Source organism: Streptomyces pseudoechinosporeus, from assembly GCF_054783935.1.
Map to the genome: position 1 here is coordinate 1 of NZ_BAAGPS010000007.1, position 57,497 is coordinate 57,497.

A 57,497-nucleotide genomic window follows, 5' to 3' on the forward strand; every position below is an offset into this window, starting at 1 on the left:
AACGACAACGAGTACGGCCTGGCGGGCAGCGTCTGGACCGGCGACATCGAGCGGGGCACGGCACTGGCCCGGCGCATCCGCACCGGCACCGTCGGCATCAACGGCTACTACATGGACAGCGCCGCACCGTTCGGCGGCTACAAGGCCAGCGGCCTCGGCCGCGAGAACGGTCTCGAAGGCCTGATGGCGTACTTCCAGGTGAAGTCCATCCTCCCGCCCGTGGCCGGATACCCGGCCGTGGCCGGATAGGTCCTGACGCGCGTACGTCGGGCACCCGGCGGCCTTCGGATCCCGCCGCCACGGACGGCGGGATCCGAAGGAAGGCCATCCCCCGCGCTCCTGCGGCACGTCAGCCGGTGTTGGGCCTCGCTGTTCACCGAGCGGGCCGTGACCTACCGCCAGCGCAACGGCATCGACCACCGTACGGTTCATGGGCCCTTCAATGATCTGACCCTCTTGCCCGCACAGCCCCTTCCGAGAGCAGAGCGAGGTTTCTGCCTGATCCGGGGGTGGCTCCCTCGTCCCGAAGGAGTGGCCATGGCCGCCAATCCGACTCCGCTGCTGTTCGTCCACGGTTACTGGCATGGCTCCTGGTGCTGGAGCGAGGTCATCGCCCACGTGGCGGCGGCCGGTCGCCCGGCTCTCGCGGTGGACCTGGCCGGCCACGGGCTGCGCGCCCGACGGCCGGAGTGCCTCACCAGACGCCCGTTCGACTCTGCCGCCCTGGCCACGGAAGTATCGCCGGTTGCCGAGGTTGACCTCGACCAGGCAGGTGACTTGCTTGTTTCACAGATCAAACAGCTCGGTCGCGGTGGACCGGTCACTGTGGTGGCCCACAGCATGGGCGGCACGGTCCTGACGCGGGCCGCACAGCAACACCCTGAACTGGTTGCTCACGCGGTGTACCTGACCGCGTTCATGCCGGCCTCGGACATCCCGGCCGTCGCCTACATCCAGAGTCCCGAGAATGCCGGTGAACTCCTCGGCCCCTCCCTTCGGGCCGACCCCGCCGCGATCGGAGCGCTGCGATTCGACCTCGCATCGGACGACGCCGCCTACCGTCAGCAGCTGCGGGACGCATTCTTCGGAGACGTCGACCAAGCCGTCGCCGATGCCGCCATCGGGCTGCTGACACCCGACGCCCCGGCCGGCATCGCCCTCGGCGCCACCAGCCTGACCCGCGAGGGCTGGGGCTCCGTTCCCCGCACTTACGTCACCTGTGCACGAGACATGGCAATCCGACCGGCCCTCCAGCAGAAGTTCATCGCAGACGCCGACGTCGCCTTCCCGGACAACCCGACCTCGGTCGTAGCGCTCGACGCCTCCCACTCACCGTTCTTGTCCATACCTGAGCAGGTGGCGGACACAGTCGCGAAGCTGACCTGACCGCAGGTCTTCCGGTGACGGCCGACCGGACTACCGGAAGAGCCGGCCGAGCCCGGTCGGCTCACTCCGGCTCGCGTTCGGCGGGGGTTTCGGAACATCCGCGGGCACCCTGTCCCACCCGTGCACCGAAACCCTCGACTCCGGGTCCATTAGCGTCCTCTCCCGAGACGCTGGGTTGCGACGACCCCGTCCGCCTCTCGCGTTCAAGAGCCCTGTGGAGAAAGTACGTTGAAGGAACTGGAACCCACCGCAGCGACCTTCCGGGAGATCGGCGCCGCCGCGGACCGGCTGCTCGCCGACCTCGGCGCGCTCGGTGACGACGACATCGCGGCTCCGTCCCGGCTCCCCGGCTGGACCCGCGGCCACGTCCTGAGCCACCTGGCGCGTCAGGTGCCGGCTCTGGAACGCCTCATGGAGTGGGCGCGCACGGGTGTGGAGACCCCGCAGTACGCGAACCGGCAGGCCCGCGACGCCGAGATCGAGGCAGGCGCCCACCGCCCGGCCGCCGACCTGGTGATGGACGTACGGGAGACCGCGACGCACTTCCAGCGGACCGTCGAGGAACTGCCCGCGCCTGCCTGGAACGCCACGATCAGGCCGTTCACAGGGGAGCTGTGCACTCCGCGCCGCATCCTGGTGATCCGGCTGCGCGAACTCGAACTGCACCACGTGGACCTGGATGTCGGCTACGACGTCGCCGACATCCCCGCGACCGCGCGGAGCATCGTGCTGGACGACGTCCTCGGTTACTACGCCGCCGCCGAGGGCGTGCCGGACTTCACGCTGCGAGACAGCGACGGCGAGGAACTCGCCCGCTTCGGCACCGGCGGCCCCGTGGTGTCCGGGGAGCCCGCCGACCTCCTCGCCTGGCTGGCCGGCCGGGCGTCCGGCGCACGCCTCGACACGACAAGCGACCTGCCGGTGCTGCCGTCGTGGCTCTGACGCCCCGCGCGCACCGGGACAGCCGCGACACCAGGGCGATCCTCTGTCTGCGGCTGCCGACCGCGCACCACGGACCTGCCCCCTGTGCGACGAGTCATCGCACAGGGGGCACATTGCAGGGCAGCCGGCGTTCACCCAACGCCGGTGTGCGCCGCGGGAGTTACGCCCAGCAGCCGTTGACCGTCGCGGCGAGGCCGTCCAGGGCGTCCTTGATGTCGTTCGTGTTGGCCGTGGAGCCGTTCTCGACGAAGGAGAAGACCTTCCAGCGCCCGTCCTGTGCCTGCGTCATGCCACTCAGGGCTACGGCGCCGCTGAGGGTGCCGGTCTTGGCCTTGACCTCCCCGACGGCACACTCGGAGTCCGGGGTGTCGAACCGGCCGAACTCGGGCCCCAGGGTGGCGCCTGCCTCGCCCGCGACGGGCAGACCGTCCGCGATGTACTTCAGGGTCTGGCTGTAGCGGGGGTCGGTGGTCAGGTCGAGGATGTCCGCCAGGGTCTGGGCCGGGATCCGGGTGGAGCGGGACAGCCCGCTGCCGTCGTGCATCTCGAAGTTGTCCATCGACACGCCGTACGTCTGGCTGAGCACATCCCGTACGACCGCCGTCCCGTCCTCGAACGTGGCCGGGCGGCCGGCGCCGAGCGCGGTCATCCGCAGCAGCGTCTCGGCGATGTTGTTGTCGCTCACCTTGAGCATGTGCTTCACGATCGTGGACAGCTTGTCGGACTGGTGCTGGGCCACAGGGACGTCTCCGGTCCCGGCCACGCCGCGGGCGACGTCACCGCTGACGGTGACGCCCCGGTCGGCGAGGAGCTTCGCGAAGACCTGCCCGGCATCCAGCGAGGTGTCCGTGACGGTGTTTCCGTCCACCACCAGGGGCCGGACCGGCGTGACCTCGGTCGGGTAGTAGCCGCTGTTCCAGCCGGTGGCGAGGGTGGGCTCAGCGAAGAGACTGTCGTCGACGCGGACCTTCACCGAGGTGAGACCCGCGTTGTTCAGGCCCGCGACCGCGGTCTTGGCCAGCGCGTCGAGGTCGTCGGTGGTCAGCGTGCGGTCGCCCCCGCCGACGAGGGTGAGCGTGCCGTCGCCGTACACGACCTTGGTCGTGAACCGGTGGTCGGGGCCGAGAACGGTCAACGCGGCCGTGGCGGTGGCGAGTTTGGTGTTGGACGCAGGCATCAACGCGGTGGTCGCGTTGTGGCCCCAGATCACGTTGTCCGACTTGGCGTCGAGGACCACACCGCTGAGGTCGCTGCCAAGGCGCGGGTCCTGGATCCGCGTGTTGAGGTTGTCCGCGATCTTCTGCTCGGCCGGGTCGAGTTCGGTGACGGTGTTCTTCGCGACGGCCTTGTCGGCGGCGAAGGCGGACGGTGCGGCCAGGACGGTTCCGGCGACGGGGGCGGTCGCGGCGACCACAAGTGCTCGGCGGACCGTGGGGCTCATCGCTTTGCGCTTGCGGTGACGGCCGCCGACGGTGGCGGCACGGGGGGAGTTGGGCATGTGGGGGCCTCGGTGGATAGGGGATGTGCGAACAGCTTCGAAAGCTTGAAAGTGCAAACTCAAGAGCGAAGGTAGTTGACGTAACTACTGTTACGGATGAGTACTTGTGAAAGAACTGCGAACGTTGGGTCACATGTGCCCAGACGGGACTTCCCGTTCGAGCTGCGTCGCCGGGCGGGTCCGCGCCACGTCGGCACGGTGGCGCGGTGGCACAGGGATGTACCGCCGAGTGGTGTAGTCACGGGGCGAGTTGGTTCGGCTTCGTCCGCGACGGGATCTGCCGTGCTCGCTCATGCGGCTTGTGTCGGTGGCGTGGTTGTCGGCGTGTACTGTCACGCGGCCGTGAACGCGGCACCGGAAGTGGATCGGTGACGCGTCATGTTCTACTCGGTGCCTGTAGCTATCTGTGCGTGCTTCCGTACGGGGCATTGCGTGGCATGCGGCGGATGCTCCAGTCGAAGCTGCCCCGGCACACCGGGGTACCCTCCGCGTCGGTGACCCCCACTCGGGTGGAGAGGCGTGCTCGATCGGTCTCGCCCGACAGGAGTCGGCGCAGGGTTTGGCGGGCCTCGTCGCTCAGGCGGCAGGTGGCCAGGAGGCGGCCTCGGGCCGGCGCCAGGAACTCCAGGGACGCCGCCGTGCCCAGGGGGACGACGTCCTCCATCTCTTCGCTGCGCTCGCTGGTGGCAATGATCGCGGCCAGCCCGACCGCGTCGATCAGGGCGATGAGGCCGCTGGAATGCAGTGAGCCGATGACGTTCGTCAGCTCCTTGGGTGTCTCCAGCGCCACCTCGGCCATGCCGTCGGCGGCCCGGAGCACTTCGATACCGGCGGTGCGATGGGCCGGGATGGGCTCGAGCAGCGTTCGGGCCAGTGCCGTCATGTCCATTGCCACAGGATCGCGGCGCGCGTTGACGGCCGGGTGACGTCCAGGACAAGGGCCGGCATCGGCGGGAACTCGAACTCAGTAGCCCCGCACACTCAGTAGGACCGCAGGCCCATGCTGCGGGCGATGCCGTTCCGCTGGATCTGGCTGGTCCCCCCGGAAATGGTGGCCACGATCGACTCCCGGTAGCGGAAGCTCATCACGCTCTCCGTCGAGAAGCCGTGCCCCGCACACACCTGCATCCCGAGCCGGGCGGCGGCCACGTACGTCTCCGAGCCCTTCAGCTTCGCCATCGAGCCCTCCCTGGTGCACGGCTTGCCCCGGGCCAGCAGCCAGGCCGCGCGGTAGGCGAGCAGCCGGGCGGAGTCGATCTCGGTCTGCAGGTCGGCCATGGCGTGGGCGAGCGCCTGGAAGTTCCCGATGGGCCGGCCGAAGGCATGCCGGGTGCGCGCGTACTCCAGCATCTCGTCCAACGTGGCCTGGGCGGCGCCCAGATAGCCGCCGGTGATGATCACCTTCTCCAGTTCGATGTTGGAGAGCATCACCTTCCAGCCCTCGTCCCGCGGGCCGACCAGGTTCTCCTTCGGCACCAGGGCGTCGCTGAAGAAGACCTCGTTGGTGCCCAGGATGTGCCGGGCCAGTGTGGGCGTTCGGCGCACCTCGACCCCCTCGGCCGTGGGGTCGACGAGCAGCAGGCTGATGCCGCCGTGCTTGGGCTCGCGGGGGCCCGTACGCACATAGGTCGCGATGGTGGTGTCCGGCAGTCCGCCGCCCGTGCACCAGGCCTTCTGGCCGCGCACGAGGAAGTGGTCGCCGTGGTCCTCGGCGGTGGTGCGCAGCGCCGCGGCGTCGGAGCCGCTGTCCGGTTCGCTGAGGCCGACGGCGAGCCGGTGGCGCCCGGTCATGACCTGCTCGCGGATGAAGTCGCGCTGCGCCTCGTTGCCCCAGCGGAACACCGTGATGCCGGGGATGAGCACCCCGATGTAGCACATGGCGACGTCGAAGCTGGCCCGGCCGAGCTCCTCGGCGATCAGGATGAGCTCGAGCGGTCCGCCGCCGTCACCCCCTTCGTCCTCACGGAACGGCAGCGAGAACCAGCCGAGTTCGGCCATCCCCGCGAACAGCTCGGGCGGTACGACGCCCTCCTCGTCCCATTGCTTGGCCTTCTCGGCGGGGCACACGTCGGCGACGAACTGCCGTGCCGTCGCGCGCAACAGGTCCTGCTCGTCGGTCAGCCCGAAGTCCACGGCCACTCCTCGCAGCTCGCCAAATCCGCCGATTCATCTATCTAATTATTCTATGTTAGCGGATGCGGGCCAGTTCCACCCCACACCTACTGGGTGTCGACGGCCGCGGCGCGGAGGGCGTCCGCGACGTGGGCGACCGGCTCGGTCGGCGGGTGCGGGAGCCGCGCCAGCAGCAGGCGCCGCTGTTCCTGGGGGCCGCCGCGGACCGGCAGGATGCGTACGCCCGGGGGTGCGGCCGGGCCCAGTACGGCGGGGACGGTGGTCAGTCCGCAGCCGGCGGCGACGAGTTGGAGTTTGGCCAGCCAGTCGCGGGCGGTGTGGGCGATCTCGGGCCGCTCGTCCAAGGAGCCGCCCATGAGGTCGTATGGTCGCCCGGCACGCGCAGCCGGGTCGAGGGCCGGGTCCTGGACGTCGCGGACGCCGACGCCATCTCCGCACTGGCGGAGGAACTTCGCGACCGGCCCGGTGGAGTGGACGTGGTGATCTCCAACGCCATCGCCCCGCTGCTGCCCGAGAGGTCGCAGGCCGAGCAGGCCGACGCGTTCCTCGATGTGTCCAACGGTGCCACGCACGCGGTCCTCCGCTCTTTCGGCCCGGTGCTGCGCCCCGGCGGCCGTCTGATCGTCGTCGCCAGCACCCTGGGAACTCTCGGCCACCTCGATCCCCGGCTGCGCTCCCTGTTCGACGGCGCGTCCCTCGATCAGGTCGAGTACGCCGTCGAGTCCTGGCGCAGCGCCATCCACAGCAGGACGGCGGAGGAGGCAAGCTGGCCTCGCTGGCTGAACGTGCCGTCGAAGGTGGCACAGGCCGCCGCCGTACGCGCGGTCGCGGCCGAACGCCGTGAGCGGGACCTCGCCGACGACACCCTGATCGCCTCCGTCTGCCCCGGCATGGTCGACACCCGGGCCTCCCGGCCCTGGTTCAGCGACTACAGCCACGCCCAGACCCCCGCAGAGGCCGCACGGGCCGTGCTGGATCTGGTGCTCGCCGAGCGCGTGGACCCCGCCCTGTACGGGGAGTTGGTCCGCTTCGGCAAGGCCCTGCCCTGGTACGGCGGAACGCCGCCCACCGAGCAGGACCAGCTGCTCACCGCGTAAGCCCTGCGGACGGGTCAGTCGGACAGGAACGCCGTGGTGGTTGCCACGAACCGGTCGGCGTCGTCGAGCCACGGGAAGTGTCCGGCTCCGGGCTGGACGACGAGCTTGGCGTTCGGGAACAGCCCGGTGAACTCGGCCATCACGGGAGGAGGGGCCGCCAGATCGACTTCCCCGGCGAGCAGCAGTACCGGCGGCCCGAACCGTGCGAGCGCCGTACGGGTGGCGTCCGGGTCGAACGCGCCGTCGGCGGCGAAGGCGCTCGCGGCCTCCATGTTCCGCTGCCCGGCCTCCGCGGCCTGGTGGGCCTGCGCCGCCTCGTCCCAACGGCCGTACGAGAACGGCGCGATGGCCTGCCAGCTGTCGCCGGTGGCCCGGCCCGCCACGATCGCCTCCAGGGCCGCGAACGCCGCCGCGAACCACGGCTCGTCCTGACGCAGCCGTGCGATCTCGAGCCGGGTGTCGCCGGTGATCGTAAGGCCGACGGCCATGACGCTCGGCGTGATCAACGCGAGCTTGCCGACCCGTTCCGGATGACGGGTCACATACTGCGCCGCCAGATTCGCGCCGCCGGAATGCGCGAGCAGGTCCATCCGTTCCAGGCCGAGGTGCTCGCGCAGGGCCTCCACGTCGTCGACCAGCCGGTCGCAGCGGTAGGAGGCAGTGTCCTGCGGTGTCGCCGAGTGGCCGGTGCCCCGGAGGTCCAGCCTGATCAACTGCTGGTGCGCGGACAGTCCACCGAGGTCGCCGAGATACACCGAGTTCTGCATGCCTCCGGGCAGGCAGATCACCGGCGGGCCGTCTCCGAGCACGTGGTAGGCGAGCTGGGTTCCGTCGTACGCGGAGAAGGCAGGCATGGCCGAGACCCTGTCAGCGGCGTTCGGAGAGGGCAACTGGGTTTTTCCGGGCATGCTCAGGACTGTCCACCCGGACCGCCACCCTGGGACCGCCCCACCCGTCTGATCGATTGATCGCTATCATGGCCGCATCGCGCGAATTCGATCGCGCAAGCCGCCGTGCGGTCGCGACCAGGCGGCGCGGCCGACGCGAACGGAAGCGGTGGGGACATGCGGGAGTCGGCGCAGAAGCGGCAGGACCGGATCGCGGAGGTGGTGCGGGACCGGGGTGTCGCGCGGATCACCGATCTCGCCGACGAGCTCGGCGTCTCCGTCGTCACCCTGCGCCGGGACGTCGAGGAGCTGGCCCAGCGCGGAGAAGTGCGCCGCGGGCACGGGGTGGCGCGTTCGCTGCGGCCGGTGCCCGAGGAGAGTGCCGCCGGGGGCGACGCGGTCGCCATGATCGTTTCCGAGCGCAACACCTACCTCACCGAGGCCGTGCAGGGCGCACGGGAGGCCGCGGAGAAGGCCGGCCTGCGGCTCGCCCTGCACCTCGCCGCCGACGAGGGCGGAGCGGAGCGGGAGGCGGTGCGCCAGGCGCTGGACGCGGGGGCGCGCGGGCTGCTGCTGTCGCCGCACTGGCGCACGCAGGCCGAGGCGGAGGCGGACCACTCGTGGCTGTCCGCCCTGGATGTCCCGACGGTGCTGGTGGAGCGGCGCCCGGCGCGGACCAGCGCGATCTACTCGCTGGACTGCGTGCGTTCGGACCATGCGTACGGCGTGCATCTGGCGCTCGGGCACCTGGCTCGCCTCGGGCACCGGCGGATCGTACTGGCGGCGCGCGACGACAGCCCGACCGCTCGCGTGATCCGCGCCGAGTTCGCCGAGCAGACCGCCGCACGAGGGCTGGCCAAGGGCTGCCGTACGATCCTCAGCTCGCGTACCGCGGGGCCGGACCCGAGCGTGGCCGACCCGCGGGCGGAGGATCTGGCCGAGGTCGTGGGGGACAGCGACGCGACGGCGGTGCTGATCCACAGCGACCGGGACGCTCTGGTGCTGGTGCAGCGGCTGCAGGCCGCGGGGATCGACGTGCCGGGACGCTGCTCGGTGGTCGCGTACAACGACGTGGTCGCCGACATGGGGCCCATCCCGCTGACGGCGGTCGCCCCGCCCAAGGCGGAGCTCGGCCGGACCGGGGTCGACCTGCTGCTGCGCCGGCTCGACACAGCGCGGGAGGGACTGCGTCCCGCCGCCACCCGTCATCTGGAGCTGCTGCCGGGCCTGGTCATCAGGGAGTCCACGGCCGTCGCGCCCGCGCCGCCGACCGGCCGCCGGTCGAGCGGATGAAGCCCATGAGCGTTTGACCGTTTCAGTTTCTTCTGTTCGGTGTATTGACGCTTTTTTCTGTCGGCAATCAGGATGCCCATAACCCCAGCAAGGACGCGGGAGGGCCCATGCCTGGTCGAGGACGCCCGGCGGTACTGCTCATGATCTTCACCATGCTGCTGGCGGGCTGCTCCGCCTCCGGCGGCAGCGAAACCGCCGAGAGCGGGCCGGTTCGCCTCAGCTTCTGGTCACCGCTGCGCGGCAGCCAGGAGATGGTGGACGAGTACAACCGCACCCACACCAAGATCCAAGTCGATTTCGAGCAGGTTCCTTCGGGCGACCAGGGCGGCTGGGCCAAGCTCAGCAACGCCGCACGGGCCGGCAACGCCCCCGATGTCGCCACCATCGAGTATCCCCAGCTGCCCGGTTTCGCCATCGACGGCGTGCCTCGCGACATCACCACCCTGCTGCCCGACCCGGTACGCCGAAGGATCATGCCGCAGGCGATGGACCTCACCACCTTCGACGGGCGCACCTACGCCGTGCCGGTCGACATCGAACCGATGGTCTTCCTGTACCGCAAGGACCTGTTCACCGAGCACGACATCCCCGTTCCCAAGACCTGGGCCGAGTTCGAGAGTTCGGCCCGCAAGCTCACGGAGGCCCAGCCCCGTTCCCGTATCGCCAGCCTCTTCACCACCGGCGGCACTCTCTACATGGCCAGCTACAGCTGGCAGGCCGGCGCCCGGTGGTACGACACCTCCGGCGAGACCTGGCGTATCTCCATGGACGACGCCCCCACCCGCAAGGTGACCGCGTACTGGCAGCGCCTGTTGGACGACGATCTGGTGCGTGTCGAGCCCGCGTCCAGCCAGCAGTGGCGGGCGCATCTGCAGAGCGGTGAGACGGCCGGCTGGCTGGCGGGCGCCTGGGCAGCGGGGTCGATGATGGCCTCCACACCGAGCGGTGAGGGCAAATGGGCCATCGCGCCGCTCCCGCAGTGGGACCTGAAGAAGCCGACTCTCGGCACCCAGGGCGGCTCGACCTTCCTGGTCACCAAGGACAGCAACCACCCCAAGGAGGCCATGGAGTTCATTTCCTGGATGGTCACCAGCCCGGACGCGTTGCGCGCCAAGCTCTCCAGCGGCATCAGCAGCGCGTATCCGTCCGTGCCCGACCTGGTACCGGTCGCCCGCAAGGAGATGGACACCAGCTACTTCTCGGGTCAGGACATCTTCGGTCTCTTCGAGAAGGAAGCCGAGCTGATCGACCCCCGCTGGAAGTGGGGGCCGCGCATGGTGTCGACGATCAGCTCCGGCGACGACGGGCTCGCGCGGGCCGGTGCGGGCAGCGGCAGCATCCTGGACGCCCTCCGCGAAGCGCAGAGCAAGACCCTGCCCGACCTGAAGAGCCTCGGCCTGTCGGTCACTACCCACTGAGGTGCAGCCGTGAGCACAGTGATAACCCCAGGGAAACCGGGAAAACAGACGGGCACCACGTCGCCGGCCGCGAGTCCTGTCCGCACCCGCCGAGCCGGACGCCGGCAGCAGACGCTCGCCTGCGTCGCGCTGCTGGCCCCGTTCACGGCACTGCTCGTCGCCGTGTTCCTCGTCCCCGTCGGCTACGCCATCGGCCTCAGCTTCTTCTCCGAGGACCACGACGGCCTCGGTTTCGGCGGCGGGGAGACCGTCTTCACCGGACTGCGCAGCTACCTCGCGGTGCTGAGCGACCCGAGCTTCCTCTCCGGGTTCGGCGCCGTCGCCCTCTACTGCGTGATCTTCGTCCCGGCCGTGGTCATCGGCGCCCTCGCGCTGGCCCTGCTGCTCGACTCGGGCCTGATCCGGCTGCGCCGTACCGCGCAGATGCTGCTCTACCTGCCGCACGCCGTGCCCGGCATCATCGCCGCCGTCATCTGGCTGTACCTCTACACCCCCGGCCTCAGCCCGGTCATCAAGCTCTTCGCGCAGGCCGACATCACCATCGACTTCCTCGGACTGCACACCGTGCTGCCGTCGATCGTCAACATCGCCCTGTGGAGCGGCCTCGGCTACAACATGGTGATCTTCTACGCGGCGCTCCAGGCCCTCCCGCGCGAGGTGCTGGAGGCGGCCCGCATCGACGGCGCGGGCGGTGTGCGCACGGCGCTGCTGGTCAAGGTGCCCATCATCAGGAGCTCCGTCCTCATGGTGTGCATGTTCTCCCTGATCGCCGCGCTCCAGCTGTTCACCGAGCCGATGCTGATGAACCAGGCCACGCCGATGGTCAACTCCCGCTTCACACTGAACATGTACATCTACGACGCGGCCTTCCGCCGCAACAACTACGGACTCGCCTCCGCGGCCTCCGTCATCCTCCTCATCGTCACCTGCGCCCTGTCGTACGCGGTGACGCGGTGGGCGGGCCGCCGGGAACGGAGCGCGCGATGACCATGACCACCTCTGGAGGGATGACCACGACGACCCCTGGCAGGATCACCACGAGCAGACTCACGAGCCGTACCGTCGCCAACGCCGTCGTCGTGATCGCCGCCCTCTACACCCTGCTGCCCGCCCTGTGGCTGCTCTTCGCCTCCACCAAGAACGCCGACGCCCTATTCGGCTCGGACATCTTCTCCCTCAGCGACTTCTCCTTCGCCCAGAACCTCTCCGACCTGTTCGCCATGGACGGCAGCCTCTACGGCGAGTGGTACCTCAACAGCCTGCTGTACGCGGTGGTCGGCGCCCTCGTCGGCTCGCTGATCAGCGTCAGCGCCGGGTACGCCTTCGACAAGTACGAGTTCCGGCACAAGGAGAAGCTGTTCGGGCTCGTCCTCACCGGCGTCATGGTCCCGCAGACCGTTCTGGCGCTCCCGCTCTACCTGGTGGCCTCCGGCATCGGCCTGGTCAACACCTTCTGGGCGGTCTTCATCCCCGTCCTGTTCAACCCGTTCGGCGTCTACCTCGCCCGCATCCTCAGCAGCGGCTACGTACCCAACGAGGTCCTGGAGGCGTCCCGGGTGGACGGCGCGGGCGAACTGCAGACCTATGTGCGCGTCAGCCTGCGCATGCTCGGCCCCGGATTCGTCACCGTCTTCCTCTTCCAGCTCACCGCGATCTGGAACAACTTCTTCCTGCCGATGGTGATGCTCTCCGACCAGCACCTGTATCCGCTCAGCCTCGGGCTCTACACCTGGAACAGCTCCGCCACCGTCTCACCCGAGTACTACCCGCTCGTCGTCATCGGCTCGCTGCTCGCGGTCGTCCCGCTGATCGTCGCGTTCGTCGCGCTGCAGCGTTACTGGAAGTCCGGCCTGACCGCGGGAAGCGTCAAGTGACCAGAAGGGAGCGCCAGTTGGCCCGTACGAAGCCCGAAGTGACCGACCTCGGCCACCGGCCCCGCCCGCGCGCCGTGCTGGCCATGGCGAAGAAGACCGCGGAGCAGGTCCTCGATGTCGGCGTACGGGCCCGGCTTGCCGCCCTGACCGACATCGACCCGCACCTCGTCCTGGACGACCTCACCACCCCCACCGCACTCCGCGCACTCGCCGACGCCGAACTGCTCATCACCGGCTGGGGCTGCCCGCCCCTCGACGAAGCGGCGTTGAAGGCGGCGCCGCGGCTGCGCGCGGTCGTGCACACCGCCGGGACCGTACGCCACCACATCACCGCCGCCTGCTGGGAGCGCGGCCTCGCGGTGTCCTCCGCCGCCGCGGCCAACGCCGTACCGGTCGCCGAGTACACCCTCGCCATGATCCTGCTCGCCAACAAGCGGGTCCTCGACACCGCCCGCGTCTACCGCACCGAGCGCCGCCGCATCGACTGGAACGAGCGCCATCCCGACGCGGGCAACTACCGTAAGACCGTGGGCATCCTGAGCGCCTCGATCATCGGACGCCGCGTCATCGACCTGCTCCGCCCGCACGACCTGACGGTGCTGCTCCACGACCCCTACATCACTCCCAGCGAGGCACGTGCGCTCGGCGCGCACCCGGTCGCGCTCCCGGAGCTGTTCGAGCAGAGTGACATCGTCAGCGTGCACACGCCGCTGCTGCCCGAGACCCGCGGCCTGATCGGCCGCGATCTGCTGGCGCGGCTGCGCACGGGCGGCACGCTGATCAACACCGCCCGGGGCGCCGTCCTCGACCAGGCGGCCCTCACCGACGAGGTGGTGTCCGGACGGCTGCACGCGATCCTGGACGTCACCGAGCCGGAGGTGCTGCCCGCCGACTCACCGCTGTTCGACTGCCCCAATGTGCTGGTCACCCCGCACATCGCCGGTTCGAAGGGCGGCGAACTCCGCCGCCTCGCCGATCTGGCGCTGGCCGAGGTCGAGTCGTACGCCCTCGGCCGCCCTTTCGCCCATCCCGTACGACCCGAACATCTGGCCCGACTCGCCTGAGCGCGTCCGCCAGAACGAACAGGAGACGTGGCTGGAGTGTCAGAGCATCCGCTGCCCGCCGAAGACCGCACCCTGGGCCCGTACACCGGTTACACCCGCGCCCACTGGGAAGCCACCGCCGACCGGCTGCTCACGGCCGTCCTCCGCTACGCCACCCCCGGCCAGGCCCTGATCGATCTGCCCGGCCCGCCCTCGAAGTCGGGGGTGCGCTCGGACGGCCTGGAAGGGTTCGCCCGTACGTTCCTGCTGGCGGCGTTCCGTACCGCCGGAGCGTCCGGCAAGGACCCGCACGGCTTCCTGGAGCGCTACACCGCCGGCCTCGCGCGCGGCACCCGCACCCCCGGCCGCGGTGACGCCGAGTCCTGGCCGGTGATCGGCCACCACGGCATCCAGGGCCAGCCCATGGTGGAGTCGGCCTCCGTGGCGCTGGCCCTGCGGCTGACCGCGCCGTGGACCTGGGACACGCTGCCCGCCGACGACCAGGACCGCGTCGAGGAGTGGCTGCGCGGCGCGCTGCGGCATACGCCCGCTCCCAACAACTGGTACCTCTTCCCGCTGACCGTCGCGGGCTTCCTGGAGTCCGCCGGGCGGGGCGACGCCGAGACGCGCGGAGCGATCGAGCGCGGGCTCGGCCTGCTGGACGGCTGGTACCAGGGCCAGGGCTGGTACTCCGACGGCGACGGCCGGTCCTTCGACCACTACAACGGCTGGGCCCTGCACATGTACCCGCTGCTCCACGCCCACCTCGCCGGGGACCCCGCGCTGCTCGACCAACTCGGCCCACGGTTGCGGGAGTTCCTCGACGGCTTCGCCCTGCTCTTCGACGCGAACGGCGCCCCCATCCACCACGGGCGCTCCCTGACGTACCGCTTCGCGGCGGTCGTCGCCGTGGCCCTCGGCGCTCTCACCGGCGTGACGCCACTCGCCCCGGGAGTCACCCGCCGCATCCTCAGCGGGGCGTTGCGCCACTTCCTCGACCGCGGCGCACTCACCGCCGACGGCATCCTCAGCCTCGGCTGGTACGGGCCGCACGAGGCGACACTCCAGCGCTACTCGGGGCCCGGCTCCCCGTACTGGGCGTCCAAAGGCTTCTTGGGACTGCTCCTCCCGCCCGAGGACCCGGTGTGGACGGCCACCGAGGAGAAGGCTCCCTCCGAGGGTCCCGACCGCGCACTCTCCCTGTCCGCCCCCGGGCTGCTCATCCAGACCACGGGCCGGGACGGTCTCGTACGCCTGCACAACCACGGCAGCTACAAGCTCGACTCGCGGGAGCCGGAGCGGGCGCCCGGCAACCCGCTGTACGCCCGCCTCGCGTACTCCACGCGTACTGGCCCGACCAGCGCCGCCAACGCCCCCGACAACCACATCGCGCTGAGGGCCCGCGGCACCAGTAGCGCCCGTATCCGCATCAACCCCCTTGCCGCAGGCCCGAATTGGCTCGCCTCCTGGCACCGGCCGGTCTTCCCCGAGGACGGTCCGGTCCTGCCTTCGGCCCGGATCGAGAGCCTGACCCTGACGCGCGGCAGGCTCGAACTGCGCGTCCACCGCACCGTCGGCGTACCGGCCGGGACGCCGATCCACCACAGCGGCTGGGCCGTCGCCCTGTCGCCGGAGGCCGCCGCCGCTGCCGAGGTCGAACAGCGTGCGGAGATCCGTCTCGACGGGCCGGAGGTGACCAGCCAACTGTTCGGCCTGCACGGCTGGCAGACGCAGCGCACCGTCCGCGCCCCGCAGGGCACGGCGTACGGGCCCTGGGCCCTCGTCCCCGAACTCACCGGAACCGTCGGCGAGGACCCGGCGGACACGGTGTTCGCCGCGCTCGCCTCCCTCACCGGCGAAGGCGACCCGGCCCCGCTCGCCGGGCAGGCCACCGCCGAGGTGAACGGCCTGACCGTCACCGTCCACTGGGCCGACGGCATCCGCACGGTCGTGGACTTCGGCAACGGCGTCCTCACGCTCCCCACGGTCACCGAGGTGCCGAGGTGACGCCGCGCCGGGGGCTTCGACACCAGACGCCTCCGGCTCCCGCGCACCATGAGCAGTCCACCGCCCCTCCGACGGCCCGCCCGGCAACCGTGCCGGTCATGGATGACGGCTTTCACGGGAGACTCCCTGTCACCGGCGGTTGGGGGCGAGCGCGGGTTCGGACGGGGGTGGGACAGCGGCGCCCTCCGTGCCGATGCGGGGCAGTCGGCGGTCGAGGGGACGGGGCAGCCACCAGGTCGCGCGCCCCATCAGCGCCATGGCCGCGGGTACGAGCACCATGCGGACGATCGTGGCGTCGAGCACGATGGCCGTCGCCAGACCCAGGCCCATCATCTTGACGAGCGGTGAGGGGTTGACGACGAAGCTGAGGAAGACCACCGTCATGATCAACGCGGCGGAGGTGATGACGCGGCCCGTGACCGCCATGCCGCGAGCCACCGACTCCTTGGTGTCACCCGTGGCGTCGTACTCCTCGCGGACGCGCGAGAGCAGGAACACCTCGTAGTCCATGGACAGGCCGAAGAGAACCGCGAAGAAGATCGTCGGCAGGGGTGAGGCGATCGGCAGGGTCTCGTCGAGGTTGAACAGCTCGCCCAGCCAGCCCCATTGGAAGACGGCCACCACGACGCCGTACGCGCCGCCGATGGACAGCAGGTTCATCACGGCGGCCTTCAGCGGTACCGCGATGGAGCGGAACACGAGCATCAGCAGCAGGAACGACACCACGATGATCGCGGCGATGAAGACCGGGAGTGTGTCGGCGAGTTGCCGGGTGAGGTCGTCGGTCATGGCGGTCAGGCCCGACACGGCGACGTTGTCGGGGACGACGTCGCGGATGCGTTCGAGGGTGTGGGAGGTCGCGGCGTCCGCGGGGGCGGTGGTGGGGAGCGTGGGCAGTACGACGGTGTCCCCGGCCGCGGAGATCAGGGGCTCGCCGACCGACGCGATGCCGGGGTCGTCGGCGAGGCGGCGGGACAGGTCGGGGATGCCCTCGGCGTCCACGCCGGGGCTGCGCAGGTCGGCGACGATCAGCAGCGGGGCGTTGAAGCCGGGGCCGAAGCCCTCCGCCAGCAGGTCGTAGGCACGGCGGTGGGTGGTACTGGTCGCGTCGTTGCCCGCGTCGGGAAAGCCCGTCTCCATGCGCAGCGCCGGGAGCGCCAGCACCAGCAACGCCGCCGACGCGGCGAGCAGGTACGGCCACGGCCGACCGGAGACACGGTGGGCGAATCGCCACCATGCCGTGTTCTCGGGGTTCTTGGGGTGCTTGGGCTTCTCGAGGTTCTCGGGCTTCTTCGCCCGGCGCGTACGGAAGCTCCGGCGCCGTCCCTTGTGGATGCGGTCGCCCAGCAGGGACAGCAGTGCGGGCAGCAGCGTCAGGGCGGTCGCCACGGCGAACAGCACGACCAGCGAGGTGCTCAGGCCGATCGAGGTCAGAAAGCCCAGGCCGGTCAGTGCGAGTGCGGTCATCGCCACGACGACGGTGCCGCCGGCGAACAGGACGGCCGCGCCCGACGATCCCATGGCGTTCGACAGCGCGGTGGAGTTGTCCTGGCCGGCGGCGCGGTTCTCGCGGTAGCGGGCCACGATGAACAGGGCGTAGTCGATGCCGACGCCCAGGCCGATCATCGCGCCGATCGTGGGGGCGGCGGTGGAGACGTCCATCGCGTGGGCCAGCAGCGTGATGCCGCCCAGTCCGGCGGCGACGGCGACGAGGGCGAGCGCGATCGGCACCAGCGCGGCCACGATCGTGCCGAATGCGACCACCAGGATGACCAGGGCGGCCAGCAGGCCCGCCGCCTCCGCGCCCGATGTCGGCGTCTCGGCATTGATGAAGACGGTGTCGCCGCCGAGTTCGGCGACGACACCGTCGCCGCGTACGGGTTCGATCGCGCCGCTCAGGGCATCGATCTGCTCGGGACTCACGTCCATCGTCGGTACGTCGAAGGCGACTTGGGCGAAGCCGATCCGTCCGTCGGGCGAGACCGTGCCGGCGGTGAAGGGATCGGTGACCGTGGCGACGTGCTCCATCTCGGCGATCCGGGCGACCGCCGCCTCGATGGCAGGCCGGTGGCGATCGATCCGGTTCCCTTCCGGCGCGGCGAACACCGCCATGGCGTTGCCGCCGGATGCTTCGGGGAAGCGCTCCTCGAGCAGTTCCATCGCCTCCTCGCTCTGGCTGCCGGGAGCGACGAGGTCGTCGACGAACGAGCCGCCGGCCAGGCCGGCCAGAGGCAGCACGAGGGCCAGGGCGGCCAGCCAGGAGGCGATGGTCACCCACGGTCGGCGGGCGCTCGCGTCGCCGATGCGGCGCGTGAGTCGGTTCATGGTGGGCTCCTGTGGGACGGGTGCCGCCTGACGGCACGTGTCGGCTGGGCTCCTGGGTTGGCTCCCGACCGGCCACAACTGTCGGCTGGGCTCTCGTGGTTGGGCTGCCGACCGGCCACAACTGATCGGCGTGCGGCAGCAGGAGTGAGCAGTCCCATCGTGGGAGACGGCACCGGTGCCGTCTCCCACCGCGCGGCGGGTTCGGTCCTCCCGCGCGCGGCGGGGAGAACAGGGCGGCGCCTCCTGCCGACGGCGGAGGACCGGATCCGTCCACAGGCGGGTGACGGTGCCTCAAAGCCGCACTTACGATGACGTGCCCGGTGCGTCCCGATGACCTGCGCCAGGGCACCGGACGCCTCTTGATGGAGCGACGATGGACCGCAGGGCGCCGCATGCCAAGATGCCGGGCCGCAGCGTGCCGGGCAGGTTCCGCGGCCCGTTCACGCGCTGGCCGCGGGGCGCGGACGCCGTCCTGGCGACGGCGATGTTCCTGGCGGCGGTGCTCCTGGAGGACGCTCCGGGGGACGCGATGGCCGTCCGCCCGGTCACCGGCGTCTTCCAGCCCGTCCTCCTGCTCTTCGTGGTGGCCGGCGTCGCGCTCTACCTGCGTCGGCGCAGGCCGGTCGCTGTCCTGTGCGTGGCGCTCGTCGCGTGGGCCCCGACGCTGGGAAGCAGCTACTCCACCATGGGCGGGATCGTGATCGTCGCGCTGTACAGCGTCGGGCGGCACACCGACGGCAACCGCCCGGGCCCTCTCGGCGTCGGAGCCGCCATCGCCGCGGTCACGATCGACGGCCTCCTCCACTCCTTCCCCTGGGGCGACATCGGCTTCGGCGCCCTCGTCATGTCCGGGGCCTGGTACCTCGGCAGGCGCCTACGTCTTCGGGCCGAGCGTGCCGCCCGGCTTCTGAAGGAGCAGGCCGCCGAGGCACGGCGGATCGTGACCGAGGAGCGCACCCACATCGCCCGTGAACTGCACGACGTGGTCGCCCACCGGGTGAGCATGATGACGGTGCAGGCCGGCGCGGCCCGGATGGTGGCCGCCGAGGACCCGCAGGGCGCGCTGGAGGCGATGGCGGCGGTGGAGGAGGCGGGACGCCAGGCGCTGGACGAACTACGGCACCTGCTGGGAGTGTTGCGGCCGGACTCCGAGCGCGACGGCCTGGGGCCCCAGCCGGGCCTGGCCGATCTGCCCCGGCTCGTGGCCCAGGTCCGCGAGGCGGGCCTGGACGTCTCGGTCACCAACGGCATCCGGGACTCTCTCCCGGCCCGCGTCGATCTCTCGGCGTACCGCATCATTCAGGAGGCCCTGACCAACGTGCTCAAGCACAGCGGACCGCGCACGCACACCCACGTGCACCTGCGCGACGAAAGCGACGGCCTCACCATCGAGGTGCTCGACGATGGCCACGGCGCCACCGTCCAGGCTGTGCCGGTCGTACACAAGGGCCCGCCCGGCCACGGCATCGTCGGCATGCGGGAAAGAGCCCATCTGCTCGGCGGAAGCCTCGACGCCCAGCCGCGTCCCGGCGGCGGATTCCGGCTCACCGCCCATCTGCCCGTCAAGGGGGAGCCCGCGTGAGCATCCGCGTCGTCGTGGCCGACGACCAGGCACTGGTACGGCGAGGCTTCACCATGATTCTCAGGGTCCACAACGACATCGAGGTCGTGGCCGAGGCGGGCACCGGCCTCCAGGCGATCGAGGCGGCACGCCGGCACCGTCCGGACGTGGTCCTCATGGACATCCGAATGCCCGAGATGGACGGCCTCGAAGCGACCTCCCGGATCCTGGAGGAGGCCGACTGGGGTCTCCGGGTACTGATCCTGACCACGTTCGACCCGGACGAGTACGTCTACGAGGCGCTGCGCTCCGGCGCCAGTGCCTTCGTACTCAAGGACATTCCCCCCGAACAACTGGCCACCGCCGTACGCACCGTGGCCGAGGGCGGGACGCTGCTGGCCCCCTCGATCACCCGGCGCTTCATCGACCGGTTCACGCAGCGCCGTATCGTCAACACCGCCGTCGCGGCCCGCCTGGAACGGCTCACCGGCCGCGAACGCGAGATCATGACCGCCGTCGCACGGGGCGCGAGCAACGCGGAAATCGCCGAGCAGCTCGTCATCGGTGCCGCCACCGTCAAATCGCATGTGTCGAGCATCCTCACCAAACTCGGGCTGCGCGACCGCATCCAGATCGTGATCTGCGCATACGAAAGCGGCCTCGTCGAAGCGGGCGACCACGACGTCGGCCACTGAGCTATGGCCCACTCTGGTGGCTGGTCGTAGGCGCTCAGCAGGTGCTCGTCATTCCTGAAGGGACGGTTCCCGTCAAGGGAGGCCTTTCTGCCGGTTGTTGGCGGATCAGGGCTGTGTTCGTGGTGAGTGGGTGGCGTCGTAGCCGGAGAGGACCTGGCCCTCCTGACGGACCGGACGAGACCCGGGGCTGTGTCAGGCCGCGGGCCGCATGTACTGCCGCGCCCATTCCTCGAAGCTGGTGAGTGGGATGCCGAGGTCCCTCGCGTACTGCGGGCGGGCCGGCTGGCCGGCCACGTTCAGCCACTCATAAGGGGCGGCGTACGCCGGCATTCCGGCGGCGAGGGCCTCTTTCTCGGTCATGTCCGGTGCGGACAGGTGCGTGCCCAGTGCGCGGGAGAGGACCTCGGCGATCTCGGTCATCGACAGGTAGTCGCTCGCCAGCTCCAGCTCGACCCCGTCGAATCGCTCCGGCGCGGCGAGGGCCGCGGCGGCTGCCCTGCCGATGTCGTCCACCGCGACCAGGGACACCCGGGTCTCCGGGTTCAGGACGCTCACCAGGCCGCCCTCGATGCCGCGCGGGAACAGGAACGCCATGGACGTGGACGCGGAGCTCGCCAGGGGACGAGAGGCCTGCCGACAGCAGGCCTGGGCGGAGGCGTACGACCTGCTCGGCGGGGTCGACACGGTGCGCCCCCTCGACATCGACGACGTCGAACGGCTCGCCGAGGCCGCGGACATGCTGGGGCGCGGCGACGACGCGATCGTCCTGCTGCGCCGGGCCTTCACCACCCACGCCGAGGCCGGAGCCGTCGGACCGGCGCTGCGGTGCGCGTACTGGCTCTGCAAGGCGCTGGCCGGGGGCGGCGAGTTCGCACAGTCGGGTGCCTGGCTGGCCCGGGCTCGGCGGCTCGCGGCCACGGATCCCGGCTGCGGGGAGTGCGCCTAAGGTCCTGAAGGAGCGCAGCACCCACGACCGTTCATGATCGCGGTTTCGGTGACCCTCCGTGGCCCGAGCACTGAAAGTGATCCAGAACCACGATTCACGCGTCGCTGACACCCGGGCCGGGCGGCGTCCTTCATGACCGTAGTGGCCGCGGCGGATACGTTCGGCGCCCACCTTCGCTGCCGGCGCGGTGATGCGGAAGGCGTGCGGCAAGCCCTTGGCCGGGCGGAGGCACCCATCATCGGGCCGGGACGGGATCAGGTGTTCTCCGAACCGATCCCCTTGTGCGGGCGTCCAGTTGGGCCGACCAGCGGGGACAGCACGGGGATCGGCCGGGAGTCCGAATTATTTTTCCGGGTCATTGACGAAAAAGGTGAAGGGTCAGCATGCTGTGCGGCATGCAGTCTCACGACGGTCCCCTGGCCCGGCTGCGGCGGGGACACGAAGAGTTGGTGCTCGATCTGTTGCGCAAGCACGGCCGGCTGAGCCGGGGTGAACTCAGCACGCACAGCAGGCTGTCCCGCACCACGCTCTACGACATCGTCGGCGGGCTGCTGGCCAGCGGTGCCGTGGTCGCCTCCGCCTCAGCCCCCGACGCGGCCCCGCGCAAACGGGGCCGGCCGGTGGAGACGCTGACCCTCAACCCCGAGGCCGGGCAGGCGATCGGCATCGACTTCGCACGACGCGCGGTGCACGTGGCCGCCGCCAACGTCGCCCACGAGATCGTCGGTTCCGCGAGCGAGCCACACGCCGCGGACCTGACCTGGACGGAACGAACCGATATCGCGCAGCGTCTGGTGCGCTCGCTGACAGGAGGAGCGCTGCAGTTCGATGCGCTCAGCGCCATCGGCGTGGGCGTCGTCGGGCCCCTCGCCGACCCGGGCGGCGAGGCCGCGTACTCCCGCGACATCGACGGCCTGCCGGAACTGCTGCACAAGCGTTTCGGGGTGCCGGTGCTGCTGGACAACAACACGAGGCTCGCCGCGCTGGCGGAGTCGGTGTGGGGTGCGGCGGCCGGTGACGAGGACGTGGTCTATCTCCGGCTGTCGCACGGTGTCGGCGGCGGCCTTGTGGTGGGCGGTTCGCTGCACCGCGGCGCGTACGGGCTGTCCGGCGAGTTCGGGCACATCACCGTCGATACGGCCGGGGCGCCCTGCGAGTGCGGCGGGGTCGGCTGCCTGGAGACCGTTGCCTCGGTGGGCGCCGTTCTCGACTCCTACCGCGCCGCGGGCGGGCATGCCGACGACATCGCCACGCTGCTGGCGGCGCTCGATTCCGGCGACCGGGCGGCGCGGGATGTGCTGCGCGCGGCGGGCTCCCAGGTCGGCACGGTGCTCGCAGCGGTGTGCAATGCGGTCGGGCCCGGCGTGATCGTGATCGGCGGTCAACTGGCCGCGGCCGGGGCCGCTCTCACCGGACCGGTCGAGGAGGCGCTGAACGCGCACATCCTGCCGCTCTCGCGGCACCGGCTCGACCTGCGCCAGGCGACGCTCGGCGAGGTCGGCGGCGCCCTCGGCGGCATCAGGCTGGTGCTGCGCGAATTCTCCGTGCTTTCCCGTTACCCGGCGCAACCGGATCCCGAGGAGGACCGATGAACCAGGTGAGGCGCCCATGGCCGTGATCACCACACCTGATGAGAAGCCCGCGCCGACGGCTGAGCGGCGCGTCGCCCGGCGAGCCGGCCGGCCGCTGGTCCTCAACCTGGTCGCACTCGCGATCGGCCTGACCGTGTGGGCGCTGGCGTCCCTCGGGGTGGAGAACCTTGCCGGACCGGTCAACGTGGCGGAACGGGCCGGCGCGTGAGTGCCTGCTCCGAGGACACCGCCAACGACTCGACGGTCGACTTCGGTTACATCGGCGACCACAACGGCGTGAGCCTGCTGGCCATCGCCAAGAAGCTCGGCCTGTGGAAGGAGGCGGGCCTCACCGCGAAGGTCAAGGCCTTCAACGACGGGCCGATCCAGGTCCAGGCACTCGGCGCCGGCAACCTCGACTTCGGCTACATCGGCCCAGGTGCCATGTGGCTGCCCGCCTCCGGCAGGGCCAAGGTCGTCGCGGTCAACACGCTCGCGTACGCCGACCGGGTCATCGCCCAGCCCGGCATCACCTTGATGAAGGACCTCAAGGGGAAGAAGGTCGGCGTCCCCGAGGGCACGTCCGGCGACATGGCGCTCAACCTCGCGCTGGAGAAGGCGGGGATGACCGCCGAGGACGTGCAGAAGGTGCCGATGGCTCCGGCCACGATCGTCTCCGCGTTCTCCTCCGGGAAGATCGACGGCGCCGGGATCTGGCTACCCGCTGATCGACACCATCAAGAAGAAGGTGCCCGACCTCGAAGAGGTGGCCAGCACCCGGGACATGGACAGCTCCTTTCCCACCGCCTTCGTCGCGGGCAACAAGGTGAAACCCGAACTGACCAGCAAGGTGATCAAGGTGCTCCAGCAGGCCAACGACTGGCGGGCCCAGCATCCCCAGGAGGCCATCACCGAGTCCGCCAAGATGCTCAAACTCGACGAGAGCCAGGTCAAGGCCGACGCCGCGAACGTGGAGGTACTGCCGACCGCCGAACTCGTCGCCAAGACCAAGAACGGCACCGTCGACAAGTGGCTGAACAGCGTCTCTGGAACTCTGTGGGTGCCTGTGGATTTCAGGCTTTTCGGGCGCGGCGTGGCCGTGTGCCGCCATGGTGGGGTCCGAACCTCGGGGTGAGGGGGTGGACCTCGGTGGCGTGCGCGTGGTGGAAGCCGGTCCGCCCGGCGGCGCTGCTGCGCCGCCGACAGGTTCCGCGAGAGAGCCGCACCCTGCCGGTCGGAGCAGGCTCCGGGCGGGGTGGGGCGGGTACTCCATGACCTGGCACCGGCCCGGGAGGGGCCGGTGTCTGGGTGTCATGCCCCGCCGGACGCTTTACCACCCCGAGGGGGGTGGTGGCGGGGACCGTACGCACCTCGGGCATACGGCGGGAAGTCTTCGCCCGGCGGGCCGACGAGGGCCGGGCCGGGGTGGGGCGGGATTTGCCGGGAGTGGCCTTCGGCCCGGGCGGCCGGGCGGGGAGGGCCTGCGCGCGGCGGGCGCGGCGCAGCCGGCGGGTGGCCTTCCTCGGACGGCGCACCGCCGTGACGGTGCCGTCCACCACGGTGCGGATGGTACGGGCGGCGGCGTGGTCCCGGTCCATCGACAGGTGGCAGCCGGGGCAGTGGGCCCAGGCCCAGCCGCGCTCACCGAGCCGGTCCGGGGCGGGGTGGTGGCCCAGTGGTCCCAGGCAGCTGGGGCAGCGGGCGGAGGTGCCCCGTGCGGGGACGGTGACCACCGCGATGCCCGCCTTGGCGGCCAGGTGCCGGATGGCCTCGGCGACGGTGCCGCGCACCTGCCCCGACAGCCGGGCATTGCCGCGCCGTTTGCCGCGTGCCTCGAGGGTGGCCAGGTCTTCGAGGTAGATGACGGTGGCGCCGAGCGCGAGGCTCTGGTCGACGGCCCAGCGGGCCGCCGACCAGGCCAGCGCCTGATTCAGGCGGCGGATGCGGGCGCATACCCGCTCGTGCTCGCGCTCCAGCACCGCGGCCTTGCTCAGGAGTTCGTCCCAGGCCAGGTGCGGGGCGCCGAGGCCGTCCGCGAGCGCCCGGTAGTGGTCGCGTTTGGCGGCGAGGTGTTCGCGGTGGCCGCGCAGCCGGTGCAGCTTCGCACTGATGACGGTGGCGTCGAAGAGCAAGGGGCGGCCGTCGGTGAGTACCCGCGCCGTCTCGCCCCGCCCGGTCAGGCGGCCCACCGTGCCGGTGAGCAGGGTATTGACGCCCCAGTCGAAACCGACCGCCACGGTGTGCCCGGCGGCCGGGACGGCGGCCACCGGCGTCGAGTGCGGCAGGTCCACCGCGATCCGCCCGCCCCGGGTGGGCCGCAGGGTGGGGGTGTGCAGCACCGCGTCCGCCCCGACGGTGGCGGGCAGCCGCAGGTCGAGCACGTGCCAGACCCAGTCCCGGCCCGAGCCGGGGGCGGCGCACAGCGGGAGCTTCACCCGCAGCCGGGCCGTCCCCGCGTCCACCCGCTCCAGGGTGACCTGCTGGCGGTCCATCGCGGCCAGCAGCACCTGCGCCGCGATCTGGGGCGGTTCCTCCAGCTCGCACAACCCGGCCGGAAGACGGCCGTGTTCGGTCAGGTGGGCGCGGACCTGCCGGGTGCGGTTGCGGATCTCCGCATTGCTGACGTCGGCGGGCAGCAGTGCCCGCAGCGCGGTCCACTCGGCTTCGGTGCGCCGGAAGGGATCGGCGGGCCAGGCCGCCAGGACCGCGGCCACCAGGGCGCGCCGGTGCAGGGCCAGGCGCAGGGTGCGCGCCGCGTACTCCTGTGCCGCCCGGCGCACCCGGTCCGAGACGTACACCCCCGCGGCCGGTGCGGCGGCCGCCCAGTCCAGGCGGCGCAGCGCCATCCACCCCTTGGACGGCAGCTCCTCGCCCTGCCCGTCGACCCCGGCGGCCAGCACATCCAGCGAGGCCTCGTCCCACCGGGAAGCCACCAGCGCCTCGGTCAGCTCCTGGCACAGGGAGGCCAGGAAGGACACCCGCTGGTACAGCAGCCGCTGGCCGACCCGCTCGCCGCTGCCCTCGACCACACCATCGAAGGCGGCACACGTCGCCGTCGCCACCAACCGGCCCACACCCGCCACCCCCTGGCATCCCGGACAGTCCCGAACCGGGCACACTCCCGCACCCGATCGGCCTAACGACCGACCACCGCACAAAGACACGCACCCGGCCGACACTGCCCGATTCATGCAGGAAAACGCCAACAGTTGAAGACCCTGGGGGACCACTTCGTCCGCACCAGTCAGCTCAAATCCAGGCCAGAACCCTCCAGTTACTACACCGGCGACCTCTACACAAAGGCGTACGCGAAGTGAATCTGCTGTTCCTGATGACCGACCAGCACCGCGTCGACACCCTCGGCTGTTACGGCAACCCGCACGTGGCCACCCCCCACCTCGACCGGCTGGCGGCGGGCGGCACCCGCTTCGACCGGGCCTACACGCCCACTGCCATCTGCACCCCTGCCCGGGCCAGCCTGCTCACCGGCCAGGCGCCGTTCCGGCACCGGCTGCTGGCCAACTACGAACGCAACGTGGGTTATCTGGAGGACCTGCGCGAGGACGCGTTCACGTTCGCCGGCGCCCTGCGGGAACGGGGCTACCAGCTGGGCCTGATCGGCAAGTGGCACGGGGGCACGCACCGCAACGCCGCCTCGTACGGCTTCGACGGCCCGGACCTGCCCGGCTGGCACAACCCCGTCGACCACCCCGACTACCTCGCGTATCTGGAGGAACGGGGGCTGCCGCCGTACCGGATATCCGAGCCCGTCCGCGGCACCACACCCAACGGCAACCCGGGCAACCTGCTCGCCGCGCGGCTGCACCAGCCGGTGGAGGCGACCTTCGAGCACTACCTCGCGACCCGCGCCATCGAACAGCTCGACCAGTACGCCGCCGACGGCCGCCCGTTTTTCCTGGCCACCCACTTCTTCGGGCCCCACCTGCCCTACCTGCTGCCCGACGCGTACTTCGACCGCTACGACCCGGACCTCGTCGAGCTGCCGGAGTCGATCGCCGAGACCTTCGAGGGCAAGCCGCCCGTGCAGCGCAACTACAGCAGGCACTGGACGTTCGACACCATCCCGATCGAGGTCACCCGCAAGCTGATCGCCGTCTACTGGGGCTACGTCACGCTCATCGACGAGCAGATCGGCCGCATCCTGGACCGGCTCGACGAGCTCGGCCTGAGTGACGACACCTCGGTCTTCTTCACGGCCGACCACGGCGAGTTCACCGGCGCCCACCGGCTGCACGACAAGGGCCCGGCCATGTACGAGGACATCTACCGCATCCCCGGCATCGTGCGCGTCCCCGGCGCTCCCCCGCAGGTCCGGCACGAATTCGTCACGCTCACCGACTGCACGGCGACCATCCTGGAGCTCGCGGGCTGCGACACCGCGCCCGCGGTGGACAGCCGCAGCCTCGTACCACTGGTGCGCGGCGAACAACCGGACTGGGCCACCGACCTGGTCGCCGAATTCCACGGCCACCACTTCCCCTACCCGCAGCGGATGCTCCGCGACGAGCGCTACAAGCTCGTCGTCAACCCGGAGTCGGTCAACGAGCTCTACGACCTGTTCAAGGACCCGCACGAACTCCACAACCGCTATACACACCCCGAGTTCGAGGGGGTACGCCGCCGCATGCTGCGCCGGCTCTACGACCTCCTCCGCGAGCGCGGCGACAACTTCTACCACTGGATGACACCGATGTACGACGTCGGCGCCTCCGACCACGACCCCAGCCTCAGCTCGTTCGAGCTGGAAGGCACCGCCTGACTCGCCCTCTTCCCGGACCTGACGGAGCAAGACCAAGGAGTCGCCATGCGTGAGTCATCCACAGCGAGAGCCGGGCATCCCTGGGCCCTGCCCCGCATCGCCGCCCTGGTCCTGGGGCTCGTCGCCGCGCTGCTGCTGCAGCCCCAGGGCGCGACAGCCGAAGAGCCGCCCACCCCTGGTGAGCCCGCTCGGGCCGAGCACGGCAAGGCGTACGAGCGCAGCGGGACGTACATGAACCCGGTGACCAAGGGCGTGGTCGACCGGAGGCGGACCTCAAAGTGACCTCGGCCGGCGGCGCGGCCGGGCTGACCTTCGGCTACCAGAACCGCGGCAGCCACGTCACCGCCTGGCTGGACCGGAGCCGCAACGTCCTGGTCACCGAGGTCATGACGGACGGTACGAGCCGCGGCGAGCAGGTGACCGCGTTGCCGTCCGGATTCCAGTGGGATTCCTGGCACAACGTCACGGCCGAGGTGCGCGGCACCCGTATGACCGTCGAGGTCAGCGAGGACCGCCTGCGCGACGCGGTCGCCACACAGCATCGACGCCTGCCCGCCGAGGCGGCGCGGCCCGGCGAGATCGGCACCGCCGCACGCGGCGCCGGCACCGCCGCGGACAACGTGGGCGCGGTCAAGCTCCACACCCCGGGGACCACCCGGGTGCCCGATCCCGAGCCGGGCACACAACTGACGGACTTCAGCGACGAGTTCAACGGCAACACCGTGCCCGGTACGGCCCCGGACTCGCCCTGGAAGTGGGTACGCGGTCCGGCCTCCGGAACCACCATGACCGGCGGTGCCCTGTCCTGGCCGACGCGGAACACCGAGCTGAACCTCGGCACCAATACGGCATCGGTGCTGACACGTGACGCGCCTGAGGGCGACTACACCGTGGAGACGAAACTCCACTTCACCCCGGGGCAGGCCAACCAGAAGGCGGGCCTCGTGCTGTACGAGAACGAGGTACGCGCCTCGACCAGCCGGGACGGCAAGCACTGGGTCAACTCCGGTGTGTGGACCCTGCCGGTCAAGGGAGAACTCAAGATCGGCCTGGTTTCACTGAACACGGCGGGAGCTGTCGCCCAGTTCGACTACCTGCGTACGTACCGCAGCTGACAGTTGCCCGGCCCGCGTCCCAGAAGGGGCGCGGGCCGGGCGACTCATGGTCAGGTCAACGGGTGTCACGCTGGGCGGCCACTCGGCGCCGCCCGCAAGGTGCCGGAGGCTCAGGAGCGTTGCAGAGCCCGGAACTACTCGAACCAGGCGTAGTTGGATTCGATCTGCGACATCTCGGACTCGCCCACCTGGTCAGCCGCTGACCGTGCGACCACGGTTGCGGCGCTTGACGTACAGGCGGTTGCCCTCCGGGCCGGTCCATTCCAGCTGCACGACACCGGGCACGGCGGCGTCAGCGACGCGTGCGGGGTCGGACCAGTGGCCGGCGGCCGGGTTGAGGAAGAACGTCGCCCACGGGCGGCCCTGGTGGTCCACGAAGAAGTTGTTGTGGCCGGCGCCGACACCCGCGGTCCACCGCTCGGAGTACGGGCCCTCGAAAGTGTCCGAGACGGCGACGACCGCGTCGTACTGGTGCTGCCGACCCTGTCCGGGCTTGTCGTAGGCGTACCGCGTGGTGCCGTCGGGCTTGGCCCACTTCCAGTCCCAGGCGGCCTGCAGGAGGTAGTACTTGCCCTCGTACTTGAACACGTACGCGCCTTCGAGGTACGGCTCGGTTGAGTAGGGCTTCTGCTGGAACTTCGGGAGGTCCGTGGTCGGGACGATGTCCTCCATGTCGTCCCGGAACTTGGCGTACAGGTGGTTGTGCAGCACGAGCCACGCATCTTGGCCCTCGGCGTAGAGGCCGCCGTCGATGTGGAAGTAGGCGCCGGGCTCGATGAAATCCGGCCCGCCGATGACCGACTCACCGAAGGGCTTTTCGGCGTTGCCCTCGATGAGCCGGTACGGGCCCTCGACCCCGCCCTCGCTCACGAGCATGAACGAGCCGACCTTGCGGGAGTGGTCACCCGTGCACGCGACGATGTACCACTTCCCGCGGACGTAGTGCAGCTCCGGGGCCCAGACATTGCCGCGCTTGCCGAACCGGTCGTCGTGCCAGTACTCCTGCCAAGGAGCGACGACCGTGCGTCCTGGCCGGTTCTCACCGGCGAACTCCGGTGACCACACCTTGCCCTTCTCGGCATCGGGCCGGATGCCGGTGGTGTCGGCCAGCATCCACGGCCCCTCAAGGGAGGAGGACACCCACACGAAGATGCCGTCGTTCCAGGGGGCGGGCCCGTCGAGTCCGGGCGCGTTGGTGGTGCCCGTGGCGACATAGACCGGCCGGCCGTCGATGACGAAGCAGTTGACGTAGGTGTCCCGCATCCATACCCGGCCGAGCTCCTCGTCACGGGGGCGCAGTTCGAGCGGGAGGACGAAGGAGTTGTCCTCCCGCGGCCACAGGTCCAGGCGGGTGTCGGCAAGTCCGTAGGGCTCGGGGTCGGGCCAGTTCGACGGGTAGCGCCCCGGCGACGCGGCCTCGGTCGGCGCGGGCTCTGCCGACGCGTGCGCCGCCTGCGCAACGGCCGTGGGCAGGGCCGCCGCCGCTCCCAGACCGGCGGCGCCGGCTAACAGGGACCGTCGGGGCAACCCGCTGTCAGTGCTGGTCATCAGTCACGTTCTCCTTCGTCGTCGGGGACGCCGGTGCCCTGTCCGGGAGGGCCGCCGACCGTCGTCGAGCCTTCTGCTTCTGGAGTGCCGGGTCGATGAGTTCGTCTTCACCGTCGACTGCCGCCGGGTCGGGCGGGGAAGTGGGCGAAGCCGATCACCTGTACGACCGGGCCTGCGCTGGACGGAGTCCGACCTGCGGGCGGTGATGGCGCCGTCGGCGACAAGCTGCGCGACGGTGTCGTACAGGGTCGTCCTGGACAGCCCGCTGAGGCCGAGCAGCCCGCTCCGGCTGAGGGGGCCGTGTATGCGCAGGGCCGTTTCTGATTGGCATTGGTGTACAGCATGCGAATCGCCGCCTATTTCTGTCAACACCCCACACAAATATGGCCGGAGCGCCCGAAGCCCCGGCTCCCGACGGCCCTCTCCGGCGGCTCCGTGGCATCACTCATCGAAGCCACCGCCCGGCACCCGCCCCCAGTCCCGCGTCTCAGTCGTTGGTGAGCTCTCCGAGCAGTTTCCAAGTGCGGCGGCGATCGGCCTCACTGCCCAGGTCCGTCGCCGTGAAGACCACCTCCGTCGCCCCGGCCTCGCGGTAGCGCCGCACCTCGGCGGCGACGGTGTCCTCGTCACCGATCACGGCCAGGTCTGCGGCCCGGGTGCCGCCGGAGAGCCCGATGACTCGCTGGTAGGACGGAAACCGATCGTAGAACGCGAGCGCCTCGCTCGCGGTCTCCCGTACGGTTTCGGCGTCGGCGGTGACCACGCCGGGGACGAAGGCCACGACCCGGGGCGCCGGACGGCCCGCCACCTCTGCCGCGGAGGCGAGTGCCGGGACGATGTGTTCGGCGAGGGCACGCGGGCCGGCGAGCAACGGCAAGGCGCCGTCGGCGAGTTCGCCAGTGACGCGCAGCGCCTGCGGCCCCATTGCGGCCACCAGCAGCGGCACGGGTGGTCCGGCGCCGGGCACCGCCGCCGGCATCGGGGTGGTGGCGGTCAGCAGCTCACCGTGGAAGTCCGCACTGCCCGTCTCGACCAGCTGCCGCAGGGCGGTGAGGAACTCCCGGAGCCGGGCGATGGGGCGTTCGTACGGGATGCCGAAGCCAACCTCGGTGAAGTGCTTGGTGCCGAGCGCGAGCCCGAGGTGGTAGCGGCCGCCGGTAGCGGCCTGGGCCGTCTGGGCCTGGCTGGAGACAAGGAGGGGGTGGCGGCCGAAGACGGGGATCGCGGCGGTACCGACGTGCAGCCCGGGTACCTCGCGGCCGACGATCGCGGCGAGCGAGGGAGAGTCGTAGGCGAAGGTCTGCCCGAACCAGGCAGAGTGCAATCCGGCTTCCTGGGCCTCCTTCGCGAGTTCCACGGTGCTGTCGATCCCATGGGGCGTACCGGTCGGGGTGAGCGCTACTCCAACAGTCATGTCCAGGGCAACCAGCAGTTCCGGGACCGGCATTCCGGCTCACGCATGACAACCTCGTGGCGTCTTCGCAACGGACGTCGAGCGGGTCCGGTGGGCGTCGGCTAGGGATTCGTCCAGGCCCCGGGGTCCTCGGCGAGGCTCACGACCTCGTCGGGCAGTTTGGCCGCGGCCACATCGGCCAGGGTGACCTCGCCGAGGATCTTCCGGACGTTGGCGCGTACCGCGATCCACAGCGGCAACAGCGATTCCGCGGGGCCGGAGTAGGAGAGCTCGGGCGGGCGCACGCCCCGTACCGACACCAGCGGTCCGTCCGCCACCCGGATCACGTCCGCGATGGCGATCGAGTCAGCGGGGCGGGCCAGCCGGTAGCCGCCTTTGCCGCCCCGCTGACTGACCACAAGACCGCCTCGGCGCAGGTCGCCCAGAATGCCCTCCAGGAATTTGTGCGGGATGCCCTGCGCCAGGGCGATCGCCTCGGCCTTGAGTGACGTGTCGTCACCTGCCGCAGCCAGCTCCAACGCAGCCCGTACCGCATAGTCCGCCTTCGCCGAGATCCGCATGCAGCGATTATCCGCCACTGCGGCGTAGGACGGTCACCGGTCGCCGGATCGGCGTGCGGTCAGGAGGGCAGGGTGAACGGAGGGTGCGCACCATTGAGGAAGTAGTCCCCGACCTCGCGGAGTCTGTCGCCGACGGGCTCGCGCAGGGTGTGCGTCCGGACGTTGCGCCAGAAGCGGTCGAAGCCGTGCCGCGAGGAGGCGGTGCGGGCCGTGTACTTCCCAGAGTCCCACGTCGGATTCCCGCCAGTGCCGCTCGAGGTGGTCCATTCCGCACCGTCGGCCACACCAACATCGCCGCCGGACTCCGCGAAATGCCCCTCCGCCCCTTCGAGCGGCCACTGGCCCTCCTCGGACTCAGCTGACCAGCACCCACCCAAGATCATCAGACTTTGCAATCGCCCTGCCCCATCACCGCTCACCTCTCGCCCGCTGATTCCCTGTCCCGCTCCCCACGAGAACCTGCACAACCACCGCCCTCCTGACATGCATCAACCTGCGGCCCACCGAGCACCAGCGCAGCACGTCGACCAGGGGGTTCGGCAAGGCACAGGCTCCGGCGCGCCTGCCTGAACGGGCATGGCGGGTGGCGGATTCCGAGGATTTCAGAGAGGAACAGGCAAGGGGGAGAATGTCAAGCCACGAGATTACGGGGCTACCTTTCGCCTGCTCTCCTCGTGGAAAGTCGTGCCAACGAATTCGACACCCCACCGATTCGGAAACCCTCTCGATTTCGTGAGGAGTTCAACATGTCCAGAGTCATGTCACGTCGCGCCACCGTGAGCCTCGTTGTACCCGCCCGAAATGAGGCGCTCAACATCCCCTGGGTCTTCGAACAGATCCCGGACTGCGTCGACGAGGTCATCCTGGTCGACGGCGACTCCAGAGACGCCACGGTGCACATGGCGCAGCACTGCCTGCCCACCGTCCGCCACGTCGAGCAGAGCGGCCCGGGCAAGGGCAACGCCCTGCGCACCGGCTTCCTTGCCGCGACCTGCGACTACATCGTGATGATCGACGCGGACGGCAGCATGCTGCCCGGGGAGATCCCGCACTTCCTGCATTTCCTGGACAACGGCTACGACTTTGTGAAGGGCTCACGATTCATGGCCGGCGGCGGCTCACTCGACATCACACCCATCAGGCGCCTGGGCAATCAGGTTCTGCTGGCCGCCGTGAATCACCTGTACCACGCCTCACTGACCGACCTTTGCTACGGATTCTGCGCCTTCCGCCGCAGCTTCCTGGAGGACCTCGACCTGCACTCCTCGGGATTCGAGATCGAGACCGAGATGATCGCGCACGCGCTGCGCTCCGGTCTTCGCATCACCGAAGTGCCCAGCCTTGAACTGCCTCGCCGCAGCGGTCGTTCGAATCTGCACGCTATATCCGACGGTCGGCGGGTGCTGCATACGCTGCTCTCCGAGCGGCCCGGCGCACAGTCGGCACCTGCCCGGCGGAGCACCGCGTGAGCTCCGCCAACTGCCTGTTCTGGTCTCGTAGTTGGCTGCGCCCTGTGCTGCCGAGCTGCCGCGCACCGGTCCTGCCGGACGATCCGGTGCAGCCACCGCCGCCGCCCACGGAATATCGGTGGGGCCGATGAGTCGCCTCCACTACGTCAGTCAAGGCGCTCCGCCGGAGTCATCGGTGAACGGATGGCATCCTCGCGCAGCCCTCGGAACTGCGTTGGCTGGGGCTTACGCTGCGCCCTCGCACTCCGGACACAGCACCTCGCCGCACGCGCCACCCGGTCCGGCTCCCGAGCCCCCTTCGCCCGGCTGGTCCCGGTGGCGACGGCTGGGCCCCGGCACCCTCACCGCACTCGGCATGCTGCCCGCTTCGGTCGCCGCGTGGCTGCTGTCGCTCCGCGGTGTGCGCCTGGACCGGATGGGTGACCTCGGGCTGCTGCAGGTCCTGCCTGTGCTCTTCTGGGTGGCGCTGGCCCTGCTCACCCTTGGCTTCTGTGTCGCGGCGGGTGATCGGCGGACTCCTCACGGATGCTTCGCGGCATACGTGCTCGCCCTGGTCGCGGTCCTCCACGCGACCCCTCCGCTGCTATATCAAGAGCTGCGTTACTCATGGGCGTGGAAGCACGTGGCCGTCATCGACGCGATGGTCCGGCACAACGGCGAGGTACCAAACGCCGGCGGCTTCGCCATCTATAACCAGTGGCCGGGATTCTTCGAGCTCAACGCGTCGCTCCTCCGGGCCACTGGCCTGGAGTCAGCCGTGGGATACGCGGTCTGGGCCCAACTGCTCGCCAACGTAGTGCTGCTCGGCCCGCTCCTGCTGATCTACCGGTCGATCACCTCCAACCGGCGACTGATCTGGGGAGCCGTCTGGATCTACTACTCCTGTTCCTGGGTGGGGCAGGACTACTTCTCACCCCAGGCCTTCACCTTCCTTCTGTTCGCGAGCGTGGTCGCTCTTGTTGTGAGGCAACTACCCTCATCCGGATCGCCAGGCACGCGAGCGCCACGTGAGGGCCGGCCCGTGGGCCAATTGACCCTGGTACTGGTGATCGAAGCCGCCATCGTCTGCTCCCACCAGCTCACCCCCCTGATGTTGATCAGCGCCCTGCTGCTGCTCTCGCTGCCACGGCGCAACAGGCGGGTGACGCTGCCGGCACTGGGCGGGGCGGTCGTGCTCACCATGGCCTGGGACGCGACCGTGGCGAGGCCGTACGTATCGGGGAACCTCCACAGCTTCCTCGACGCACTCACACAGCCCGAGGCCAACATCTGGTCCGGTGTGAGCAGGCTCGCCGAGGCAGCGCCGAGCCAGGTCATGGTGTCCTGGATCGAGCGAGGGCTGTCGGGGAGCGTGCTTCTGCTGGCCGTCACCGGCCTCGCGGCACGCGGCTGGACTCGGCGCACTCCCCTGCCGTGGCTCATGCTGTTCCCCTTTCCGTTGGTGATGGTGAACGCTTACGGAGGGGAAATGGTCTTCCGGGCCTACATGTTCGCGCTGCCCGCCGCCGCCCTTCTTGTCACCGCGCTGCTGTTGCCGTCCGGGGGACGCCGCCTGCCCGCCCGGATGCTTGGCATCTATGTCTTGTTGCTGGCCATGATCGGGAGCCTGGTGTTCGGCTATTACAGCAAGGAGGCGATGAACCGCTTCTCCTCCGATGAGGTCGCTGCCACCCGGTTCGCGACCACCAGGACACCGACCGGGTCGATGATCATTTCGGTCACCTTCGCCGCCCCCGGCCTCGAGACGCACTACGACCGGCACGAACGCGCTGAGATCACCGAGGAGAGTCCGAGCACGAAACGGCTCCTGCTGAGGGATCCGCTGGCCGGCCTGGAGCCGCTCGTCGGGAGAGCGGGGAACAAACCGGCATACGTCCTCCTCAACCGCGCGCAAACCGCGGACCTGCGCCTGAGCAATGAGCTGCCCGCCAGCTTCGTAGGGCGACTGGAATCCGCCCTGGCGGAGGCAACTGACTTCACTGTGGTTTACCGCAACGATGACTCAGTCGTGTACCGGTTTGCCCCACCGCGGGAAGGGAGGCCGGGATGATCCGGCTGCGATGGGGGATTGTCGTTTCCGGGTGGATCGCCCTTGCCGCGACCGCGCTCCCGGAGTCATCCGCGGTACGGGTGGTGATAGTTGCCGCCTTCCTCCTCGTCTGCCCGGGACTGGCTGCCCTGCTGCTGTGCACCGGCCGAGTCCTGGCCCCTGAGGCCGGGCGGGCGGGCATCCTGGAGGCCGCCGTCGTCACCGGAGCCATCAGTCTGGCCATCTCGACGCTTGTGGCGGAGGCGCTTTTCCTGGGCCACGCATTCACCCCCGTACGGTTCCTGCTGGTCCTTGCGGGCCTCACATCGGTCGCGGCACTGGCCTCGGCTCTCCCCCACCCTCGAGGTATCAAGCGATTCATGCCGGTCCCCTCAAGTCGTCCGCGCCTCGGCCACGACGACAGCGACAGGGATTGAGGAGTAGTCGTGCACGCACGACACGCATCTCCGCCGACACGAACGGCAGAAACGGCGACCGCCCCCTCCGCGTGCGCCGCCGGGCGCCCCTTCACAGCAGCGGTCCGGGCGAGGGTATCCGCGGTGCTGCCCCGCGAGCCGCTACTGCGCAACGGCCATCTGCTTGCCATGAGCTCCATCGTCAATGCCGTACTGGGAGCTGTCTTCTGGGTGTTCGCCACCCACTGGTACGACGACAGGACAGTGGGCCTCAACTACGCCACCATCTCTGCCGCCACGCTGCTCTCGACCATCGGACAGCTCAACCTCTCCGACTTCCTGGTGCGCTTTGTGCCGTCCGCCGGGCGCCACACCCGCCACCTGGTGCTCGTCTGCTACCTGGCCAGCGTTTTGTGCAGCGTGCTGGTCTCCGTGGGATTCCTTCTGCTGGTGCCGACGATCAACCCCCGCCTGGACTTTCTCCTCAGCCCGGTCACCGGCATGTTCTTCGTGGCATACACGGCGGCCTACGCCATTTTCGCCCTCCAGGACGGCGCTCTGACCGGTCTGCGGCACCCGGGCTGGGTGGTGGCAGAGAACATGATCTTCGCGGTGGTGAAAATCCTCCTGCTGGCCGTGGGTGCCGCCCTGACGCTCTTCGCGGGCATCCTGATCTCCTGGGCCGGAGCTCTGGTGGTGGCCCTCCTCGTGGCCAACGCGTTTCTGCTGCGGCGTGCGGTGCCCCGCCACGAGACGGAAGCCCCGGAGGCGGCACGCCCACCCCGCCTGGTCGGATACGCGACCGCGGACTATGCCGGCTCACTGTTCCGGATGGCTGCGTACAGCCTGCTGCCCCTTGTGGTGCTGAACACCCTGGGACCTGAACAGAGTGCCTATTACTCGCTCGCCTGGATCGTCGGCTACGTTCCCTACCTGCTCGCGACCAACATGGGTAGTTCCCTGATCGTCGAGGCGGCGCATGCTCCCAGACAGTTGGCGCAGCACGCGCTCCGAGTGCTGCGCCACTCGGCGCTGCTGATGGCCGCGGGCGCCGCCGCCATCATCGTCGTCGCGCCGGCATTCCTCGCCTTCTTCGGTCCGGAGTACGCGGAGCACGGAACCACTCTGTTGCGGCTGCTGGCCCTGTCGGCGCTGCCGAACCTCCTCGTGAGTCTGGCCGTCGACGTGGCACGCATGCGCCGGAAACTGCGCCTGGTGGTCGGGGTGCAACTGGCCCTGTGCGTCCTGGTGCTGGGCCTGTCCTCGGTCCTGCTGCCGGTCCTGGGTCTGACCGGAGGAGGCGTCGCCTGGCTCGCAGCCCAGTGTCTGCTCGCCCTCTACCTGCTGGTCCGGCGGTCGCGGTGGCTGCCCCAGGCCGCGAGAGAAAAGGAGAAGTGACGTGCCCCGTACCGATATCTCCGTGGTGATCTGCGTGTATACCGAGGACCGGTGGGAGGACATCCTCGCTGCCGTGGACTCGGTACGAGAGCAGTCCTTGCCAGCCCTGGAGACGCTGCTGGTCGTCGACCACAATCCGGCACTGCTCGACCGGCTCGGAAACGAGTACAGGCAGTACGACGACCTCAAGGGCCCCGGACCGGCGGTCCGGGTCCTTGCCAACACGGGCCCCCAGGGTCTGTCCGCGGGCCGTAACACGGGGATCGCGGCGTCCCACGGCACGGTCGTCGCCTTCCTCGACGATGACGCAGTGGCAGAACGAGACTGGCTGCGGCACATGGCGTCGGCGTACGCCGATCCGCTGGTGATGGGGGTGGGCGGCCACACGGTCCCGCGGTGGGCCTCCGGACACCGTCCCGCCTGGTTTCCCGCAGAGTTCGACTGGGTCGTCGGCTGCGCATACAAGGGTCTTCCGGAAGGACGGGCGCCGGTCCGTAACGTACTGGGTGGAAACTCCTCCTTCCGTCGAACGGCCTTCGACGAGGCCGGCGGCTTCGCCATCGGCATCGGCCGCGACGGCGACAAGCACCCGCTGGGCTGCGAGGAAACCGAGTTCTGCATCCGGCTGACCCGGGCCAGGCCGGACGCGGTGCTACTCATCGAGCATCGCGCGGTCATTCACCACAAGGTCCCCGCCGCCCGGGAACGCTTCGACTACTTCCGTAGCCGTACCTACGCCGAGGGCCTGTCGAAAGCCCTGGTCACCCGCCGCGTAGGCGTGGGCAAGGGCCTGGAGTCCGAACGCCGCTACACCACGCGGGTACTCCCCGCCGGGGTGGCGCGCGGGCTACGCGACGCGCTGCTGGGGCGCCGGGGAGGCGCGGGCCGCGCGGGAGCGATCGTGACCGGAGTGGTGACCGCAGCAACGGGATACGCAGTCGGCGCGTTCCAAGCCCGCAGAAACGACTCCCTCTTCCGGGTCGCGGAAGTGCCGTCCCCGGCAGGCACGGGCCAGAACACGGGCCTCCCAGCCAAGGCAGCACAGAGAAGGATGTGAATCATGGACGTCAGCGTGTACCGACCCGACGAGCTGACCGCCGCCACCCGGACAGCTTGGACGACGATGCAGTCGGAGGCACATCTTCGTGACCGGCCCCAAATGGCGAATCCCTTTCTCTCCCCCGAGTTCACCCTGGCAGTCGGCCACTGCAGGCGCGGGGTGCGTGTCGCCGTGATTCGGGAAGAGAGTCCATGCGGCGAGCCAATGGCGTTCTTTCCGTACCAGCGCACCCCCGCCGGGGCCGGCCGCGCGATCGGCCTCGGCCTGTCCGACTGCCAGGGTCTCGTGCACGGGCCCGGTTTCCAGTGGGATGCGCACGAGTTGCTGGCGGCCTGCGGCCTCGCCGTCTGGGAGTTCGACCATCTCGCGTCGGGGCAGCAGCCGTTCGAGCAGTCGGCCACGGGCAGCTTCCCCTCGCCCGTGATCGACGTGGAGGAGGGCTGGGAGGCCTACCTGGCCCGGTTGCGCACCCAGTCACCGAAGTTCACGCGGACCACACTCGCCAAGGAACGCAAGCTCGGGCGGGAGTACGCCGACGTGCACTATGTGCACGATGAGCGCGACCCCGCAGCACTGCGCACGCTGATGGAGTGGAAGTCGGCGCAGTACCGCAGGACCGGTCGCAGTGACCGGTTCGCGCACCCCTGGATCAGCCAGCTCGTGCACCAGCTGTTCCACACCCACTCCGAGCCGTTCGCGGGGATCCTGTCGGTGCTCTACGCGGACGGCAGGCCGATCGCCGCGCACTTCGGGCTGCGCTCCGAGTCTGTGCTGGCCTGCTGGTTCCCGGCGTACGACCCTGCGTTCTCGAAGTTCTCGCCGGGCCTGATCCTCCATCTGCACATGGCGGAGGCTGCGGCAGCGGACGGAATTGCGTACCTGGATCTGGGGCGTGGCGACAAAGAGTACAAGCACTCCCTCAAGACGCGTGAACTCAGTGTGTCCGAAGGCTGGGTGACCCGTCGGCATCCAGTCGCCCTCGCCCATCGGGCGCGTCGCGCTCCGGTACGGGTCCTGCGCAACACCATCGTCTCGCGACCGGAACTGTTCGGGCGTGCCGACCGGCTCTTGAAGGGCGTTGGGAAACTCCGCGAGCGGCAGAAAGCAACGTAATGCCACAGCAACACCAAGGTTCGCCACGCCATATTTCCCACGGCCGGAACACCCGCACATCCGCCGCTGCAGGTCAAGCCAACCAGTTCGTTTCCGTTGGTGGCTCTAAAAGAGTGGAAGAGCCTTCCGCACATGTTCAAGAAAACTGCCCGAATCCTTGAATCACTGTTGCGAGGGAGCCTCAGGTGACACGCCCCGTACCCATCCTGATGTACCACGCGGTCGCGCACGAACCAGCCTCGTCGATCCGCGCCCTGTCCGTCTCGCCGGAGGCGTTCGCGGGCCAGATGCGGCTGCTCGCAGAACGCGGATTCACACCGCTGACCACGGCCCGACTGGCGGCCGCCTGGCGCGGAGGGCCGCCCCTGCCGCAGGACCCCGTGCTGATCACCTTCGACGACGGGTACCGAGGAGTGCATCGCTACGCCCTGCCCGTCCTCCGCGAACTCGGCTTCGCAGCGACGGTGTTCGTCACCACTGGCTGGCTTCGCGGCCCGCACGAGATCCACGGCGCAGCGCTGGACACCATGCTCGGCTGGGAAGAGGTGCGCGAACTCGCAGCGGCGGGTGCGGAGATCGGCGGACACAGCCACAGCCACCCACAGCTGGACCAGCTACCCGACAGCGAGTTGCGCTACGAGGTGGCACGCTGCCAAGAAGTCATCGCCGAGCAGACCGGCTCTCCGCCCTTTTCCTTCGCCTACCCGTACGGCTACTGCGACCGCCGGGTGCGGCAGGAGGTGCGAATGGCCGGCTTCGCCCAGTCGGTGGCGGTGGGCAACACTCTGGCCAGTCCCCGTCAGGGCCCTTTTGCTCTGCGGCGAGTGACCGTGCGGCGTCGCACGGGACTCAAGGAGTTCGCGCGACTGGTCGAAGGACGGGCCATCGGTCGCACCTTCGCCGCGGACCGGGCACTGACGAAGGGGTACGCACTGGTCCGCGGATCCCGTCAGCTGATGCGAAAGGCGGCACGAACCCGTGCCTGACACCACGAAGGAATGGGCTTCGCCCAATGGTCGGCACCGCAGCACCTGGGGCGGGCGCGGGAAGCCGAAGAGGTCGCGCCGGGCCCCTCCAGGGCGCTCGCTGCTGGAACGCCCCGCGGGGGATCGAGGGTCGCGTCGGTGGCGGATCGTCTCTCTCGCAGTGGTCACCGCCGCGCTCGCGTTCATCGTCTCCCTATGGACCGGCCCTCTTGGCCTCGGCGGGGGCACGTCGGGCCCGGCCCGGGGCGACAAGGTGCACGGCACGCCCGCCCCAGTTGACGGAACGCCGGAACCCTCGCTCGGCTGGGGCCTCACCCACACCCAATACAGCGCCGACGTGGGAGACCCCGCCGCCACGGAAAGGGCACGAAAGGCTCTCTCCGCCGAATCGCTGCCCCAGAACCAGCACATCATGGGCTGGGGCGCCGACAACCCCGAGCCCTCGCCGGGCCGATACGATTTCGCCACCCTGGACAGCCGTATGGACCTCATCCGAGCGACCGGCGGCACGCCCGTCATCACGCTGTGCTGCGCGCCGGACTGGATGAAGGGCGGCACGTCGGGCCGCACGGACTGGTCCCGGCCGTCCCTGGAGACGGCACCGAGCCCTGAGCACTACGACGACTTCGCCACCCTCGCGGCCACCGTCGCCCGACGTTATCCAGACGTACGGCACTTCATCGTCTGGAACGAGTTCAAGGGTTTCTTCGACGACTCGAAGCAGCGCTGGAACTACGAGGGCTATACCCAGCTCTACAACCAGGTTCGTCAGGCCCTGAAGACAGTGAACAAAGACAACCTGGTGGGCGGGCCGTATCTGAACATGGACAGCTTCGAGCCCGGCAGTACGACGCACGCCTCCGGCCTCAAGGGCCCGTGGGGCAGCGTCGATCAACGCGTGCTCGACGCCTTCGACTACTGGAACGAGCACAAGTCCGGAGCCGACTTCGTTGTCGTGGACGGCTCCAGCTACACCCACCACGACGCAACACCGCCCAATGAGTTCCGGGCCACGGACAAGTTCACCGCCGTCGGTCAATGGGTTCAGGAACGCACCGACCTGCCCCTGTGGTGGGCCGAGTACCACGTCGAACCCAACGGCGACCGCTGGAGCGAGCCGCACCGCACGGCTGTGCAAGCCGCCGGAATGATCGCCGCGGTGAGGGGTGGCGCCACCACCGGCTTCTATTGGAACCCTCAGCGCCGGGGCGAGCGGTGCGCCGGATGCCTGTGGCGTAGCACCGAGTTCGCCGACAGGACCGGCGGCGACACGCTCCCCATGCTGGACCTCGTACGACGGTTCCATGCGGAGTTCCCACCCGGTACGGCGTACCGCTCGGTCGATGTGACACCCGACGACGCGTCGACCGTGCGCATACTCGCAGACACTGAGACGACCCTTGTTGTCAACACCGAGGACCGGGCTCTTCAGGTCGAGATCGAGGGCCGGACCTTCGACATGGACGCCTATGAGGTGCTGTGGTTGGACAGTGTCTGAGAAGCCCGGCGGCGCCGCATCATGGGGAATGGCCCCCGGAGAATGTAAATTCATCGCGCATTTGAACGTCACTCCCTTACTCGGTTACGTGTCCGTGGAGTTGCAGCCCATGGTCGACAATCCGGACGAGCAGGAGCCGGCGTTCCGGCTCGGCCTGCACCGTATGCCGTCGCAGGAACTGCCCCGGCTCCGGGAGACCGCTGCCGCGCTCGCCGAACGCGGTGGGCCGGAGGGGCCGGCGGCGGGGCTGGACGCACTGCTCGACCAGTTCGTCGAAGCGGGGTGACGACGCGGAGGCTCTCAGCGCGCGAACGGTCCCTCCAGTGCCGCCCACTGCAGCAGCATGATCGTCTTCGCGTCGGCGATCTCCCCGGTGCGGATCATCTCCAGGGCCCGGCGGAAGGGCAGTTCGAGGATCTCGATGTCCTCGCCCTCCTCGTCCAGGCCGCCGCCCTCGTGGGTATGGGTCGCGGGGCCGTAGGCGGCGGCGTAGAAGCTGACGCGTTCGGTGACCGAGCCGGGGCTCATGTAGACGTCGAAGACGTGCTGGACGTCGCCGATGGTGTGCCCGGTCTCCTCCACGACCTCGCGTCGTACGGCGATCTCGGGGTGCTCGTCATCGTCGTCGAGCAAGCCGCCCGGGGTTTCGATCAGCATGCCGTCGGGGTGACTGTTGACGTAGATCGGGAAGCGGAACTGCCGGGTGAGCAGGACGGTTTCGCGTTCGGAGTCGTACAGGAGCATCGTGGCGCCGTTGCCGCGGTCGTGGGTCTCGCGCTCCTGGGTGGTCCAGGTGCCGTCGGCGTGCTGGAAGTCGAAGGTCGTGGTGCGTTCGATGTACCAGTGGCTGGACAGCAGTTTCACGTCCCGGACCTTGACGCGGGGATTGCCGGTGAGGTCGCGGCCGGTCCGGTCGAGTCCGGTGCGGCCGCGGCGGTCCGGGGTGTCGATGCCGGCGGTCATCGGGCACCGTTCCGGCGGTGGAGAAGGACATGCGAGTTGGTCATGTTTGCTTCTATCACTTCCCTCGCGGCCGATGTGCGCACAGCCGGTGGGCGGGATGGCCGTCCAGCCCACCGGCGACTCGCCGAGATCGGTCCGGTCCCGGTCAGAGGAAGCTGACCCCCTGCGCAAGCGCCAGCTCGGTGGAGTAGTTGATCGTGTTCGTGGCCGACCGCATATACGACTTCCACGCGTCGGACCCGGACTCGCGCCCACCCCCGGTGTCCTTCTCGCCCCCGAACGCCCCGCCGATCTCCGCTCCAGAGGTCCCGATATTGACGTTGGCGATACCGCAGTCGGACCCGGCGGCCGACAGAAAGATCTCCGCTTCCTGCTGGTCACGGGTGAAGATACTGGACGACAGCCCCTGGGGAACGTCGTTGTGGAGCGCGATCGCCTCGTCGAGGGTGTCGTACGTCATGACGTACAGGATCGGGGCGAAGGTCTCCTCCCGTACGACGTCGGTCTGTTCGTCGACGCGGACCAGGACCGGCTCGGTGTAGGCGGCCGCGGGTGCGGTCTCGGTCAGGCGTCGGTTGCCGCCGGCCAGGATCTTGCCGCCCTGGGACTGGACGCGGGTCAGGGCGTTCGCCATGGCGTCGAGGGCCGTGGTGGTGATGAGCGGGCCGACCAGGGTGGTTTCGTCGAACGGGTCGCCGATGGGGAGCCTCTGGTAGGCGGCGGTCAGGCGCTCGATGAGGGTGTCGGCGATGTCGCGGTGGACGATGAGGCGGCGCAGGGTCGTGCAGCGCTGGCCGGCGGTGCCTGCCGCGGCGAAGACGATGCCCTGGATGGCAAGGTCCAGGTCGGCGGACGGGGCGACGATCGTGGCGTTGTTGCCGCCGAGTTCGAGCAGGCTGCGGCCGAAGCGGGCGGCGACGCGGGGGGCGACCTCGCGGCCCATGCGGGTGGAGCCGGTGGCGCTGACGAGGGCGATGCGGGGGTCGTCGACGAGCTGTTCGCCGACCGTACGGTCACCGAGCAGGAGGCGGTGTACGTCGCTGGGGGCGCCGACCTCGTCGGCGGCCCGGGCGAGCAGGTGGTCGCAGGCCAGGGAGATCAGCGGGGTGAGTTCCGAGGGCTTCCAGATCACGGTGTCGCCGCAGACCAGGGCGACCGTGGTGTTCCAGGACCACACGGCGGCGGGGAAGTTGAAGGCGGAGATGACGCCGACCACGCCGAGGGGGTGCCAGGTCTCGGCGAGGCGGTGGCCGGGGCGTTCGGAGGCGATCGTGCGGCCGTACAGCTGGCGGGACAGACCGACCGCGAAGTCGCAGATGTCGATCATTTCCTGGATCTCGCCGAGCGCCTCGGAGCGGATCTTGCCCGCCTCGATGGTAACGAGGTCGGCCAGGTCGCTCTTGTGCTCGCGCAGCAGCTCACCGAGGCGGCGGACGAGTTCACCGCGGCGCGGGGCCGGTGTGGTGCGCCAGGTCAGGAAGGCCGTACGGCTGGCCGCGATCGCCGCTTCGGTGTCGGCGTCGGTGGCGGCCGTCAGCCCGAAGAGGTTCTCGCCGGTGATGGGCGTACGGGCCTGGAAGTCGCCGCCCTCGGGGACGGCGGCCCCGATGTGGTCCAGGGCCGTACGGGCGCGGGCGCGCAGGTCGTCCGTGGTGGGCAGGGTGGTGCTGGTCATGATGCTCCTGTCGGAAGAGGGGGGTTGAGGCCGAGCTGCTCGCTGACCTGCGCCAGGGAGGCGTTCTGCTGCTGGGCGTAGAGGGCGTACGGGTCCAGTACGTCGCGGCCGACGGCGCCGGAGAGCCAGGCGGCGTCGTAGGCGGTGCCCTCCTGGTCGTTGTCGCGGGTGCCCTCGCCGCTGAGGTTGGACTGGAAGATGCCGGCGGCGGAGCGGGGCAGGAAGTCCTCGTAGACGATGGGCTCGGCGTGCAGCCAGCCCTGCTGCACCAACTCGCTGACGCTGTTGGGCGGCCCGCTGCCGTCGCGGGGCCGGTCGTCGGCCAGTCGGTACGTGAAGTAGGCCAACCCCTCGGCGGCGAGCTCCTGTTCGCTGCCGGGCATGTGGCGCTCCCACAGGGCGCGGGCGATGTCGCCGCGGGCTTCGGCGGGGTTCCGGGACGCCTGCTCGTCGAGGTGGCCGAGGAGTTCGTCGTAGAGGGTGCGGCCTTCGTGGGTGAGGGCGATGCCGCGGGCTTCGACCTCACCGAAGCGGACCCGGAGGGCGCCGCTGATGACGCGCCCGTCGGGGGTGCGCATCGCGCGGGGTTCGGCGAGGGCCCGGAAGGAGGTCTGGCGCAGCAGAACGTCGGGGCCCTTCCAGGCCGGCGGGCCCTGGATGGTGTCGATCATCTCGATGCCGCGGTCGGTCATACGGCGGTAGAGCTCGTCGATGTCGAGGACGCGCGGGGTGAGGTGGTTGATGTGGGTGCTGCGTACGCCGCCGATGTCCGCGGCGACGGCGGAGATCCGCTCCAGGGTCTCGTACCACGCCTTGTCCACTGGCTCGGGCGACAACTCGAAGGCTTGCACGGCGAGTTGGAGGAATCGCTCGGCTTCGTCCTCGGGCAGTTCGCGAGCTGCCGCCGCGCGGTCGGCCAGGGTGAGCAGCTCGGGCGGGAACAGTTCGCGGCGGGCGAGGAAGGCTTCCAGGCGTGCGCGCAGGTCGGTGTCGAAGAAGCGGGGGTCGGCCGGGGTGAGCATGGAGGTGAACACCCGGAAGGGGTTACGGGCCAGCTCCTCGCCGTCGACCGGGCGGAAGGCGGTGGAGATGACGGGTACGGCGCTGGCGGCGGCCTCGCGCAGATCGTAGAAGCCGACGGGGCGCATGCCCAAGGCGCCGAAGATGCGGGCGACTTGTCGCAGTTCCTGCGGCGTCCCGACCCTGATGGCGCCGTGCCGCTCGGCGGTCACCCGGCTGATGGTTCCCAGGCGTTCGGCGTCGGCCCCCTGCTCGCGCAGGACGTCCTCGTTCACCTCGCGCGAGACGTCCACGAGCGTGGTGTAGGCGGGAACCTCCTGGCCGTACATCTGCGAAAGGCGTGCCGCGAACGCGGCTCGCAGCTGCCACTGACTGATCGTTGACATGCTTCAGCCTTTCGATCGCGGGTCACACCACATGGGCTTCGGGGCGGATCTCGGCGCTGTGGCGGAACCGATCGGCGCTGAGCGGGGAGATGTCGGTGAACGGCTCGCGTTCCAGGTACAGGTCGCGTACGACCTCCCCGACGGCGGGCGCCTGGAGGAAGCCATGGCCCGAAAACCCGGCTGCGTAGAGGAAGTTGGGCAGCTCGCCGGAGCGGCCGATCAGCGCGTTGTGGTCCGGTGTGATCTCGTACAGCCCTGCCCAGCCGTCGACGGTCCTCATGTCGGCCAGCGCGGGGGCCCGGTCGCGGACGACGGTGCGGAACAGCTCAAGCCAGTCCGGGGTCCAGGTGGTGTCGAAGCCGTCCTTCTCGTCGGGGTCGGCAAGGCCGAACAGCAGCCCGTCGTCGCTGTTGTGGAAGTAGGCCGACGACGAGAAGTCGATGGTGAACGGGATGCGCGGTGCGGGCGGTGTGAGCGGCGCGGTGAACGCCAGCTGCCGTCGCACGGGCCGGACCGGAAGGTTGACGCCGACCATGGCGCCGATCTGTGCCGACCAGGCCCCTGCCGCGCAGATGGCGGAGCCGCAGGCGATGCGGCCCTGGCCGGTGCGCACCCCGACGACCCGGTCCCCCGCCGTGTCGATGCCGGTGACCGCGGTGTGCGCGGCGATGGTGACGCCGGCCCGGGCCGCGGCCTGCGCGTACCCGTCGACGACCAGTGAGGGGCGGCAGTGCCCGTCGGCGGGTGAGTACGCGGCGGCCACCAGGCCGTCGGTGCTGATGTAGGGACACAAGCGCTGCGCCTCGTCGGGTCCGATCATGCGGCTCGGCACGCCCAGGCTGTTCTGGATGCGGACGCTGGTCTCGAAGTCGCCTGCCTGCTGGTCGCTGGTGAGCAGGAAGAGGTAGCCGACGGTGTCGAGCTTGATGTCGGCGCCGGGCCGGTGGGGGAATTCCTGGTAGGCGCGCAGACTGCGGTTGCCCAGTTCGATGTTGAGGGGGTCGGAGAACTGGGCGCGTACGCCGCCGATCGGCTTGCCCGAGCTGCCGCGGCCGAGGTCGTCGCGCTCGACGACGACGATGTTCCGCACGCCGGCCTCGGCAAGATGGAACGCGATGCTCGCACCCATCACGCCGCCACCGATGATCACCACATCGGCGGAGGTTGGAACGGTGCGGAAGGCGGAGGAGGACAACGGGCCACGCTCCCATCCATGAGCCGCCCGGAGGAAAGCGGACGCGGACGGTCGGTCCGTCCTGCGGGCGGCGGGGGTTGTCAGTACGGGGTGGGTGCCGAGCAGCTATCTGCTATCTGGAGCAGCTATCTGTTATCTGTGCTGTGCGTCATCGTGCAGCAATCCAACCGTTGACGTCTATCAACGGTTAATGCTTCTGATCTTTTACGATCACTGAATGGACTGGACGAGTGCACAGTTGCGTTCGCTGGTGGAACTGACCAGGCGCGGCACCATCACCGCGGTCGCGGAGGCCCTGGGCTACACCCCCGGCGGGGTCTCGCAGCAGATCGCCGCACTGGAGAAGGCCACCGGCATGCAGCTGCTGCGGCGGGTGGGACGCCGGGTCGAACTCACCGACGCCGGGGCGACGTTGGCCCTGCACGCCGAGCGCATCCTTACCACGGAGGCCGAGGCCGTCGAAGCACTGGAACGCACCCGCAACGAGGTCTCCGGGACGCTGCGGATCGGACTCTTCGCGACGGCCGCCGCCGAGATCCTGCCACCCGCCCTGCAGCGAGTACGCGCGAGGCATCCGGGCGTGACCGTGCGCAGCCGGGACATGGACGTGGACGAGGTGTACGACGCGGTCGCGGGCGGAGCGGTGGATCTGGCGCTGGGGCTGGACTACCCCGACGTACCCATTCCGCGCGATCCGTCCCTGCGGGTGACGGAGCTGTCCCGGGAGCGCTTCTCGCTCGCGGTTCCCGCCGGGGCCATGCCGGGGCGGCGGAGGATCTCCCTCGCGGACACCAGGGAACGGGGATGGATCCTGCCGTCGATCGGCAGCTACTACGGCCGGGCCGTGCTCACCGCCTGCCGCCGGGCCGGTTTCGAACCGCAGGTGCTGCACGAGGTGACGGACACGGCCGCCACCCTCGCCCTGATCGAGGCCGGTGTCGGGGTGAGTGTGGTGACGGATCTGATGCTGCGGCTGCGCCCGTCCCGGATCGATGTGCTTGATCTGCAGGAGGTGATGGAGCGTCACATTGTGGTGGTGTTCCGCTCCTTTGCCGAGCACCGGCCGACGGTGGCCGCCCTCGTCGATGTGCTGCGCGCCTCGGCGGACCGGCTGCCGCCGGGTGCGGTCAAGGGGTGAGCAGCGAAGCGGGAGCTGGCTCCTCACAGGGCCATGGAGCTGCCCAGCGCAGTGGCCCCAGGCCCTACCCCGGCTGTTCGTCCTGCGCCGGGTGCACGTAAGGCTCCCCTGCCGGTACCGCACCGCGCAGCGAGCGGATCATTGTGCCGAGCAGCGGGTTGCTGTTCTCGCTGCGGTGCAGGGCCATCACACGGCGGAAGGCCGAGCGTTGCGCAAGCCGTGTCGCCTCCACCGAATCGCCGGGCGAGTGGCCCAGACCCGGCACGATCGCCACTCCGAGACCGGCGGACACCAACTCCCGTACGACGTCGTAGTTGTTGCTGCGAAAGGCCACCGCGGCCTCGAAACCGGCCGCCGCGCACAGCCGGGTCAGCGAGAGCGCACCGGCCGTTCCTTCCCTACTGGTGATCCAGCGGGTCCGCGACAACCCGGCGAGGCGCGAACTCAGGCCACTGCCACGAACCCTGAGCAGGACGAGGTCCTCCCGTACGAGGTGATGGCGGGCCATTCCGTCCGGCCACTGACGGGGGCTGAGCCCGTACTCGTACACCAGCGCCACATCGAGATCGCCGTCGTTCAGCGCGTCGACGAGTTCGTCCGGCTCGCCCTCCTCGAGCTGGATCTGTACGCGCGGGTGGGTCGCCGTCAGAGCCGACAGCGCCGCCGGTACGAGCCGGACGCTGGCGGTGGGGAAGCTGCCCAGCCTCAGCCGGCCGGTGGCACCGGCGGCGAGCTCGTGCACCTGGTGGCCGAGGTCGTCCATGGCGGCCAGCACCGGGACGCTGAGATCGACCAGCCGGTGGGCAGCCGCGGTGGCCCGGATGCCGTGCGCCTCCCGCTCGAAGAGAACCAGCCCCGTCTCCTTCTCCAGTGCTGAGATCTGCTGCGAGATCGCGGAGGCGGTGTAGCCGAGATCACGGGCCGTGATGACGAACGAGCCGGTGCGCACAACGGCCCGCAAGGTGAGCAGATGCTGCGGCTTGAGCAACGGATTCCTCCTGCGACCTCCGGCTGCCGACCTCCGGGACGACTGCCGCCAGCATAAGCATTACTTGCCCTGTACCGTCATTACTTTCGCGCTGCTGGGTCTTGTGGGGTGGGCAGGTGTACGCCGATCGTGACGGGGACGCGGTCGAGCGTGACCATCTGAGCATGAACCAACCTGAGCATGAGGGAGATACCGCAGTGACGGCGACAGTGCAGGGGGCGGAGCGTCTCGACGCGGCGGCCGTGACCGAGGCGCTCGCCCAGGGCGACTGTGGTGAGGTGCAGGGGGACGCCGGACGGCGGGCCCAGTACTCGGCCGACGCCTCCAACTACCGCCGGATTCCGCTGGCCGTGGTCTTCCCCCGCGAGCGCCGGCAGGTGCTCAACGCGATCGCCGTGTGCCGCCGCCTGGGCGTGCCGATCACCTCGCGCGGCGCGGGTACGAGCACCTCGGGGCAGGCTGTCGGCTCCGGCGTGGTGCTGGACTTCTCCCGCTACTTCAACCGTCTGCTCGCGCTGGATCCCGTCGCGCGTACGGCGACGGTGCAGCCCGGCATCGTTCTGGACGAGCTGCAACGGGCCGCCGGCGAACACGGTTTGCTGTTCGGCGCGGATCCCTCGACCCACAGCCGCTGCACGCTCGGCGGCATGATCGGCAACAACGCGTGCGGCTCGCACTCGGTCGCCTGGGGACGCACCGCGGAAAACGTACTGGAACTCGAGGTGGTCACCTATCGCGGGACCGTCCTGCGCCTCGGCGAGATGACGCAGGCGGAGATCGACGAAGCCGTCGCCGCCGGCGACGACCGCGGCCGGCTCATCGCATGCCTGCACCAGCTGGCCGAGCGCAACCTGGCAACCCTGCGCACCGAGTTGGGCCGGTTCCCCCGACAGGTCTCCGGCTACGCGCTCGAACACCTGCTGCCGGAGCGGCGGTTCAACCTGGCCCGCGCCCTGGTCGGCAGCGAAGGCACGCTGGCCGTCATCCTTTCCGCCACCGTCCGCCTCGTAACTCCTCCTCCCGCCCGGGCGCTGGTCGTACTCGGCTACCAGGACGCCTGCGCCGCGGCCGAAGCGGTACCCGCCCTCCTCAAGCACCAACTACTGGCGCTGGAAGGGCTCGACCAGGCCTTGACCGACATCGTCACCCGCGCCGAGACCCGCAAAACGATCGACACCCTGCCGCGCGCACAGGCGTGGCTGTTCGCCGAGCTCGGCGGACAGGAGGGTGAACTCCCCAAGCTGGCTGAGGAGTTCACCGCAGCCGCCGCCCGGACCATGGGGTTCACCGGCCATGAGGTCGTCACCGATCCCGTACGGGCCCGGCAACTGTGGCGGATCCGGGAAGACGGAGCCGGTCTGGCCACACGTACCCCCGACGGGGCAGAAGCCTGGCCCGGCTGGGAGGACGCCGCTGTACCACCCGCCCAACTCGGCGCCTACCTACGGCAGTTCACCGAACTGCTCAACCGCCACGACCTCCAGGGCGCCGTCTACGGGCACTTCGGCGAGGGCTGCCTGCACGTGCGTATCAACTTCGACTTCACCACCGAGCACGGCACCGCCGTCTTCCGCGCCTTCCTCACCGACGCCGCCCAACTCGTCGCCGCCCACGGCGGCTCCCTCTCGGGAGAACACGGCGACGGCCAGGCACGCTCCGAGCTGCTGCCGTTGATGTACGGGCCCGAAGTCATCGCCCTGTTCGAACAGTTCAAGGGCGTCTGGGATCCCGACAACGGCCTGAACCCCGGAATGATCGTCAAGCCGCTGCCCCTCGACGGCAATCTTCGGGTCAGCCCGCACCGCACCTCGCTGCCCCTGACCACCGTCTTCCCCTTCCACTCCGACGACGGCGACTTCGCCAAGGCCACCCGCCGCTGCGTCGGCGTCGGAAAGTGCCGCAGCGCCACCCCGCGCGGCGATGTCATGTGCCCCAGCTACCGCGTCACCCTCGACGAGAAGGACTCCACCCGGGGCCGGGCCCGCCTGCTGTACGAGATGACCCAGGGCGAGGTCATCACGGACGGCTGGCGGTCCGCCGAGGTACGCGACGCGCTCGACCTGTGTCTGTCGTGCAAGGGGTGCAGCGTCGACTGCCCGGTGGAGGTCGACATGGCCACGTACAAGTCCGAATTCCTGCACCACCACTACCGACGACGTCTGCGGCCCGCCTCGCACTACTCCATGGGCTGGCTGCCCCTGCTGTCCCGCCTGGCCGCTCGTACGCCCCGGCTGGTCAACGGGCTCACCGCGTCCCGCCTCGCACCGGTCATCAAGCGGCTGGGCGGCATTGCCGCCGAACGCGAGGTTCCCCGCTTCGCCGAACGGACCTTCCTGACCTGGTTCCGTACGCGCACTCCCGAAGGCGATGGACACCGCGGCCCGGTCATGCTCTGGGTGGACTCCTTCAACAACCACTTCACGCCCGAAGTCCTCAAGGCTGGCGTGGCGGTTCTGGAACACGCCGGATACCGGGTCCAGGTCCCGGACGGCACCCAGTGCTGCGGGCTGACCTGGATCACCACCGGCCAACTGGGCATGGCCCGCCGTATCGCCCGCCGCACCGCCACCGCGCTCGCCCCGGCGACACGCGAAGGCGTACCGGTCGTAGGCCTGGAGCCGAGCTGCACCGCGGCACTCAGAACCGATCTGCCCGAACTCCTCGACGGCGATCCCGACGCGCGGGCCCTCGCCCGGTCCACCCTCACCCTCGCCGAACTCCTCCTCCGCCACACCGAGGGCTGGCAGCCGCCACGGATCGACGCCGGCTCCATCAGCCAGACCCACTGTCACCAGCACGCCACCAGCGGCTTCAGTGCCGACAGCGCACTACTGGAGGCCATGGGCGTCGACAACAGCGTGCTGAACTCCGGCTGTTGCGGACTGGCGGGCAACTTCGGCTTCGAGCGCGGTCATTACGAGGTGTCCGTGGCGGCCGGTGAGCAGGTCCTGCTGCCGGCGGTACGCGTGGCCGATCCGGACACCGTCGTCCTGGCCGACGGCTTCAGCTGCCGTACCCAGATCGCCCAGCAGACCGAACGCAGCGGTACCCACCTCGCCCAGCTGATCGCCCGTGCCCTGCGCGCGCAGCGCTAGGTCGCTTCTCACCAGACAAGGAACCCGCACCGTGACTGACGCACTCTCCCTCGTCGACGACTGGGGCCCCGAGAAGATCGTCGTCGTCTCCCATCGACGTACCGGAATGAAGGGCGTCCTGGTCATCGACAACACCGCCCGCGGTGTCGGCAAGGGCGGCACGCGGATGAGCCCGAACGTCTCCGTCGGGGAGATCGCGCGGCTGGCCCGTGTCATGACGTGGAAGTGGGCCGGAGTCGACCTGTTCTACGGCGGCGCCAAGGCCGGTATCGTCGCGGACCCCGCTTCCCCCGACAAGGAGGCGATCCTGCGCGCCTTCGCCCGCGCCCTGGCCAACGAGGTGCCCCGCGAGTACGTCATGGGCCTCGACATGGGCCTGACCGAGGACGACGCGGCCATCATCCAGGACGAACTCGGCGACCGCGGTGCGGCGGTCGGCACCCCGGACCACCTCGGCGGAGTCGCCTATGACAAGCTCGGAGTCACCGGATACGGAGTCGCCGAAGCCGCGGACGCCGCCGCCCAACATCTCCAACTGCCGCTGAGCGGCGCCCGCGTGGCGATTCAGGGGTTCGGAGCGGTCGGCCGTGCCGCCGCCGTACGGTTCGCCGAGTTCGGCGCCACCATCGTCGCCGTGTCGACTGCCCGGGGAGCCCTCCACGACCCCACCGGCCTTGACGTTGCCGCGTTGCGGGCGGCCCACGACGCGTACGGCGACGACTTCGTCACCCGCCACTCCCAGGGCGTCGTCATCCAGCCCGGCCGGGAACTCACCGTCGACTGCGACATCCTCGTACCGGCCGCTCTCCAGGACGTCATCGACGAGAGGACCGCCCACCGGATCAAGGCCAAGCTGGTGGTGGAGGGCGCCAACCTCCCCACCTCCGAGCAGGCCCAGGCTGTCCTCGCCGAACGCGGAATCGCTGTCCTGCCCGACTTCGTCGCCAACGCCGGGGGCGTCGTGGCCGCCGCCTTCGCCATGGACGCCCGCTACTCCGGCTTCCGGCCCGAGACGCCCACGATCTTCGAAACGATCTCCCAGCGGCTGCGCGCCAACGCCGTCACTGTCCTCGAAGAAGCCGGGCGCCGCGCCACCACGCCGCACATCGCCGGGCGCGGGCTGGCAGAGGAACGCGTGCGCGCCGCTATGCGGAGCAAGGGGCGGCTTCGTTCCTGAGGGTCCCTGACGGCATGGGAGAGAGGCGGGAGGTCTCATCCATGCCGGTCTCATCCATGGCGTGGATGACCCGGATACGGGATTCGGATCGCGCGGAGGATAGCGGCGGGGTTCCGTACAGCCCATAGTCGTGCCCACCGCACGCCGCTGTCCGGACCAGCACCCGGTGTGTGGCCTTCCCCGCATGCCGTGCGCCGTCGTCGGCGCCCGTGACGGCATGCCCACTCCCGTACACAGTCCCTGGAGTCGCCATGCCCGGTTCCGTGCCCCCGTCCCCCACCGCGGTGGACGACACCGTCCCGTCACCCGTCGCCACCTCGGACCCGGCTCATCTGCTGCGTGTGACCCTGCTGATGGCGGGCAGCTGTCTGCCGATCCTGGGCGCGGTACTGATCGCCCCTGTACTGCCGAAGATGCAGGACTACTTCGAGTCGACTCCAGGAGCCAAGGCGCTGGTTCCCCTCGCGCTGACCGTTCCGGCGCTGTCGCTGGCGCTGCTGGCCCCGTTCGCCGGGGTGATCGTGGACCGGCTTGGCCGCAGGCGTCTGCTGATCGTGGCGACGCTCCTGTACGCCGTGTTCGGTACGGCCCCGCTCTATCTGGACTCGCTGGGCGCCATCATCGCCAGCCGTGCCCTGGTCGGTGTCGCCGAGGCCGCGATCATGACCTGCTGCACCACTCTGATCGGCGACTACTACTCCGGTCATCAGCGGGTGAAGTACCTCGCCCTGCAGACCATGTGCGCCTCCGCGTCGGCCACCGTCTTCTTTGTGATCGGCGGCGCCGCGGGCGCGGCGGGCTGGCGCGTGCCCTTCTGGATCTACGCCGTGAGCCTGGTGATCGCCCCGCTGATGGCCTCCGCCCTGCCCCACTCGGCGGCCCGCACGGCAACCGAGGTCACGAACAAGGCGGCGACCGGTCAGCCCCACCGTCCCTTCCCCTGGCGGCAGTTGGCGGGCATCTGCGCCCTCACCTTCTTCGGCGCGATGGTCTTCTACACCGTGCCGGTGGAGATGGCGTACCTGCTCGACGACCTTGGCGTGGAGAGCACCGGTGTGATCGGTCTGGCCACCGCGGTCGCGAGTGCCGCCACCGTGGGTGGAGCGATCACCTTCGCCCGGCTGAAGCGCTCCCCCGACCCGATGCTGCCCGCCGTCTTCGCGGTCTGTGCGGCCGGCTTCGGCGTGATGTTCCTGGCGGGCAACGCCCCCCTGCTGGTCTTGGGAGCGGTGATCAACTGTCTCGGTACGGGCATGCTGCTGCCCGCCCTCCTCACCAGTGCCATGTCCCGGCTCGCCTTCGAGGACCGCGGCCGCGGCACGGGGCTGTGGTTGGCGGCCTTCTTCGGCGGTGAGTTCGTCTGCCCGCTGGTGCTGCTCGCCGTGGAGCCGGCGGTCGGCAGTCTCGCCGGGGCGGTGGGCGTGCTGGGGCTGGCTTCCGCCCTCGTCGCGGCGGGGCTGTGGGCGGCCCGCCGCCGCGTGGCAGCGGCCGCGGACCCGCTGCCGCTGCCGCTGCCGGAACAACTGGCCTGAGGGGCAGCCAACCCAGGGGCGCGGGGCTGTGACATTTGCGGTTCCGCCGCACATTGATACAGCCCCGCGCCCCTACGGGGCGCTCAACTGCCCCATCAGCGTCGCCCCCACCTCTGCGGCCTTCTGCCGCAGCCAGATGTGCGCCGCGTCCTGGGCATGCACCGGATGCCACCACATCGCCTGTTGCACCGGTACCGCCTCGAAGGGGCAGGGCAGGACGCGCACCGCGGCGGAGCGCACCGCCGTGCGGGCCAGGCGTTCCTGGATCATCGCGATCCGGCGGGTGCCCTCGATCATGTGCGGCAGCAGCTGGAAGGTCTGGACGGAGACCTCCACCTGAGGGCTGATGCCGAGCATGCTCAACTGGCGGGCGACCGGGGCGTCGTACGGGCGCTGGTAGACGGCCCAGGGCAGGCGGGCCAGCTGGTCGAGGGTGAGTTCGGTGCCGATCTCGGGGTGGTCGTCGGCGACCATGCACAGCCAGCGGTCCTGGTGGAGGTCAACGCAGGGGAAGCCGTCGATGACGCCGTGCGGCATCAGCAGTCCGTCGACGGTGCTCAGCAGGGCGGCGGTGTTCTCCTCGACGGAGGGCGCCGGGTGCCGGAAGCTGAGCCGGATGCCCGGCGCCTCCTGGTGCAGCGCGCGGGCGAGCTCGGCGCCGAAGACGGCCGCGCCGTAGTCGGAGGCGAGCAGGGTGAACTCGCGAGTCTCGGCGGCCGGGTCGAAGTCGGCCTGGCTGGTGAAGACCCGCTCCAGCAGGTCGCAGGCGGTGGCGCTGCGGTCGCGCAGGGCGACGCCGAGCGGGGTCAGCTCGTAGGAGTTGCCGGTCCGGGCGAGCAGTGCGTCGTCGAAATGGCGGCGCAGCCGGGACAGAGCCGCGCTCATGGCGGGCTGGCTCAGTCCGATGCGCTCACCGGCCCGGGTCACGTTGCGCTCCTCCAGCAGCGCACGCAGGGCGAGGACCAGATTGAGATCGAGTCGGGAGAGGTTCACCGGCAACCACCTGACAAGTGAGGACCATCCACGTCATGGATACGGCGCATCCACAGGATTGATTTCCGTGATTCGTCGATCGAGGTCAGAGTAGACCGCACCCCAGCAGGAGGAAATCTGATGGCAACGCTCGCGCAACCTGCCGGCCCGTTCGCGCTCGGCACGTTCTCGCTTCCGGACGGGGAGCCGTTCCCGGGACTCATGGCCAAAGGCCGGGTGCTGGACCTCAGCAATTCCCTGGCCTGGGCGCCCTCCGGAATGCGCGCCGTACTGGACCGTTGGGAGGAGGCCCTCCCCCTCCTGCACGCCCTCGCGGACGACGACGCGCTCGACTGGCAGCCGCTGGAGGGCCTGCGCGTGCACGCCCCTGTCGAACCCCGCCAGATCTTCCAGTCCGGCGCCAACTACCGGCAGCACGTGATCGACCTGGAGGTCGCCCACCGCTCCCCCGACGACCCGCGTACGGCCGAGGAGGCGCGCGCGGAGATCGCCGCGGTCATGGACCGCCGGGCCGCCGAGGATCTGCCGTACGTCTTCATCGGTCTGCCGAGCGCGATCACCGGTCCGTACGACGATGTCGTCCTCCCCTCGTGGGCCGAACAGCCGGACTGGGAGCTGGAGTTGGCGGCCGTCATCGCCAGGCCCGCGCATCAGGTGTCCGTCGAGGAGGCCCTGGAGTACGTCGCCGGGTACACGATCGCCAACGACCTCACCGACCGCGCCACCGTCTTCCGCCGCGACATGAAGGCCATCGGCACAGACTGGCTACGCAGCAAGAATGCCCCCGGCTTCACCCCGCTCGGCCCGTGGATCGTCCCCGCCGAGTCGATCGTCGACCCGGGTGACCTGCGGGTCACGCTGAAGCTGAACGGCGACACCATGCAGGACGAGTCGACCAAGGACATGCTCTTCGGCGTCGCGCGGCTGGTCTCGTACATCTCGCAGTCGGCCCAACTCCTGCCCGGCGACCTGGTGTTGACGGGATCCCCGGCCGGCAACGGCATCCACTGGGGGCGACTGCTGCGCGACGGCGACGTCATGGAGGGTTCGATCACCGGTCTGGGTGTTCAGCGCACGCGTTGTGTGGCGGAGAAGTCGTGAGCCTGGACCGCCATGACCCGGAGGGCGCGATCGCCGAGGCCGCCAAGGCGTACTCGAACTGGGGTCGCTGGGGCGAGGACGATGTGCTCGGCACGCTGAACTTCCTCGACGAGGCCAAGCGGCGCCAGGGCGCGGCGCTCGTACGCCGGGGCGTCAGCTTCTCGCTCTCGCA

General features: G+C 69.9%; 47 protein-coding genes and 6 pseudogenes (1 of these 53 running past the window's edge). 35 read left to right on the forward strand and 18 right to left on the reverse strand.

What is annotated here, in order from left to right; genetic code table 11:
* The 4 genes and pseudogenes from ACYVO6_RS10170 to ACYVO6_RS10185 all read left to right on the forward strand — a co-directional run.
* Positions 1 to 249, forward strand: a 249-nt coding sequence (locus ACYVO6_RS10170; protein WP_461059558.1) for an aldehyde dehydrogenase family protein, incomplete at its 5' end; no start/stop codon positions are given.
* 90 nt (positions 250 to 339) lie between these two features.
* Positions 340 to 417, forward strand: a pseudogene (locus ACYVO6_RS10175) (PEP/pyruvate-binding domain-containing protein); the annotation flags it as partial.
* A 120-nt stretch (positions 418 to 537) separates the two neighbouring features.
* Positions 538 to 1,386, forward strand: a complete 849-nt coding sequence (locus ACYVO6_RS10180) for an alpha/beta fold hydrolase (RefSeq protein ID WP_461059560.1) — start codon at positions 538 to 540, stop codon at positions 1,384 to 1,386.
* A gap of 228 nt (positions 1,387 to 1,614) precedes the next feature.
* Positions 1,615 to 2,328 carry a maleylpyruvate isomerase family mycothiol-dependent enzyme gene (locus ACYVO6_RS10185; protein ID WP_461059561.1) on the forward strand — a complete coding sequence of 238 codons (714 nt, stop codon included), beginning with the start codon at positions 1,615 to 1,617 and terminating at the stop codon, positions 2,326 to 2,328.
* Between the two features lie 160 nt (positions 2,329 to 2,488).
* Here the strand turns inward: ACYVO6_RS10185 and dacB are convergent, their stop codons facing one another.
* The 4 genes and pseudogenes from dacB to ACYVO6_RS10205 form a co-directional block, all read right to left on the reverse strand.
* Positions 2,489 to 3,826, reverse strand: a complete 1,338-nt coding sequence (dacB, locus tag ACYVO6_RS10190; protein ID WP_461059563.1) for a D-alanyl-D-alanine carboxypeptidase/D-alanyl-D-alanine endopeptidase — start codon at positions 3,824 to 3,826, stop codon at positions 2,489 to 2,491.
* Positions 3,827 to 4,226: 400 nt separating this feature from the next.
* Complete coding sequence (locus tag ACYVO6_RS10195; protein ID WP_461059565.1) at positions 4,227 to 4,715, reverse strand: PaaI family thioesterase; 489 nt, start codon at positions 4,713 to 4,715, stop codon at positions 4,227 to 4,229.
* A 92-nt stretch (positions 4,716 to 4,807) separates the two neighbouring features.
* Positions 4,808 to 5,959 carry an acyl-CoA dehydrogenase family protein gene (locus tag ACYVO6_RS10200; protein WP_461059567.1) on the reverse strand — a complete coding sequence of 384 codons (1,152 nt, stop codon included), beginning with the start codon at positions 5,957 to 5,959 and terminating at the stop codon, positions 4,808 to 4,810.
* 86 nt (positions 5,960 to 6,045) lie between these two features.
* Positions 6,046 to 6,306 (reverse strand): annotated as a pseudogene (locus tag ACYVO6_RS10205) (LysR substrate-binding domain-containing protein); the annotation flags it as partial.
* Between ACYVO6_RS10205 and ACYVO6_RS10210 the strand changes: the two are divergent.
* A complete protein-coding gene (locus ACYVO6_RS10210; RefSeq protein ID WP_461059569.1) occupies positions 6,277 to 7,056 on the forward strand; it encodes an SDR family oxidoreductase in 780 nt (259 codons plus the stop codon). The pseudogene ACYVO6_RS10205 and the gene ACYVO6_RS10210 sit on opposite strands and share 30 nt — an antisense overlap.
* Positions 7,057 to 7,070: 14 nt before the next feature.
* Here the strand turns inward: ACYVO6_RS10210 and ACYVO6_RS10215 are convergent, their stop codons facing one another.
* Complete coding sequence (locus ACYVO6_RS10215) at positions 7,071 to 7,910, reverse strand: alpha/beta fold hydrolase (RefSeq protein WP_461059571.1); 840 nt, start codon at positions 7,908 to 7,910, stop codon at positions 7,071 to 7,073.
* A gap of 210 nt (positions 7,911 to 8,120) precedes the next feature.
* Here ACYVO6_RS10215 and ACYVO6_RS10220 point away from each other — a divergent pair, with 210 nt between their 5' ends.
* From ACYVO6_RS10220 to ACYVO6_RS10245, 6 genes are all read left to right on the forward strand, one after another.
* Entirely contained in the window at positions 8,121 to 9,236 is a 1,116-nt protein-coding gene (locus tag ACYVO6_RS10220) for a LacI family DNA-binding transcriptional regulator (RefSeq protein ID WP_461059573.1), read from the forward strand.
* A gap of 107 nt (positions 9,237 to 9,343) precedes the next feature.
* Positions 9,344 to 10,654 carry an ABC transporter substrate-binding protein gene (locus ACYVO6_RS10225; protein WP_461059575.1) on the forward strand — a complete coding sequence of 437 codons (1,311 nt, stop codon included), beginning with the start codon at positions 9,344 to 9,346 and terminating at the stop codon, positions 10,652 to 10,654.
* Positions 10,655 to 10,663: 9 nt separating this feature from the next.
* A complete protein-coding gene (locus ACYVO6_RS10230) occupies positions 10,664 to 11,641 on the forward strand; it encodes a carbohydrate ABC transporter permease (RefSeq protein ID WP_461059577.1) in 978 nt (325 codons plus the stop codon).
* Between the two features lie 2 nt (positions 11,642 to 11,643).
* On the forward strand, positions 11,644 to 12,528 hold the full coding sequence (locus ACYVO6_RS10235; protein ID WP_461059890.1) for a carbohydrate ABC transporter permease: 885 nt from the start codon (positions 11,644 to 11,646) through the stop codon (positions 12,526 to 12,528).
* A gap of 83 nt (positions 12,529 to 12,611) precedes the next feature.
* The gene (locus tag ACYVO6_RS10240) at positions 12,612 to 13,592 is read left to right on the forward strand and encodes a hydroxyacid dehydrogenase (protein WP_461059892.1); all 981 of its coding nucleotides are present in this window, start codon (positions 12,612 to 12,614) and stop codon (positions 13,590 to 13,592) included.
* A 36-nt stretch (positions 13,593 to 13,628) separates the two neighbouring features.
* Entirely contained in the window at positions 13,629 to 15,578 is a 1,950-nt protein-coding gene (locus tag ACYVO6_RS10245) for a DUF2264 domain-containing protein (RefSeq protein WP_461059579.1), read from the forward strand.
* A gap of 129 nt (positions 15,579 to 15,707) precedes the next feature.
* Here ACYVO6_RS10245 and ACYVO6_RS10250 read toward each other — a convergent pair whose 3' ends face one another.
* Complete coding sequence (locus ACYVO6_RS10250; protein ID WP_461059581.1) at positions 15,708 to 17,903, reverse strand: MMPL family transporter; 2,196 nt, start codon at positions 17,901 to 17,903, stop codon at positions 15,708 to 15,710.
* Positions 17,904 to 18,276: 373 nt separating this feature from the next.
* Here ACYVO6_RS10250 and ACYVO6_RS10255 point away from each other — a divergent pair, with 373 nt between their 5' ends.
* Both ACYVO6_RS10255 and ACYVO6_RS10260 read left to right on the forward strand, forming a co-directional pair.
* Positions 18,277 to 19,485, forward strand: coding sequence for a sensor histidine kinase (locus ACYVO6_RS10255; RefSeq protein ID WP_461059583.1), 1,209 nt, complete (start codon positions 18,277 to 18,279; stop codon positions 19,483 to 19,485).
* The gene (locus tag ACYVO6_RS10260; RefSeq protein WP_461059585.1) at positions 19,482 to 20,159 is read left to right on the forward strand and encodes a response regulator transcription factor; all 678 of its coding nucleotides are present in this window, start codon (positions 19,482 to 19,484) and stop codon (positions 20,157 to 20,159) included. The genes ACYVO6_RS10255 and ACYVO6_RS10260 overlap by 4 nt, the downstream gene beginning before the upstream one ends.
* A gap of 192 nt (positions 20,160 to 20,351) precedes the next feature.
* Here ACYVO6_RS10260 and ACYVO6_RS10265 read toward each other — a convergent pair.
* Positions 20,352 to 20,756: pseudogene (locus ACYVO6_RS10265) on the reverse strand (NmrA family NAD(P)-binding protein); the annotation flags it as partial.
* Between ACYVO6_RS10265 and ACYVO6_RS10270 the strand changes: the two are divergent.
* The 4 genes and pseudogenes from ACYVO6_RS10270 (at position 20,752) to ACYVO6_RS10285 (ending at position 23,811) form a co-directional block, all read left to right on the forward strand.
* The gene (locus ACYVO6_RS10270) at positions 20,752 to 21,105 is read left to right on the forward strand and encodes a hypothetical protein (protein ID WP_461059900.1); all 354 of its coding nucleotides are present in this window, start codon (positions 20,752 to 20,754) and stop codon (positions 21,103 to 21,105) included. The pseudogene ACYVO6_RS10265 and the gene ACYVO6_RS10270 overlap by 5 nt on opposite strands.
* A gap of 383 nt (positions 21,106 to 21,488) precedes the next feature.
* Positions 21,489 to 22,697, forward strand: coding sequence for an ROK family protein (locus ACYVO6_RS10275; RefSeq protein WP_461059587.1), 1,209 nt, complete (start codon positions 21,489 to 21,491; stop codon positions 22,695 to 22,697).
* 16 nt (positions 22,698 to 22,713) lie between these two features.
* Positions 22,714 to 22,905, forward strand: coding sequence for a hypothetical protein (locus tag ACYVO6_RS10280; protein ID WP_461059589.1), 192 nt, complete (start codon positions 22,714 to 22,716; stop codon positions 22,903 to 22,905).
* Positions 22,902 to 23,811 (forward strand): annotated as a pseudogene (locus tag ACYVO6_RS10285) (aliphatic sulfonate ABC transporter substrate-binding protein). Before ACYVO6_RS10280 ends, ACYVO6_RS10285 begins: the two are co-directional and overlap by 4 nt.
* On the opposite strand, the gene ACYVO6_RS10290 reads toward ACYVO6_RS10285, so the two are convergent.
* On the reverse strand, positions 23,750 to 25,750 hold the full coding sequence (locus ACYVO6_RS10290) for a zinc ribbon domain-containing protein (protein WP_461059590.1): 2,001 nt from the start codon (positions 25,748 to 25,750) through the stop codon (positions 23,750 to 23,752). The pseudogene ACYVO6_RS10285 and the gene ACYVO6_RS10290 sit on opposite strands and share 62 nt — an antisense overlap.
* A gap of 239 nt (positions 25,751 to 25,989) precedes the next feature.
* On the opposite strand from ACYVO6_RS10290, the gene ACYVO6_RS10295 reads away from it, so the two are divergent.
* The 3 genes from ACYVO6_RS10295 to ACYVO6_RS10305 are packed head-to-tail and all read left to right on the forward strand — an operon-like array spanning position 25,990 to position 28,571.
* Positions 25,990 to 27,456 (forward strand): sulfatase-like hydrolase/transferase, encoded by a 1,467-nt coding sequence (locus tag ACYVO6_RS10295; protein ID WP_461059592.1) that lies wholly within the window; start codon positions 25,990 to 25,992, stop codon positions 27,454 to 27,456.
* A 45-nt stretch (positions 27,457 to 27,501) separates the two neighbouring features.
* A complete protein-coding gene (locus ACYVO6_RS10300; RefSeq protein ID WP_461059594.1) occupies positions 27,502 to 27,738 on the forward strand; it encodes a hypothetical protein in 237 nt (78 codons plus the stop codon).
* On the forward strand, positions 27,735 to 28,571 hold the full coding sequence (locus ACYVO6_RS10305; RefSeq protein ID WP_461059596.1) for a beta-xylosidase family glycoside hydrolase: 837 nt from the start codon (positions 27,735 to 27,737) through the stop codon (positions 28,569 to 28,571). Before ACYVO6_RS10300 ends, ACYVO6_RS10305 begins: the two co-directional genes overlap by 4 nt.
* 192 nt (positions 28,572 to 28,763) lie before the next feature.
* Here the strand turns inward: ACYVO6_RS10305 and ACYVO6_RS10310 are convergent, their stop codons facing one another.
* The 4 genes and pseudogenes from ACYVO6_RS10310 to ACYVO6_RS10325 form a co-directional block, all read right to left on the reverse strand.
* A complete protein-coding gene (locus tag ACYVO6_RS10310; RefSeq protein WP_461059598.1) occupies positions 28,764 to 30,119 on the reverse strand; it encodes a family 43 glycosylhydrolase in 1,356 nt (451 codons plus the stop codon).
* 487 nt (positions 30,120 to 30,606) lie between these two features.
* Positions 30,607 to 31,533: an LLM class F420-dependent oxidoreductase gene (locus ACYVO6_RS10315; protein WP_461059600.1), complete on the reverse strand. Its 927-nt coding sequence runs from the start codon at positions 31,531 to 31,533 to the stop codon at positions 30,607 to 30,609.
* Positions 31,534 to 31,634: 101 nt separating this feature from the next.
* Entirely contained in the window at positions 31,635 to 32,093 is a 459-nt protein-coding gene (locus ACYVO6_RS10320; RefSeq protein ID WP_461059602.1) for an RrF2 family transcriptional regulator, read from the reverse strand.
* A gap of 59 nt (positions 32,094 to 32,152) precedes the next feature.
* A pseudogene (locus ACYVO6_RS10325) lies at positions 32,153 to 32,302 on the reverse strand (acyl-CoA dehydrogenase family protein); the annotation flags it as partial.
* 537 nt (positions 32,303 to 32,839) lie between these two features.
* Between ACYVO6_RS10325 and ACYVO6_RS10330 the strand changes: the two are divergent.
* The 9 genes and pseudogenes from ACYVO6_RS10330 to ACYVO6_RS10370 form a co-directional block, all read left to right on the forward strand.
* Positions 32,840 to 33,562 (forward strand): glycosyltransferase family 2 protein, encoded by a 723-nt coding sequence (locus ACYVO6_RS10330; RefSeq protein ID WP_461059604.1) that lies wholly within the window; start codon positions 32,840 to 32,842, stop codon positions 33,560 to 33,562.
* Between the two features lie 355 nt (positions 33,563 to 33,917).
* Positions 33,918 to 35,612 carry a glycosyltransferase gene (locus ACYVO6_RS10335; protein WP_461059606.1) on the forward strand — a complete coding sequence of 565 codons (1,695 nt, stop codon included), beginning with the start codon at positions 33,918 to 33,920 and terminating at the stop codon, positions 35,610 to 35,612.
* Complete coding sequence (locus ACYVO6_RS10340) at positions 35,609 to 36,028, forward strand: hypothetical protein (RefSeq protein WP_461059608.1); 420 nt, start codon at positions 35,609 to 35,611, stop codon at positions 36,026 to 36,028. The genes ACYVO6_RS10335 and ACYVO6_RS10340 overlap by 4 nt, the downstream gene beginning before the upstream one ends.
* A 123-nt stretch (positions 36,029 to 36,151) precedes the next feature.
* A complete protein-coding gene (locus ACYVO6_RS10345; RefSeq protein WP_461059610.1) occupies positions 36,152 to 37,405 on the forward strand; it encodes a lipopolysaccharide biosynthesis protein in 1,254 nt (417 codons plus the stop codon).
* Between the two features lies 1 nt (position 37,406).
* Positions 37,407 to 38,462, forward strand: a complete 1,056-nt coding sequence (locus ACYVO6_RS10350; protein ID WP_461059612.1) for a glycosyltransferase family 2 protein — start codon at positions 37,407 to 37,409, stop codon at positions 38,460 to 38,462.
* A gap of 3 nt (positions 38,463 to 38,465) precedes the next feature.
* A complete protein-coding gene (locus tag ACYVO6_RS10355) occupies positions 38,466 to 39,578 on the forward strand; it encodes a GNAT family N-acetyltransferase (RefSeq protein WP_461059614.1) in 1,113 nt (370 codons plus the stop codon).
* Between the two features lie 209 nt (positions 39,579 to 39,787).
* The gene (locus tag ACYVO6_RS10360) at positions 39,788 to 40,564 is read left to right on the forward strand and encodes a polysaccharide deacetylase family protein (RefSeq protein ID WP_461059894.1); all 777 of its coding nucleotides are present in this window, start codon (positions 39,788 to 39,790) and stop codon (positions 40,562 to 40,564) included.
* A 103-nt stretch (positions 40,565 to 40,667) separates the two neighbouring features.
* On the forward strand, positions 40,668 to 42,062 hold the full coding sequence (locus ACYVO6_RS10365) for a GH39 family glycosyl hydrolase (protein ID WP_461059896.1): 1,395 nt from the start codon (positions 40,668 to 40,670) through the stop codon (positions 42,060 to 42,062).
* Between the two features lie 76 nt (positions 42,063 to 42,138).
* Positions 42,139 to 42,348: pseudogene (locus tag ACYVO6_RS10370) on the forward strand (TetR/AcrR family transcriptional regulator); the annotation flags it as partial.
* A 14-nt stretch (positions 42,349 to 42,362) separates the two neighbouring features.
* Here the strand turns inward: ACYVO6_RS10370 and ACYVO6_RS10375 are convergent.
* From ACYVO6_RS10375 to ACYVO6_RS10390, 4 genes are all read right to left on the reverse strand, one after another.
* The gene (locus ACYVO6_RS10375) at positions 42,363 to 43,025 is read right to left on the reverse strand and encodes an NUDIX domain-containing protein (protein ID WP_461059616.1); all 663 of its coding nucleotides are present in this window, start codon (positions 43,023 to 43,025) and stop codon (positions 42,363 to 42,365) included.
* Positions 43,026 to 43,170: 145 nt separating this feature from the next.
* Positions 43,171 to 44,700, reverse strand: coding sequence for an L-piperidine-6-carboxylate dehydrogenase (gene amaB, locus ACYVO6_RS10380; RefSeq protein WP_461059618.1), 1,530 nt, complete (start codon positions 44,698 to 44,700; stop codon positions 43,171 to 43,173).
* Complete coding sequence (gene hglS / locus ACYVO6_RS10385) at positions 44,697 to 46,106, reverse strand: 2-oxoadipate dioxygenase/decarboxylase (protein WP_461059620.1); 1,410 nt, start codon at positions 46,104 to 46,106, stop codon at positions 44,697 to 44,699. Before hglS ends, amaB begins: the two co-directional genes overlap by 4 nt.
* 22 nt (positions 46,107 to 46,128) lie before the next feature.
* Complete coding sequence (locus ACYVO6_RS10390; RefSeq protein WP_461059622.1) at positions 46,129 to 47,301, reverse strand: NAD(P)/FAD-dependent oxidoreductase; 1,173 nt, start codon at positions 47,299 to 47,301, stop codon at positions 46,129 to 46,131.
* 217 nt (positions 47,302 to 47,518) lie between these two features.
* Here ACYVO6_RS10390 and ACYVO6_RS10395 point away from each other — a divergent pair, with 217 nt between their 5' ends.
* Positions 47,519 to 48,439, forward strand: coding sequence for a LysR family transcriptional regulator (locus ACYVO6_RS10395; RefSeq protein WP_461059624.1), 921 nt, complete (start codon positions 47,519 to 47,521; stop codon positions 48,437 to 48,439).
* 64 nt (positions 48,440 to 48,503) lie between these two features.
* On the opposite strand, the gene ACYVO6_RS10400 is transcribed toward ACYVO6_RS10395, so the two are convergent.
* A complete protein-coding gene (locus ACYVO6_RS10400) occupies positions 48,504 to 49,427 on the reverse strand; it encodes a LysR family transcriptional regulator (RefSeq protein WP_461059626.1) in 924 nt (307 codons plus the stop codon).
* Between the two features lie 197 nt (positions 49,428 to 49,624).
* Here ACYVO6_RS10400 and ACYVO6_RS10405 point away from each other — a divergent pair, with 197 nt between their 5' ends.
* From ACYVO6_RS10405 to ACYVO6_RS10415, 3 genes are all read left to right on the forward strand, one after another.
* Positions 49,625 to 52,522, forward strand: a complete 2,898-nt coding sequence (locus ACYVO6_RS10405) for an FAD-binding and (Fe-S)-binding domain-containing protein (protein WP_461059628.1) — start codon at positions 49,625 to 49,627, stop codon at positions 52,520 to 52,522.
* 31 nt (positions 52,523 to 52,553) lie between these two features.
* Entirely contained in the window at positions 52,554 to 53,699 is a 1,146-nt protein-coding gene (locus ACYVO6_RS10410; RefSeq protein WP_461059630.1) for a Glu/Leu/Phe/Val family dehydrogenase, read from the forward strand.
* Positions 53,700 to 53,950: 251 nt separating this feature from the next.
* On the forward strand, positions 53,951 to 55,231 hold the full coding sequence (locus ACYVO6_RS10415) for an MFS transporter (RefSeq protein ID WP_461059632.1): 1,281 nt from the start codon (positions 53,951 to 53,953) through the stop codon (positions 55,229 to 55,231).
* 72 nt (positions 55,232 to 55,303) lie between these two features.
* Here the strand turns inward: ACYVO6_RS10415 and ACYVO6_RS10420 are convergent, their stop codons facing one another.
* Complete coding sequence (locus tag ACYVO6_RS10420; protein ID WP_461059634.1) at positions 55,304 to 56,224, reverse strand: LysR family transcriptional regulator; 921 nt, start codon at positions 56,222 to 56,224, stop codon at positions 55,304 to 55,306.
* A gap of 120 nt (positions 56,225 to 56,344) precedes the next feature.
* On the opposite strand from ACYVO6_RS10420, the gene ACYVO6_RS10425 reads away from it, so the two are divergent.
* Positions 56,345 to 57,325: a fumarylacetoacetate hydrolase family protein gene (locus ACYVO6_RS10425; RefSeq protein ID WP_461059635.1), complete on the forward strand. Its 981-nt coding sequence runs from the start codon at positions 56,345 to 56,347 to the stop codon at positions 57,323 to 57,325.
* A protein-coding gene (locus ACYVO6_RS10430) for a cyclase family protein (RefSeq protein WP_461059637.1) crosses the window boundary here: on the forward strand, positions 57,322 to 57,497 show its beginning. The gene runs 796 nt beyond the window's last position; the window shows 176 of its 972 coding nt (coding positions 1–176); it begins with the start codon at positions 57,322 to 57,324; the stop codon falls past the right edge of the window. Before ACYVO6_RS10425 ends, ACYVO6_RS10430 begins: the two co-directional genes overlap by 4 nt.

Bases quoted from the DNA above. Each gene is read 5' to 3' on its own strand.
- ACYVO6_RS10180 (WP_461059560.1), top strand. From the start codon at position 538: ATGGCCGCCAATCCGACTCCGCTGCTGTTCGTCCACGGTTACTGGCAT.
- dacB (WP_461059563.1), bottom strand. From the start codon at position 3,826: ATGCCCAACTCCCCCCGTGCCGCCACCGTCGGCGGCCGTCACCGCAAG.
- ACYVO6_RS10195 (WP_461059565.1), bottom strand. From the start codon at position 4,715: ATGGACATGACGGCACTGGCCCGAACGCTGCTCGAGCCCATCCCGGCC.
- ACYVO6_RS10215 (WP_461059571.1), bottom strand. From the start codon at position 7,910: ATGCCTGCCTTCTCCGCGTACGACGGAACCCAGCTCGCCTACCACGTG.
- ACYVO6_RS10220 (WP_461059573.1), top strand. From the start codon at position 8,121: ATGCGGGAGTCGGCGCAGAAGCGGCAGGACCGGATCGCGGAGGTGGTG.
- ACYVO6_RS10225 (WP_461059575.1), top strand. From the start codon at position 9,344: ATGCCTGGTCGAGGACGCCCGGCGGTACTGCTCATGATCTTCACCATG.
- ACYVO6_RS10235 (WP_461059890.1), top strand. From the start codon at position 11,644: ATGACCACCTCTGGAGGGATGACCACGACGACCCCTGGCAGGATCACC.
- ACYVO6_RS10240 (WP_461059892.1), top strand. From the start codon at position 12,612: ATGGCGAAGAAGACCGCGGAGCAGGTCCTCGATGTCGGCGTACGGGCC.
- ACYVO6_RS10250 (WP_461059581.1), bottom strand. From the start codon at position 17,903: ATGAACCGACTCACGCGCCGCATCGGCGACGCGAGCGCCCGCCGACCG.
- ACYVO6_RS10255 (WP_461059583.1), top strand. From the start codon at position 18,277: ATGGACCGCAGGGCGCCGCATGCCAAGATGCCGGGCCGCAGCGTGCCG.
- ACYVO6_RS10270 (WP_461059900.1), top strand. From the start codon at position 20,752: ATGGACGTGGACGCGGAGCTCGCCAGGGGACGAGAGGCCTGCCGACAG.
- ACYVO6_RS10275 (WP_461059587.1), top strand. From the start codon at position 21,489: ATGCTGTGCGGCATGCAGTCTCACGACGGTCCCCTGGCCCGGCTGCGG.
- ACYVO6_RS10280 (WP_461059589.1), top strand. From the start codon at position 22,714: ATGGCCGTGATCACCACACCTGATGAGAAGCCCGCGCCGACGGCTGAG.
- ACYVO6_RS10300 (WP_461059594.1), top strand. From the start codon at position 27,502: ATGCGTGAGTCATCCACAGCGAGAGCCGGGCATCCCTGGGCCCTGCCC.
- ACYVO6_RS10310 (WP_461059598.1), bottom strand. From the start codon at position 30,119: ATGACCAGCACTGACAGCGGGTTGCCCCGACGGTCCCTGTTAGCCGGC.
- ACYVO6_RS10315 (WP_461059600.1), bottom strand. From the start codon at position 31,533: ATGACTGTTGGAGTAGCGCTCACCCCGACCGGTACGCCCCATGGGATC.
- ACYVO6_RS10320 (WP_461059602.1), bottom strand. From the start codon at position 32,093: ATGCGGATCTCGGCGAAGGCGGACTATGCGGTACGGGCTGCGTTGGAG.
- ACYVO6_RS10330 (WP_461059604.1), top strand. From the start codon at position 32,840: ATGTCCAGAGTCATGTCACGTCGCGCCACCGTGAGCCTCGTTGTACCC.
- ACYVO6_RS10335 (WP_461059606.1), top strand. From the start codon at position 33,918: ATGCTGCCCGCTTCGGTCGCCGCGTGGCTGCTGTCGCTCCGCGGTGTG.
- ACYVO6_RS10340 (WP_461059608.1), top strand. From the start codon at position 35,609: ATGATCCGGCTGCGATGGGGGATTGTCGTTTCCGGGTGGATCGCCCTT.
- ACYVO6_RS10355 (WP_461059614.1), top strand. From the start codon at position 38,466: ATGGACGTCAGCGTGTACCGACCCGACGAGCTGACCGCCGCCACCCGG.
- ACYVO6_RS10360 (WP_461059894.1), top strand. From the start codon at position 39,788: ATGTACCACGCGGTCGCGCACGAACCAGCCTCGTCGATCCGCGCCCTG.
- ACYVO6_RS10375 (WP_461059616.1), bottom strand. From the start codon at position 43,025: ATGACCGCCGGCATCGACACCCCGGACCGCCGCGGCCGCACCGGACTC.
- amaB (WP_461059618.1), bottom strand. From the start codon at position 44,700: ATGACCAGCACCACCCTGCCCACCACGGACGACCTGCGCGCCCGCGCC.
- hglS (WP_461059620.1), bottom strand. From the start codon at position 46,106: ATGTCAACGATCAGTCAGTGGCAGCTGCGAGCCGCGTTCGCGGCACGC.
- ACYVO6_RS10395 (WP_461059624.1), top strand. From the start codon at position 47,519: ATGGACTGGACGAGTGCACAGTTGCGTTCGCTGGTGGAACTGACCAGG.
- ACYVO6_RS10415 (WP_461059632.1), top strand. From the start codon at position 53,951: ATGCCCGGTTCCGTGCCCCCGTCCCCCACCGCGGTGGACGACACCGTC.
- ACYVO6_RS10425 (WP_461059635.1), top strand. From the start codon at position 56,345: ATGGCAACGCTCGCGCAACCTGCCGGCCCGTTCGCGCTCGGCACGTTC.